Here is a 57,671-nt window from a genome sequence, read left to right on the forward strand (position 1 = left end):
GCTGAGGGAGCCCGCGAGCGTCACCTGCTTCGTCTTCGGGTCGTAGACGTGGATCTGCCCCTGGCCCTTGCCGATCTCCGGGTTGTTCCAGTCGGTCACGACCGGGGCCGCGTTGTCGCCGCCGCCGCGGCCGATGTACAGCACACGTCCGTCGGGCGCGGTGACCATGCCGTGCGGCTCGCCGATCTGGTCCTGCTGGCCGGCCTGGTTGGGCTGGGTGACGCGCTCCGCCGTGTAGTTGGAGTCGATCGTCGCCTTGCAGTCGGCGCGGGAGATCCGTGTCGTCCAGTTGAGCGCGCCGCGCAGATGGTCGCGGAAGTCCGTCTCGGCGTACGACTCGGCCGTACCGCCCATACCGGTGTAGAAGGACCGGCCGCCCGCGTAGTCGCGGCACCAGGAGATCGGGTGGTCGGCGCCGTTGGCCCCGGTGGCCGGCTTGAAGCCGGCCTCCCTGACCCGGGCGACCGTGTGCACCTTGCCGCTGGGGTTCGCCGACCAGTTGAACCACTTGTCGGGCCGCTTCCACTCCAGCGGCAGGTTCTTGGTGGCGGGATTCAGCCGGTCGCCGATCTCGACCGTCGCGCGCTGGACGGTGCTCGGGGCGCCCGTCGGCCGGGCGCCGATCAGCCCCGTGAACCAGTCGGAGTACGGTTCGGTACGGGCCGCCTCGTGGATCCCGAGGAAGCCGCCGCCCGCGTTCATGAACGCTTCGAGGCCCGCCTCCTGCGCGGGGTCGAGCACATCGCCGCCGCCCGTGAGGAAGACGACCGCGTTGTACTTGCCGAGCTTGGTGGCGTTGGTGAAGACGGAGGGGTCGTCCGTGGCCACGGTCTTGAACCGTTCGGCCGCGGGCCCCGTCAGGCCGATCGACTCGATGGCCTCGATACCGGCGTTGACCACCGGGGATTCCTCGGTGGCCGAGGCGTGGAAGACGAGCACCTTCACGTTCTCGCCACCGGGCGGCGACGGAAGGGACAACGTTGTCGCCGCCGGTTCGGGATACGGTCTGGCCGTCGCGGCGTTGGAGCCGAGCAGCGACGCCGCCAGGGCGCCGGCCACCAGGGCCGCGGCCACGCCGTTTCTCGATCTCCTCGGCCCCTTCGGACTGGTGGTCAGCGGGAATCTCGACCGGTGATGCGGTGCAGGCTGCATGTGTTCACCCACCCCTCTCTGGTCACAGTCTTCGGACACGGTCTTGCGGGCACAGCAACAGCGCCTGAAACTAGACCTCTTTCGTCGGCACGCCAATAGGTAAGACCGCAATCCCACCAACTTTGTCCTCGGTGTGGATAAACAAAGTTCCCTGGACTACCGTGTGGCCGTCTCCGGGGCCTCATGCGCCCCGCAAACGTCCGTACGGCACTGGGGAGTTCACGATGGCCATGGACCGAAGGAGCTTCAACCGACGCCTGCTCGCGGGAGGCGCGGTCGCCGCGACCGGGGCGACCTCCCTGTCGGTCGCCGCCGCGTCGGCCCCCGCCGCCACGGCGGCGGACACCCCGCCCAGGACCGCTCCGGCGGGCGGCCAGGTCCGCCGTATCAGCCTGTACGCCGAGAATCTGCCGAATGGTCAGATGGGGTACGGCTTCGAGAAGGGCAAGGCCACCATCCCGGGGCCGCTGATCGAGCTGAACGAGGGGGACACCCTCCACATCGACTTCGAGAACAACTGCGACGTCGACGTCAGCCTCCACCCCCACGGCGTGGACTACGACATCGCCAACGACGGCACCCGGATGAGCCGCAGCCATGTCGAGCCCGGTGGCACCCGTACGTACACCTGGCGCACCCACGCCCCCGGCAGGCGCAAGGACGGCACCTGGCAGCCGGGCAGCGCGGGCTACTGGCACTACCACGACCATGTCGTGGGCACGGACCACGGCACGGGCGGCATCCGCAAGGGTCTGTACGGTCCCGTCGTGGTCCGCAGGCAGGGCGACATCCTGCCGGACAAGCAGTTCACGATCGTCTTCAACGACATGACGATCAACAACAAGCCCGGCGCGGAGAGCCCCGACTTCAAGGCCACGGTGGGCGATCGCGTCGAGATCATCATGATCACGCACGGCGAGTTCTACCACACGTTCCATATGCACGGGCACCGCTGGGCGGACAACAGAACGGGCCTGCTCACCGGCCCCGAGGACCCCAGCCGGGTGATCGACAACAAGATCACGGGACCGGCGGACTCCTTCGGCTTCCAGATCATCGCGGGTGAACGCGGCGGCGCGGGCGCCTGGATGTACCACTGCCATGTCCAGAGCCACTCCGACATGGGCATGGCCGGCCTGCTGCTGGTCGCCAAGCCGGACGGCACGATCCCCGGCTACGAGCCGCACCACCCGGCCGCCTCCGGCGAGACGAAGGCGGACCGCGACGCGAAGGCGGACCACACGGGCCACTGACACCCGCCCGCGGGCATCGGCGCGCCCCTCCCCGCCCGGGAGGCGGGGAACGCTCCGGAGAGGGAGACTCGGAAGGAGAGCACGGGACCTCACAAAGGAGCGCGCGCCATGCTCACGTCCCCCTATGTCAACGGCTGCCCGATCTGGGCGGACCTCGGCACCCCGGACATCGACGGCGCCGCCGCGTTCTACCGAGGGCTCCTCGGCTGGGAATTCCGGCCCGCGGGGCCCGACACGGGCGGCTACGGCATGTTCCAGCTCGGTGACCGGACGGCGGCGGGCGGCATGCCCATGAGCGCCGAACAGGGACCGCCGTCCTGGTCGCTGTACTTCCGTACCGCCGACGCCGACGCCACCGCCAAGTCCGTGCGGGAGAACGGCGGTTCCATCGTGGTCGGGCCCATGGACGTCATGGACCTCGGCAGGATGGCCGTCCTCACCGACCCGGGCGGCGCCGCCTTCTCGGTCTGGCAGCCCGGCACCAACCAGGGCCTGGACGTCGTCAACGAGCCGGGCAGCCTCTGCTGGGCCGAGCTGTACACCCCCGACGAGCCCGCCGCGTACGCCTTCTACCAGGCCGTCTTCGGCTGGGGGTCCTCCGCCATGCCGCTGCCCGACGGAAGCGGCACGTACCGCATGGTCCATCCGGCCGGGCAGGGCCCCGACGGTATGTTCGGCGGGTTCGTGACGCTCGGCTCGGATCCGAGCGAATCCGGCGGCGCGCCGCACTGGCACCTGTACTTCGCGGTCACCGAATGCGACGCTACGGTGACGGCGGGCCGGGCGCTCGGTGCGACGGTGCGCGTGGCGCCGACCGACATCGAGGGCGTCGGACGGTTCGCCAAACTGGCCGACCCCTCCGGGGCGCGATTCGCGATCCTCCAGGGCGTGGACCGGGACGCCTGACGAACAGGGCCCGCCCGCCAGGCCGTTGACGGTTCGTCCATCATTCGTTTATCGCGGACGGGCAACCTGTGCCCATGCCGATCAACATCACCACCAGTACCACCACGAGCGACGAACTCTCCTGGCAGGAGAGCGCGTTGTGCGCCCAGACGGGGCCCGAGTTCTTCTTCCCCGCCCCCGGATCCTCCACCCGTGAGGCCAAGCGGCTCTGCGGCGCCTGCGAGGGGCGGGTGGCCTGCCTCCAGTACGCCCTCAACCACGACGAGCGGTTCGGGGTATGGGGCGGGCTCTCCGAGAAGGAGCGGCAGAACCTCCGGCGCCGCAGCCGCTGACCGGCGCCGTCGGGCGTCGCCGGCGGTAACTGGTTCACCTGCGCGCCCCGGTCACACCGTGTCGATGCGGAACGCCTCTCCGTACACCTGCCAGCGCAGCGGCAGCCGCAGCTCCATGTTGCCGTCGCGCAGGAAGACCCGCTGCGCGGTGTCGATCCGGGAGGAGTCACGCTGCGCCGCGATGGGCTTCGCCCTGATCACGGCCTTGCTCGCGTCGAGGAAGGTGCCGAGGTACGCCTTCTCGTCGCCGCCCTCGGCCGCCGTCCTCGCCTTCTTCATGGCCGCCTGCCGGATGCCGTAGAAGCCCTGCGCGTCGAGTCCCGGGCCGTGCAGGACCATCGCGTCGTAGTAGATGAACTGGCCGAGCGTGCCGAGGCCGTCCATCTTGGCCAGCCGGACGGCCGGGTCGAAGTACAGCGTGTCCCGGGTCCTGTCCTGCGCGGCACGGAAGTCCGGGGACTTCGAGGCCTCTGCCCAGGCGTCCCGGAAGCCGGGGTCCAGGCCCTCGTGCGAGTCGGTGCCGTCCACCGCGCGCAGCGCCGGCAGGTAGGACGCGAGCGGATTGTCCGGGTGGGACTTCGTGTACGACTCCACGAGTTGCAGCATGTCGTTGGTGCCGGAGCAGAAACCGATGATCCCGGCGGTGTAGCCGTTGCCGTCGCCGAGGTCCTCGATGGCGCCGTACTGGCCGCGCCAGTCGAGCGTGGAGTTCTCCGCGCTGGCCACGATCCGCGCGGCGATCTCCTTCTGTGCGGGGGCGGCGAGTCCGGGCGGCAGCTTCTCGACGTGCTCCGCCCGCTCCGCCCGCTCCTCCGCGTCGCCCGGGGCAAGGGGGTTGGGGGCGCCGCTCTGTCCGGGAAACTCCGGCGGATGGTCGGCGAGCACCCCCGAATCGCCGTCGCCGCCGCCGAAGAGAACGACGGCGGCGACCAGGACGGGAGCGCCTATGAGGAAGAGGCGCGTAACAGGCTTCATCCGGCACAGGGTACGGCGCACAGGCGCGCGGCCCGAACCGTACGCCCCCTTGTATGCCGCGCGCCCTTTCGTCCGCCTGTGCGCGCCCGCCCCCGTCCGCGCTGTCAGCCCGCGGCGCGCGCCGACATCCGGGCCTTGCGGGCGGCGAGCTTCTCGTCGAACTTGCTCGCCTCGCTGTCCAGACCGCCCATGTAGAGGCCCAGTTCCTCCTGGGCCTTCAGGCCCTCGGGGCCGAGACCGTCTATGTCCATGACCTTCAGGTAGCGCAGCACGGGCTGGAGCACGTCGTCGTGGTGGATGCGCATGTTGTAGATCTCGCCGATGGCCATCTGCGCGGCGGCGCGCTCGAAGCCGGGCATGCCGTGTCCGGGCATCCGGAACTGCACGACCACGTCGCGGACGGCCTGCATGGTCAGATCCGGGGCGATCTCGAAGGCGGCGCCCAGCAGATTCCGGTAGAAGACCATGTGCAGGTTCTCGTCGGTGGCGATGCGCGCCAGCATCCGGTCGCAGACCGGATCGCCCGACTGGTGGCCGGTGTTGCGGTGCGAGACACGGGTCGCCAGCTCCTGGAAGGCGACGTACGCGACGGAGTGCAGCATCGAGTGACGGTTGTCGGACTCGAAGCCCTCCGCCATGTGCGCCATCCGGAACTGCTCCAGCTTGTCCGGGTCGACCGCGCGCGAGGTGAGCAGGTAGTCGCGCATGACGATGCCGTGCCGGCCCTCCTCCGCGGTCCAGCGGTGCACCCAGGTGCCCCAGGCGCCGTCGCGGCCGAAGAGGCTGGCGATCTCGTGGTGGTAGCTGGGGAGGTTGTCCTCGGTCAGCAGATTGACCACGAGCGCGATCTTGCCGATGTCGGTGACCTTCGACTGCGCCGGCTCCCACGCCTCGCCGTTCTCGAAGATGCCGGGGAAGTTGCGGCCGTCGGACCAGGGCACGTACTCGTGCGGCATCCAGTCCTTGGCGACTTTGAGATGGCGGTTGAGTTCCTTCTCCACCACCTCTTCCAGCGCGTACAGCAGTCGGGCGTCGGTCCACGCTTCCGAACTGCCGAGGTGGGGAGAGGTGATCGACACGGGTGCTCCAGGGGGACGGGAGATTTACCTACGGGTTCGTAGGTTACGACACCGTAGGTTAAGGCCCGAATAAGCGGGAGGCCAAGCCCGGACCCCGGATCACCTCACGACCGCCCCGGATCCCTCATGTACCATGGGCATGTCACCTACGGTAAACCCCCAGGCCGGCGCCGGTTTACCAGCGGTACGCGGGGCAGCCGGCCAGGCTCGCATCCGTCAGACGTACAGCTCCCGCAGCCGTACCGAGAGACAGGTCACGCACCCTTCGAGCTTCTCGAACTCGCTGATGTCCACCGGCACCGGCTCATGGCCGAGATCCGAGAGCAGTGCGGCGGTCCGTGGCGCGCTCGCCGCGATCAGCACTTTCCCGCCGCCCAGCAGGACGACGTGCGCGCCCGGCTCCTCCGGTACGGAGAGCCGGCGCGGGAAGAGCGACCAGGCGTCCAGCAGTGGCTCGAATCCGATGACGGTGGCGTCGGGCAGCGCCGTCACCGCGGACTTGAGATGCAGCACCTTGGTGACGGGTACGGCCACCACGCGCGCCCCGAGCGGTTCGAAGGCGGCACGGAGCTGCTGGATCCCCGCCGCGTTCGTCCGGCCGCCCTGGCCCACGTAGATCGTGTCGCCGGTCTTCAGGACGTCACCGCCGTCGAGGGTGCCGGGCTCCCGGATCCGGTTGACCGAGCAGCCGAGCCGGATCAGCTCCCGCTCCACCGCCGCGGTCTCGGGGCGGCGCGAGGGGGCGCCGGGCCGGGAGATCAGCGCGACGTTGCGGAACATCACGACGGTGTCCTCCACGAACACCCCGTCCGGGCAGTCGTCGGCCGGGTCCACCTCGACGGTCTCCCAGCCGTGCGCGCGCAGCGTCGCGCCGTACCGCTCCCACTGCTCGACCGCGAGCGCGGTGTCGACCGGGGTCCGTTCGAGGTGGGTGACCAGCCCCTCGGCGAGGCGCGGGCCCGGGCGTCGGATCAGGGCTTTCCTGCTGGGCACGAATGTCTCTCCCTGTCGTCGGGGGCGGCCGGCCGGCCGGGGTGGTACGAGACCGGTCACCCGCCCATCATCACCCCTGCCCGGCCGCCCGTACCTCCTCCGCGTCGGTGTCCCGCAGCGCGCCGTCGAGCAGCAGCCAGCGGGTGATGCCGATCGACTCCAGGAACGGCACGTCGTGGCTCGCCACGATCAGCGCGCCCTGGTACGACTCCAGCGCCGCGGTGAGCCGGCGCACGGACGCCATGTCCAGGTTGTTCGTCGGCTCGTCGAGCAGCAGCAGCCGCGGCGCCGGTTCCGCGAGCAGCAGCGCGGCGAGCGAGGCCCGGAACCGTTCACCGCCCGAGAGGGTCCCGGCCGGCTGGTCGGCCCGCGCGCCCTTGAAGAGGAAACGCGCCAGCCGGGACCTGATCTGGTTGTTGGTCGCCTCGGGCGCGAAACGGGCCACGTTCTGTGCCACGGTGAGCCGGTCGTCCAGCACATCGAGCCGCTGCGGCAGGAAGCGCAGCGGCACATGGGCCAGCGCCTCGCCGGACTCCGGCGCCAACTCCCCGGCGACGGTGCGCAGAAGCGTCGTCTTGCCCGCTCCGTTCCGGCCGACCAGCGCGATCCGCTCGGGGCCGTGGATCGCGTACTCGCCGCTGACCTCGGCCCCGTACCGCAGCCGCAGGTCGCGCAGGGTGAGCACGCCACGCCCGGGGTGGACGACGGTGTGCGGCAGTTCGATACGGACCTCGTCGTCGTCCCGTACCGCCTCCACGGCCTCGTCCAGCCGCTCCTTCGCCTCGGCCAGCCTCTCGGTGTGCAGGATGCGGTGTTTGCCCGCGGACTCCTGGGCCGCCTGCTTGCGTCCGTTCATGACGATCTTCGGCTCGCGCTTCTGGTCCGACATCTTCTGCCCGAATCGCTTGCGCCGGGCCAACTTCACGTTCGCTTCGGCGAGTTCGCGTTTCTGGCGCTGTACGTCGGCCTCCGCGACCCGCACCGTACGGGCCGCCGCCTCCTGTTCCTGGGCGAGCGCCTCCTCGTAGGCGGAGTAGGCGCCGCCGTACCAGCGCACCTCGCCCTCCCGCAGATCGGCGATCTGGTCGACGCGCTCCAGCAGTTCACGGTCGTGGCTGACCACGACCAGCACTCCGGACCAGGAGTCGACGGCGTCGTACAGCCGCCGCCGGGCGTGCAGATCGAGGTTGTTGGTCGGCTCGTCCAGCAGCAGGACGGCGGGCCGGGCGAGCAGCAGCGCGGCCAGGCCGAGCAGCACGCACTCGCCGCCCGACATCTCGCCGACCGTCCGGTCGAGACCGAGCCGGCCGAGGCCGAGGTGATCGAGGGTGGCGTGGGCCCGTTCCTCCACGTCCCAGTCGTCACCGACGGCCGTGAAGTGCGCCTCGCTCACGTCGCCCGCCTCGATGGCGTGCAGCGCGGCTCGGGTCGCGGCGATACCGAGGGCCTCGTCCACCCGCAGAGCGGTGTCGAGCGTCACGGTCTGGGGGAGGAAACCGACCTCGCCGGTGATCCTGATCCGGCCCTCGGCCGGGGTGAGTTCACCCGCGATCAGCCTCAACAGGGTCGACTTCCCTGACCCGTTGAGGCCGATGAGTCCGGTCCTGCCGGGTCCGATCGCGAGCTGGAAGCCGTCGAACACCTCGGTCCCGTCGGGCCAGGCGAACGAGAGGGCGGTGCAGGTGACATGGGCGGCGGCGGACATACACGTCTCCGGTTGCTGCGAAGGTTCAGGGGTCAGGGCAACGGATGGAGACACCGCGAGCAGGAGGGAAGTCCAGGTCGAGGGGACGGCTGGGCAGCCGAGGTCACACACGAGGCGGACAGCCGGAAGGAAGCACGACTGTGCGGCACGGTGTCTCAGGACCTCAGATGCGCAACGGTCCACTCCGATCGACGACAACAGGACCACGGCCCACGGTACGGAGCGGTCCGGCGGCGGTCAAAGGAATTAAGAGGTCGCGCGGATAGGTGGGGTGGAGGAAGGAGCGGGGCGAGGGGCGACTCTGGCAAGGCGGAGGAGGGAGGCGATACGGAGGGGGTACCTCGGGGCGCGCCGTCAGTGCGCGTCGCGCAGCAGTTCGGTCAGGTCGTGGTCCAGGTCGAGGTAGAGATGCTCGCGTCCGGCCGGGACCAGGCTCTGTGAGCGCTCCAGGAAGCGGCGCAGCTCCGAGGTGCGCAGATGGACCATCGCGGTCCCCTCGGGCGCGTGGAACTCCAGGACCGTACGGCCGTAGCCGAAGGGCCGCACCCGTACGTCACCGACGCCGGCCGCCTCGGTCATCCCCGTCGCCAGCAGCTCACGGGAGAACTCCCAGGTGACTTCGGTGCCTTCGAGTGTCGCCGGGGGCGGGAACTCCATCCGTACGGCGAACGGATCGGCCCGGTCGTAACAGAGCGTCGCGGGGACGGTCTCCATCCGGGGAGTGGGCGAGACCAGCCGGGCCTGCACGGCCTGTTCGATGACGGGCGACATGGCCTGCTCCCCTTCGTCGGATCCGGGCGGTGCCGGGCTCATCCGTACGGGTCCGGCACGGACGTCGCACCGCTTCGTACGGGAGAGGGACCGGGCGCGGCCCTCCCCTACAGGGAAAGACGGCGGAGCCGCTCAATACGTGCTCCGAATCGGGAGTGAGCTGTGTCACCGTACCGTGATCTGTGTCACATCGCCCGGCGGGCGGCGGCCGGGCACCTCGCCCGGCGGGCCCGCGCGCCGCCCGCCCGGCCCCGGGGCGGCGCCCCGCGAACTCCGGTCGCTACGCCTGTTCCTGGCGGTAGGGGGCCAGCTCCGGCGCGGTCATCGTCGCCGTGAACTCGGTGATCCGGTACGTGCAGACATCGCCGGTCACGAACGGGTCGGTCGCCACCAGCCGCTCGACCGCGGCCCGGTCGTCCCCGACCGCCAGGATCACCCCGCCGTCGCGCGGGACCTTACGGCCGGAGGCGATGAAGACACCCGTCCCGTACGACGCGTCGAGCCAGGCGACATGCGCCCCGAGAAGCGCTTCGACACGGTCGAGGGGCGCGGTGTAGGTCAATTCCAGTACGAACATGATCGCCAGGTTAGCCAGAGCGACCGCCGCATAGGCTGTCGCCACCATGGAAATGATCAGGACACCCGCCGACGAGGCCGAGGCGCGCGCCGTCCAGGACGAACTGCGCGGGCGTGTCGTGCTCGGCGAGGCAGGCCCGCCGCCCGGTACGGGGTTGGTGACCGGCGTGGACGTGGCCTACGACGACGAGCGGGACATCGTCGCCGCCGCGGCCGTCGTCCTCGACGCGGCCACCCTCGCCGTGGTCGACGAGGCCACCGCTGTCGGCCGGGTCGCCTTCCCGTACATCCCCGGTCTGCTCGCCTTCCGGGAGATCCCGACCGTGCTGGCCGCCCTCGGCGCGCTCACGGCGGAGCCGGGGCTGATCGTCTGCGACGGGTACGGCCGGGCCCATCCGCGCCGTTTCGGGCTCGCCTCCCACCTCGGTGTGGTCACCGGGCATCCGGTGATCGGCGTGGCGAAGAACCCGTTCACGTTCGCGTACGAGCCGCCCGGCCCCCGGCGCGGCGACTCCTCGCCGCTCCTCGCCGACGAGGGCGAGGAGGTCGGCCGCGCCCTGCGCACCCGGGCGGGCGTGAAGCCGGTGTTCGTCTCGGTCGGCCACCGCGTCGATCTCGCCACCGCCTGTGCGCACACCCTGCGGCTGGCCCCCGACTACCGGCTCCCGGAGACCACCCGGCGGGCCGACGCGCTCTGCCGCGAGGCCCTGCGCGAGGCGGTCGCGCGGGAGGCCGCCGGTGGCACGGCGGACCGGGGAATCTGAGTACGCGTACGGATACCCCCGCCCGGTCCCGGCCGACAGGATCTGATCATGACAAACAGCCGAGCCGCGCTCAGTACGGCCCACCCCCACGCCCCCGCCCGCACCGCCGCCCCCTCCCCGGCCCGTGAGCGCGGCAGGTCGGCCGTGCTGCTGGTGGCCACGGTCGCCGGGGTGATCTGGCTCGGCTCGATGATCTACACCATCGCGGACTGGGCGACCGGCCTGTAGCGGTGCGCACCGTCCGGCCGGGACCGGTGCCGTCCGCCGCCCCGGCTTGGCCGAACACCCCCTCCACGGCATAGGCTCGGTACCGGGCTAAGCGCTTGCTCTGCCCCGTTCCACGCGGCCCCGCGCCGAGCGGAACGTGTTCTCGGCATCACCGGGTGTCTCCGCGGTGGTGCCCCACCGCTGGGGGCCGGATGACAGGGACGACGAACGGGCCGCTGACCGGGGTACGCGTGGTCGAACTGGCCGGGATCGGGCCCGGCCCCTTCGCCGCGATGACGCTCGCCGACCTCGGCGCCGATGTCGTACGGATCGACCGCCCGGGCGGCGCCGGGCTCGGCATCGACCCGGCGCACGACCTCACCAACCGCAACAAGCGCTCCGTGCTGATCGACCTCAAGGCCGCGGACGGCGCCGCCCGCGTCCTCGACCTGGTCGAGCGCGCCGACATCCTCGTCGAGGGATACCGCCCCGGCGTCGCCGAGCGGCTCGGAATCGGCCCGCAGGAGTGTCTCGACCGCAACCCCCGGCTGGTGTACGGCCGGATGACCGGCTGGGGCCAGGAAGGACCGCTCGCGGACCGGGCGGGGCACGACATCGGCTACATCGCCGTCACCGGCGCCCTCTCCATGATCGGCAAGGCCGAGGAGCCGCCCGCGCTCCCCGCGAACCTGCTCGGGGACTACGCGGGCGGTGCGCTCTACCTGGTCATCGGTGTGCTCGCGGCGCTCCAGCACGCCCGTACCCCGGACGGCGCCGGACAGGTCGTGGACGCGGCGATCGTGGATGGCACCGCCCATCTCACGACCATGATCCACGCCATGATGGGCGCGGGCGGCTGGCAGGACCGGCGCGGCGCCAACCTGCTGGACGGCGGCAGCCCCTTCTACGGCTCGTACGAGACCTCCGACGGCGCGTACATGGCGGTCGGCGCGCTGGAGAAGCGCTTCTACAACGAGTTCGTCGAACTGCTCGGGCTGACCGGCGAGATCCCCGACCGCAGGGACTTCGCGCGCTGGGACGAGCTGCGAGCCGCCGTGGCCGCCCGGTTCAGGACCCGGACCCGCCAGGAGTGGACCGCCGTCTTCGCGGACTCCGACGCCTGCGTCGCCCCCGTACTCACGCTGCGCGAGGCGCCCGACCACCCCCATCTCGCGGCCCGTGGCACCTTCACCGACCACGCGGGGGTACGCCAGCCCGCCCCGGCGCCCCGCTTCTCGGCCACACCGGCATCGGTGCGCCGCCCGCCCGCGCGGCCGGGCGCGGACGCCGCCGAGGTCGCCCGCGACTGGGACCTGCCCGACCCGCCCGAGCGGCCGGAAGGGCACGACGACCCGGCCTGATCCGGCACAACACGACACGAGACGACACAGCACGAGACGACACGACACGACCCGGGCCGGTCCGCCGGACGGGCCCCGCCCCTCGAACTCTCCGTAACGGAAGGCAGCCGCCGTGAGTACCGAAGCGTTCGTCTACGAAGCGATCCGCACCCCGCGCGGTCGCGGCAAGGCCAACGGGGCCCTGCACGGCACCAAGCCCATCGACCTCGTCGTCGGCCTCATCCACGAGCTGCGCCGCCGGCTGCCCGGACTCGACCCGGCCGCCGTGGACGACATCGTGCTCGGCGTGGTGAGCCCCCTCGGCGACCAGGGCTCGGACATCGCCCGGATCGCCGCCCTCGCCGCCGGACTGCCCGACACCGTCGCCGGGGTCCAGGAGAACCGCTTCTGTGCCTCCGGCCTCGAAGCCGTCAACCTGGCCGCCGCCAAGATCCGCTCCGGCTGGGAGGACCTGGTCCTCGCGGGCGGCGTCGAATCGATGTCCCGGGTGCCGATGGGCTCCGACGGCGGCGCCTGGGCGATGGACCCGATGACCAGCTTCGCCACCGGCTTCGTGCCCCAGGGCGTCGGCGCCGACCTGATCGCCACCCTCGGCGGCTACAGCAGGCGTGACGTGGACGAGTTCGCCGCGCTCTCCCAGGAGCGGGCCGCCGCGGCGTGGAAGGAGGGCCGCTTCGACCGCTCCGTCGTCCCCGTACGCGACCGTAACGGGCTCACCGTCCTCGACCGTGACGAGCACCCGCGCCCCGGCACCACAGCCGACTCGCTCGCCGCGCTGAAGCCGTCCTTCGCGGGCATCGGCGAGCAGGGCGGCTTCGACGCCGTCGCCCTCCAGAAGTACCACCGGGTCGAGCGGATCGACCACGTCCACCACGCGGGCAACTCCTCGGGCATCGTGGACGGCGCGGCCCTCGTGGCCATCGGCTCACAGGAGACGGGGGAGCGGTACGGGCTCACACCGCGCGCCCGGATCGTCTCCGCGGCCGTCTCCGGATCCGAACCGACCATCATGCTCACCGGACCGGCCCCCGCCACCCGCAAGGCGCTCGCCAAGGCAGGACTGACCATCGACGACATCGACCTGGTGGAGATCAACGAGGCCTTCGCCGCCGTCGTCCTGCGCTTCGTCGACGAGATGGGGCTCTCCCTGGACAAGGTCAACGTCAACGGCGGCGCCATCGCGCTCGGCCATCCCCTCGGCGCCACCGGCGCGATGATCCTCGGCACCCTCGTCGACGAACTGGAGCGCAGGGACCAGCGGTACGGCCTCGCCACGCTGTGCGTCGGCGGGGGCATGGGTGTCGCCACCGTCATCGAACGTCTCTGACCGGCCGTCGTCCCTTCTCTCCCGCTACGGAGCAGCAGCATGAGCGAGCCCACCGCCGCACCGCACACCACACCCGGACCCGCACCCGCCGGCCCGCCCACGCCGGGCGCCATCCGCTGGGAGCGGGACGCGACCGGCGTCGTCACCCTCGTCCTGGACGACCCCGACCAGTCCGCGAACACCATGAACCAGGCGTTCCGGGACTCCGTCACGGCCGTCGCCGACCGGGCCGAGGCGGAGCGGGACACCATCCGCGGCATCATCGTCACCTCCGCCAAGAAGACGTTCTTCGCGGGCGGCGAACTCAAGGACATGATCGGGCTGGGCCCCGCCGACGCCCGGCGCGTCTTCGACAGCGGCATGGCCGTCAAGGACGCCCTGCGCCGGATCGAGACGCTGGGCAAACCGGTCGTCGCCGCTCTCAACGGCGCGGCGCTGGGCGGCGGTTACGAGATCGCGCTGGCCTGCCACCACCGTGTCGCCCTCGACGCCCCGGGCTCCCGGATCGGGCTGCCCGAGGTCACCCTCGGTCTGCTGCCCGGGAGCGGCGGGGTCACCCGTACCGTACGGCTGATGGGCCTCGCCGACGCCCTGCTCAAGGTGCTCCTCCAGGGCACCCGGTACGCACCGCGGCGCGCCCTGGAGAACGGCCTGGTCCACGAAGTCGCCGCCACCACCGAGGAGATGCTGGCCCGGGCGCACGCCTTCATCGACGAACACCCCGAATCCCACCAGCCCTGGGACGTCAAGGGGTACCGGATCCCCGGTGGTACGCCGTCCACCCCCGGCCTCGCCGCCCAACTCCCCGCATTTCCGGCCAGCTTGAAGAAGCAACTCGCGGGCGCGCCCTATCCGGCCCCGCGCAACATCCTCGCGGCGGCCGTCGAGGGCGCGCAGGTCGACTTCGCGACCGCGCAGACGATCGAGGCGCGCTACTTCACCGAACTGGTCACCGGACAGACCGCCAAGAACATGATCCAGGCGTTCTTCTTCGATCTCCGGACCGTCAACTCCGGGGCGAGCAGGCCCCAGGGCATCGCGCCGCGCGAGGTCCGCAGGGTCGCCGTGGTCGGCGCCGGGATGATGGGCGCGGGCATCGCCCACTCCTGCGCGCGTGCGGGCCTCGACGTCGTCCTCAAGGACGTCTCGGAGGAGGCCGCCGCCCGGGGCAAGGCGTACACGGAGAAGCTGCTCGACAAGGCGCTCACCCGGGGCCGTACCACCGAGGCCGACCGTGACGCGCTGCTCGCCCGGATCACCCCCACCGCCGACCCGGCGCGGCTGGCCGGCTGCGACGCCGTGATCGAGGCGGTGTTCGAGGACACGGCGCTCAAGCACCGGGTGTTCGAGGAGATCCAGGGGATCGTCGAGCCGGACGCGCTGCTCTGTTCCAATACCTCCACACTGCCCATCACCGTGCTCGCCGAGGGTGTGTCGCGCCCGGCCGACTTCATCGGACTGCACTTCTTCTCCCCGGCCGACAAGATGCCGCTGGTCGAGATCGTCCGGGGGGAGCGGACCGGGGACGAGACACTGGCCCGCGCCTTCGACCTGGTGCGCCGGATCGGAAAGACCCCGATCGTCGTCAACGACGCGCGCGGCTTCTTCACCTCCCGGGTCATCGGGCGCTTCCTCGACGAAGGCGTCGCGATGATCGGCGAGGGGCTGGAGCCCGCCTCCGTCGAACAGGCCGCCGCGCAGGCGGGCTACCCGGCCAAGGTGCTCGCGCTCATGGACGAGCTGGCGCTCACCCTGGCCCGCCGGATCCGCGAGGAGACCCGGCGCGCGGTCGAGGGGGCCGGGGGCCGCTGGAGCGGACATCCGGCGGACGCGGTCGTCGACCGCATGGTGGACGAGTTCGGACGCCCGGGACGCGCGGGCGGCGCGGGCTTCTACGAGTACGGCGAGAACGGTGAACGCCTGCGCCTCTGGCCGGGGTTGCGGGAACACTTCGGCACGGGCGACACCGATGTCCCGCTGCGCGACATGGGGGAGCGGATGCTCTTCGCGGAGGCGCTGGAGTCGGTCCGCTGCCTGGACGAGAACGTCCTGACCTCGGTCGCCGACGCCAACATCGGCTCCCTGCTGGGCATCGGCTTCCCCGGCTGGACGGGGGGCGTGCTCCAGTACATCAACGGGTACGAGGGCGGTCTGCCCGGCTTCGTGGCACGCGCCCGCGAGCTGGCGGAGCTGTACGGGGAGCGGTTCGCGCCACCGGCGACGCTGGTCGCGAAGGCGGAGACGGGCGGGACGTACAGCGACACGTAGAAGTGCGGCGGCGCGCGGAGGTTCAGCCGCAGGTGGCCCCGCGTTTCAGCCGCACGTGGCCCCGGCGGCCGGGCCTGGCCCCGTGCTCGGTCCGGCGTCAGGCCTCGGCCGTGAGATAGGCGATGACCATGTCGCCCAGCATCGTGCGGTAGTGCTCGCGCCGGTCAGGGGCGGTCAGGTCACGGCCGAAGAGGGTGCCGAAGGTGTGCCGGTTGGCGACCCGGAAGAAGCAGAACGAGCTGATCATCGCGTGCAGGTCGAGGGCGTCGACCTCGGCGGTGAAGACGCCCTTGGCCCGGCCCTCCTCCAGGATGCGGCGGATGACGTCGATGGCGGGGGAGTTGAGCGAGCCGAGCGTGGCCGAGGCCTTGATGTGCTCGGCCTCGTGGATGTTCTCGATACTGACCAGCCGGATGAAGTCCGGATGCGCCTCGTGGTGGTCGAAGGTGACCTCGGCGAGCCGTCTGATCGCGGACTCCGGGTCGAGATGTTCCACGTCGATGTCCTGTTCGATGGCGCGGATCACCCCGTACGCCCGCTCCAGGACGGTCGTGAAGAGCCGCTCCTTGCTGCCGAAGTAGTAGTAGATCATCCGCTTGGTGGTGTGGATGTGCGCGGCGATCTCGTCCACCCGGGCGCCCGCGAAGCCGACCCGGGCGAACTCCCGTGTCGCCGCGTCGAGGATCTCCTCGCGGGTCCGTGCCGCGTCCCGGGTCCGTGTGACGGGCGGGGTCGGCGGGGGGACAGCGGTTGCCATACGGCTCCTCGTGGCGTCGGGCCCGCGTCGGGCACGGTGCGCCCCAGTCTATCGAGACACCCGCGCGCCCCCCCGGGCCCGCGCCGCGCCCGCTCCCTCCCGGACAGGGCCTGGACGAGTCATTCCGAAGTCCCGTCTGCGGGGAGGTGCCATGCACGCACATCCGCGGCGTTGTCGTCGGTCATCCCCAAGGTCTCGGCTTCGCTCGACCAGGGGAGACCCCATCCGCTCCCGCGTCGCTTCCCTCCTCCGCCTTGCGGCTGCGCTCGGCATCCGAAGGACCGTTCAATGCGCCGAGACGGAGCGAGCGCAGCGAGTGCGGTGCACCTGAAACCTCCCCGCCCGCCCCAAGGGGCGGACGACGCTACTTCGGAATGACTCGTCTACCCGGTGGGGGCCCCGACGAGGTCGGCGAGATCGTCGAGCATCCTCTCCGTGTGCGGCTCCCGTCCCGTGAAGAGCCGGAAGGCGTCGGCCGCCTGGAAGACGGCCATGGCGCCGCCGTCCAGGGTCGGGCAGCCGATCTCCCGGGCCAGCCGCAGCAGTTCGGTGTCGAGCGGCCGGTAGACGACCTCCGCCACCCACAGTCCGGGACGGAGCAGCCCGGCGGGGAGCGGCAGCCCCGGGTGTCCGGCCATGCCGGTGGGTGTGGCGTGGACGAGACCGTCGGCGTCGGCGAGGCGCGCGGCGAGCCACGGCATCGCGACGGCGCCCGCTCTCCCGGCGCCGAAGCGGCGGTTCAGCGCGTCGGCGAGCGCGGTGGCCCGTACCGGGTCGGTGTCCGCCAGCGCGAGCCGGTCCACGCCGAGGGTGAGCAGCGCGTGTGCGACGGCGGCGCCCGCCCCGCCCGCCCCGAGCTGGACGACCCGCCGGGTGGCGACGCCGGGCAGGCCCCGGGCGAAGGACCGGGCGAAACCGGTGACGTCCGTGTTGTGACCGGTCGCCCGGCCGTCCCGCAGGACGACGGTGTTGACCGCGCCGAGCGCCGCCGCCACGGGATCCACCTCGTCCAGGTGCTCGATCACCAACTGTTTGCAGGGATGGGTGATGTTGAGCCCGTCGAAGCCCAGCGCCCTTGCCGCCCCGACCAGTTCGCCGACCGCTTCGGGACGCACCCCCAACGCGTCGATGTCGAGGGTGCGGTAGAGCAGGCGAAGCCCGTGCCGGTCCGCCTCCCGTTCGTGCAGCGCGGGGCTGAGCGAGGGGCCGATGCCCGCGCCGATCAGACCGGTGAGATACGAGGTCCCGGTCACCGGGCGGCCTCCACCAGCCGGGCCAGATGGGCGAGGCCCAGCGCGTAACCGTGCGCCCCGGCCCCGCAGATCACCGTGTCGGCGACGGCCGAGACATACGAGTGGTGGCGAAATGCCTCGCGCCGGTGGATGTTGGACAGATGCACCTCCACGACCGGGAGGTCCACGGCGGCGAGCGCGTCGCGCAGCGCCACCGAGGTGTGGCTGTAGCCGGCCGGGTTGATCACGATGCCGCGGTGCGCGGTGCGCGCCTCCTGTACGGCGTCGATCAGCACGCCCTCGTGGTTGCTCTGCCGGAAGTCGACCCGCAGTCCGTGACCGGCCGCAGTGGTGCGGCACAGCGCCTCGATGTCGGCGAGGGTGTCCGTGCCGTACACCGCGGGCTCCCGCAGGCCGAGCAGATTGAGGTTGGGGCCGTTGAGGACGAGTACGGAGTTCTCCGGAGTCCGGTCGGACGGGTTCGGCATCGTGGTCTTTCTTTCGGTGGGGGGTGAGGGAGGGGGTCAGGCGGAGACCGACGTGGTGGCCCGGGACCGCTCCGGGGCCGTTTTCCGCCGGGTGCCGAGTTCCGTGGTGGGCACCTTGAACGTCTCCCGGCCGGTCAGGACGGCGAGCGAGCTGAGAACGCAGAAGGCGGCCGTGAAGATCGCGACACCGAGCCAGTTGTCCCCGTCGGGGCCCGCGATCCGCGCCGCGAAGCTGACGGCGAACCCGGCGACGGCGAAGCCGATCTGGGTGCCGATCGCCATGCCCGAGAGCCGGACCCGGGTGGAGAACATCTCACCGTAGAGGGAGGGCCAGATGCCGTTGGCGGCGCTGTAGACCACGCCGAAGAACGCGATGCCGGCGAGGAGCACCAGCGGGTAGGACCCGGTGGAGATCGCCCACAGATAGACGAAGACCATCACCCCGGAGCCGAGCGACCCGATGAGGAAGACGGGCTTGCGGCCGATCCGGTCCGAGAGCCTTGCCCAGAGCGGAATGGCGAGCAGGGCCACCGCGTTGGCAGCGACACCCACCCAGAGCATGGCCGTCTTGTCCATGCCGACGGCGTCACCGGTGGCGTACGACAGCGCCCAGACGGTGAAGATGGTGGAGACGGTCGCGATGGTGGCCGCGGCGACGACGCGCAGCACATCGGCCCAGTGGTGGCGCAGCAGATGGACCAGCGGCAGTTCGGCCGGTGTGCGGGCCGCGGACTCCTGCTGGAAGACGGGGGTCTCCTCCAGATTGCGCCGGATGAGATAGCCGGCCACCGCGACGAAGGCGCTCAGCAGGAACGGGACCCGCCATCCCCAGGTGTAGAGCTGCTCGTCGGGGAGGGCTGCGACCGGGATGAAGATCAGGGTCGCGAGGATCTGGCCGGCCTGTGTCCCGTTCAGGGTGTAGCTGGAGTAGTAGCCGCGCCGGTCCTCCGGCGCGTGTTCCAGCGTCATCGAGCTGGCGCCGGCCTGCTCGCCCGCGGCCGAGATCCCCTGGAGCATGCGCATCAGGACCAGCAGGACGGGCGCCGCCGCCCCGATCTGGTCGTAGGTGGGCAGACACCCGATGAGGAAGGTGGAGACGCCCATCAGGATCAGCGTCAGGACCATGACCCGGCGCCGGCCCAGCCGGTCCCCGATGTGCCCGAGGAACAGCGCGCCGAGGGGCCGGGTCGCGTACGCCACGCCGAAGGTGCCGAGCGAGATCAGCGTGGCGGTCGCGGGATGGTCGGGGTTGAAGAAGACCTTGGGGAAGATCAGGGCCGCGGCGCTGCCGTAGATGAAGAAGTCGTAGTACTCCAGCGCGCTGCCGATCCAGGCGGCCACGGCCGCCTTGCGGGGTTTGCCCCGTGGCGTGGGGGACGGTGTCGGGGCGTCGGGCGTGTGAGCGGACACGCGTGCTCCTCTGGGGGAGAGGGATCCGGGCGGGGAGGGGAGGGTGGCGGGAAGGGGGCGGCGCCCGGTCTGGGCCCGCTAATTAACGCACTGGGTAGTTAATTACACTGTGGAGGATCCTGGGACCGGTGCCCGTCACTGTCAAGACATCGCGCGGAAACTCCAGCCCCGCGCCCCGGAACGCGCTCACCCCCCGGACGGGTGCGTCCAGGGGGTGAGGGCGGCGGGACCGGGACGGGTCAGCCGATGCCGCCGCGTCCGATGACCTGTGCGTACCAGCGCGCGCTGTCCTTGATCGTACGGCGCTGTGTCGCGAAGTCGACATGGACGATGCCGAACCGCTTGCTGTACCCGTAGGCCCACTCGAAGTTGTCCAGCAGCGACCAGAGGAAGTAGCCCCCCACCGGCGCCCCGTCGGCGATCGCCCGGTGGACGGCGCTGAGGTGGGAGTGGAGGTAGGCGACGCGCTCGGGGTCGTGGACCGCGCCGGACGGGTCGGCGTAGTCGTCGTACGCCGCCCCGTTCTCGGTGACCATCAGCGGGGTGCCGGGCAGTTCGTCACGGAGCCGGATGAGCAGTTCGTACAGCCCGTCCGCGTCGACCGGCCAGTCCATGGCCGTACGCGGCCCGGGAGCCGGTACGAAGCGGACCCGGCCCTCGGCGGCCGGCCACGGCGAGGGGGTCTCCGAGGAGCCCGCGGCCACGACGGTCGGGGAGTAGTAGTTGATGCCGAGCGAGTCGATCGGCGCGGAGGCGGTCTCCAGATCGCCGTCCTGGACGAACGACCAGTCCGTCAGCCCGGCCGTGTCGGTGACCAGGTCCTCCGGCAGCCGCCCGTGGAAGACCGGGTCGAGGAAGATCCGGTTGCCCACGGCGTCGATCCTGCGCACCGCGTCGAGGTCCGCCGGTGTGTCGGTGAGCGGCCGCAGGGCGTGCAGGTTGAGCGTCAGCGAGATCTCGGCCTGGCGCGGCAGTGTGTCGCGCAATGCCCGGACGCCCAGGCCGTGGGCGAGATTCAGGTGGTGCGCGGCGCGCAGCGCGGCGACCGGATCCGTACGCCCGGGGGCGTGCACCCCGGAGGCGTAGCCGAGGAAGGCCGCGCACCACGGCTCGTTGAGGGTGGTCCAGGTGGAGACGCGGTCGCCGAGGGCCTCGCCGACGAGGCGTGCGTACTCCGCGAACCGTCCGGCCGTGTCGCGCTGCGGCCAGCCGCCCGCGTCCTCCAGCTCCTGCGGCAGATCCCAGTGGTAGAGCGTGGCGACGGGCCTGATGTCCGCCGCCAGCAGGGCGTCGGTCAGCCTTCGGTAGAAGTCGAGGCCGCGCTGGACGGCGGGGCCGCGCCCGGTGGGCTGGACCCGCGACCAGGACACCGAGAAGCGGTAGTCGGTGACGCCCAGCTCCTTGAGGAGCGCGACGTCCTCGTCCATCCGGTGGTAGTGGTCGGCGGCGATGTCACCGGTGTCGCCGTTACGGACCCGGCCGGGTGTCCGGCTGAAGGTGTCCCAGATGGACGGCGTACGGCCGTCCTCGGTGGCGGCGCCCTCGATCTGGTACGCGGCGGTGGCCGTGCCCCACCGGAAGCCGGCGGGGAAGCGGGCCTCCACGGCGGTCTGAGGGCGAGCGTCGACAGCGGTCATGAAGAAGGGCTCCCGTGAGTGAGCGACGGAACAGTGGGGGTACGGGTGGTGCGGTGGGGGGATACGGGTGGTGCGGGCGAGTTCAGCCCTTGACGGCGCCCTGCATAATGCCGCCGACGATCTGCCGGCCGAGCAGTCCGAAGACCAGCAGCACCGGCAGGGTGCCGAGCAGGGTGCCCGCCATGATCACGGACTGGTCGTGCACATAGCCGCCGCCGAGCTGGCGCAGCGCCACCTGGACGGTCGGATTCTGCGAGGAGAGCGCGATGATCGGCCAGAAGAAGTCGTTCCACGCCGCCATGAAGGTCAGCATCCCGAGCACGGCCATCCCGGGGCGCGCGATGGGCACCACCACCGACCAGAAGATCCGCGCGGTGGAGGCGCCGTCGACCCGGGCGGCCTCGATCAGCTCGTCGGGCAGCGACTGCACCAGGTACTGCCGCATGAAGAACACACCGAACGCGGAGACCAGTCCGGGCAGGATGACGGCCTGGAGCTGGTTGACCCACTGGAGTTCGGCGATCAGCATGAACAGCGGGATCACCCCGAGCTGCGGCGGGATCATCATCGTGCCGATGGTGACGGCGAGCAGCACACCGCGCCCGCGGAAGCGCAGCTTGGCGAAGGCGAACCCGGCCAGGGTGCAGCACAGCACGGTCCCCACCGTGATCGACCCGGAGACGATCAGCGAGTTGAGGAGTGCCTTGGCGATGTCGGCCTCCTCCAGCACCGCCTGGAAGTTGTCGATGAGGTGGGGGCCCGGCAGCAGGGTCGGCGGCACCTTCGCCAGATCGGCGTTGGAGCGGCTGGCCGCGACGATCGTCCAGTAGAACGGGAACGCGGAGAAGAGCAGCGCGACGGTCAGGATCGCGTACGAGAGCCATCCGCCGTGCATCGTGCGCCCGGCGCGGCTCCGACGCCGTACCGGTGTCGGCCCCGGCTCCTTCCCGGCGGGCGGGGACGGTGGGGTCGGCGGGGCGGTGAGTGTGGTCATCGGCCGGCCTCCTTACGCGAACGTCGGCGCGCGACCAGGGCGTTGATGCCGACCAGGATCAGGATGAGCAGGAACATCACCCAGGCGATCGCGGCGGCCCGGCCGAGGTGGAAGAAGCCCCAGCCCTGTTCGTACAGGTAGAGGCCGAGCGTCTGGTACTGGTGCGAGATGCCGCCCGAGATGGACCCCTCGAAGAGCAGTGGCTCACCGAAGAGCTGGGTGGCGCCGATGGTGGAGACGACGACCGTGAAGACGATCGTGGGGCGCAGTCCCGGCAGTGTGATGTGGAGGAACTGCCGCCAGCGCGAGGCCCCGTCGACCTCGGCGGCCTCGTACAGCTCGCTCGGGATGGACTGCATGCCCGCCAGATAGATCAGCGCGTTGTACCCGGTCCAGCGCCAGATCACGATGGTCGACACGGCGATCTGCGAGGCGACGGTGCCGGTCTGCCAGTCCACCGGGGAGACGCCGACCAGCCCCAGCACGTAGTTGACCAGACCGAAGTCGCGTCCGAAGAGCTGGGCGAAGACCAGGGTCGCCGCGGCCACCGAGGTCGCGTACGGCAGCAGCATCGCCGTACGGATGAATGTCCGCCCGCGCAGCTTGTAGTTGAGGAGATGGGCCAGCCCCAGCGCCATCACGAGCTGCGGCACGGTGGCGAGCACACCGATGGTGAAGGTGTTGCGCAGCGCGGTCCAGAAGTACGCGTCGGTGAAGATCGCCGTGTAGTTGCCGAGCCCACGCCACTCCATGTCGCCCGGTGTCTGCAACTCCACCCGGTAGAGCGAGACATAGGCCGTGTAGAGCAGCGGGAAGAGCCCGAAGGCGGCGAACAGGGTGAAGAACGGGGCGAGATAGGCGTACGGCGAGAACGCGCGCCAGGAGCGGCGCACGGCGGACGCCCGGGACGCCGGAGGGCCCGGCGCGGGCGGCGGCGCCGCCTTCGCGGTGGCGGTGAGGGTCATGGATCGGCCTTCGCAAGCGGGGGAGAGGAGAACCGGGGTGGGGGATGCGCGGGAGAGTCCGGGCCGGCCCTGGTCGGGACCGGCCCGGACCCGCGTCGGCGTCAGCCGATGACGTTCTCGACGCCCTTCTTCGCCGTCGACCACGCCGCTCCTGAGGCCTTGCCCTTGCGCTCCACCTCGCTCAGCGCGTTGGTGATCTGCTGGGCGACATTGGCGTCATGGACCCCGAGGACCTGGACGGGCGCGGCCTTGGCGGCGTCACCGAAGATCTGGCCGGTCGGCGCGCCGGAGAAGTACGGGTCCTTCGTGTCCGCGATCTGCTCGATGGCACCGGTGGAGGACGGGAAGATGCCCTGCTTCCGGAAGAGCTTGGCCTGCTGCTCGGGCGCGGTGAGCCACTTGATCAGCTCGTACGCCTCCTTCTTGTGCTCGGCGGCGCGCGGTACGGAGAGGTACGAGCCGCCCCAGTTGCCCGCCCCGCCGGGCAGCGCGGCGATGTCCCACTTGCCCGAACCGGTCTCGCCCGCCTGGCCCTTGATGTAGCTGAGCATCCACGCCGGGCACGGCATGGTGGCGAACGAGCCCGCCGCGAACGCCTGGTTCCACTGCGGCGACCACTGGTCGAGCTTGGCGCTCAGCCCGGCGTCCGCGGCCCTGACCGAGGTGTCCCAGGCGGTCTTCACAGCCGGGTTCTGCTCGTAGATCAGCTTGCCGGAGGCGTCGTAGTACCGCTCCTTCTCCTGGCCGATCATGATCGAGTAGAGGCTGCCGACGCTGTCGAGCCAGGCGCTCTTCGCGGGCGCCTTCGCCATGTACTCCTTGCCGAGGGCGAGATAGCCGTCCCATGTGGACCACTTCTTCGCCAGCTCGGTGCGGTCGGTCGGCAGCCCCGCCTTCTTGAACAGGTCGGAGCGGTAGCACATCGCCTCGGGCCCGACATCGGTGCCGAGCCCCAGGATCCGGCCGTCCTGGGTGGTCGCCGCCGACCACTTGGCCTCGGCGAACTGGTCCTTGAGCGTGTCCGCTCCGTACCGCTTCAAGTCTTCGAACTTGTCGGACTGCTGCTGGGTGACGGAGGCGATCCGTCCGACCTCCACGCCCTGCACATCGGCGAGCCCGCCCCCGCCGGCCAGCCGGGTCTGGAGCGACTTCCAGTAGTCGGCCTCGTCCTCGGTGTCGCTCTGCTTGATCGTGATGTCCGGGTGGAGTTTCTGGTACTCCGCGTAGAGCCCGGCCTCCTTGTAGCCGAACGATCCGAAGAGGTCCACGGTCAGCGTGACCTTGCCTCCCGCGCTGTCGGAGGTCCCTGAGGAACCTGACCCGCAGGCGACGAGCAGTGCCCCGGAGAGCACGACCGCACCGAGACGGACCGCGGCCCTGCTGGCGGCTCGGGCGATGGGCATGAGAAGCCTCCCTTGGCTTCGGAGTACACACGAGAGCCGATTGAGAGCGCTCTCAGAATCTGGGGTGGAGCGTGCCCCGGAGCGGACCGCCCCGTCAAGACTCGAACGCGTAACGGATGGGGACGAGCGCTAACTCGCCTCTGTGTCCGACGTATTGACACTTCTGTTTCAGAAGTTTTACGTTTCCTGGCGTCTGAGAGCGCTCTCGAACACTGGACGTCCCATCCCCCACCCCACCCCCGCCCTCCACGTCGCAACGCTCGCATCCCCGCATCCCCCCACAACCCCCGTGAGGTGCCGCCCATGTCCGTCTCCCGTGCCAGACCAGCCGCCGCGCTGGTCCTGGTCAGCACCCTGGCCGCCATCGGCCTCGGCCCCGCCGCCTCCCCGGCCGTGGCCGCCGACACCCCTGTAGGAGCGGGCAGTTACTCGGACACCCGGCCCGCCGGCACGTCCGGCCCCACCACCAACACCGGCACGCCCGTCACCCCCAAGGTGACCGAAGCGGCCCGGGACAAGCCGGTCCCCACCAACGACTGGTGGTCCTCCCTCGCCTTCCAGCGGTACGGCGACAACCCCTACTCCACCCCGATGTACGGCCACCCCCTCACCTACCAGGCGACCTCGGGCGGTCTGGAGGTCGGCTACCCGACCACCCCGGCGATCGTCGGCGAGGGCCGTCAGTACGAGTACGCCCACAAGGCCGATCTCACCCTGGGGCTGACCGGGCTCAACTCGCCCGACACCAAGGCCGATGACTGGTCGGACTGGACGGTCACGCCCTACTGGTCGGACGGCGCCCGCACCCTGCGGACCACCATCGGCCACGGGCTGCCCTACGTCTACGCCAAGGGCTCCGGCGGCGACGCACGGATCACCACCGCCGCCGCGCCCACCGTCTTCGCCGACGACGGCAACGTCCTCGGCATCACCGTCGCGGGCCACCACTACGCCCTGTTCGCGCCCGGCGGCAGCGACTGGTCGGTCGCCGGCTCCACCATCACGGCCGGGCTCGGCGCCAAGGACTACTTCTCCCTCGCCGTCCTGCCCTCCACCGACGCGCTCGCGACGTACCGGAAGTACGCGTACAGCTTCGTCACCGGATCCGAGGTGAGCTGGAGCACCGACGCCGGTACGGTCGGGGCGACCTACCGGCTCACCACTGAGCCGCAGGAGGGCACCGAGACCGGCACCCTCCAGGCCCTCTACCGGCACCAGTGGCTGCACACCACCGACGCGCTGACCCCGTACACGTACGTCTCACCACGCGGCACCATGAAGGTCCGCGAGGCCACCTCCTTCACCACGAGCCAGCGGTCCTCCGGGGTGCTGCCCGCACTGCCCGCCTCCAGCGGTGTGGACCGGGCGCGGCTCAAGGGGTATCTGGACGAGGCGGCGAACGCGGCCGACCCGTTCTCGGGTGCGACCGACACGTACTGGACCGGCAAGGCGCTCGGCCGCCTCGCCCAACTGGTGCCCATGGCCGACCAGATCGGCGAGAGCGCGACCCGTGACAAGCTCCTCGGACTGCTCAAGGGCAGGCTGGAGGAGTGGTTCACGGCGGGCGGAGCGAGCGAGTTCAGCTACGACAAGCAGTGGAAGACACTCATCGGCTACCCGGCCTCCTACGGCAGTGACACCGAGCTGAACGACCACCACTTCCACTACAGCTACTACGTCTACGCGGCGGCGATCGTCGCCCAGTACGACCAGGCGTGGGCCGCCGACGACGCCTGGGGCTCGATGGTGAAGACGCTGGTACGGGACACCGCCAACCCCAGCCGCACCGACGCCGACTTCCCGTTCCTGCGCGGCTTCGACGTGTACGCGGGCCACAGTTGGGCCTCCGGACACCAGGGTTTCGCCGCGGGCAACAACCAGGAGTCGTCCTCGGAGTCCACCAACCTCAGCGCCGCCCTGGTGCTCTGGGGCTCCGCCACCGGCAACGGCGAACTGCGCGACCTGGGAAGCTACTTGCTGGCCACCGAGTCCGAGGCGATCGCCCAGTACTGGTTCGACGCCGACCAGGAGGTCTTCCCGTCCTCCTTCGGCCATGACACGGTCGGCATGGTGTGGGGCAGCGGCGGCGCGTACTCCACCTGGTGGACCGCCAACCCGGAGGAGATCCACGGCATCAACGTCCTTCCCGTCACCGGTGGTTCGCTCCACCTGGCCCGCGAGAAGGAGGCCATCCGGCGCAATCTGGCCGAGATGGAACGGGAGAACGGCGGCCCCGCCGTCGAATGGCGCGACATCCTCTGGGAGTTCGAGGCGCTGGCCGACCCGGCCGCGGCCAAGGCGAAGTGGGACGCGGGCGGCGCGGACTACACACCGGAGGCGGGCGAGTCCAGGGCCCACACGTACCACTGGATCGCCACACTGGACGCGCTGGGCGCCCCCGACGCGACGGTGACGGGCTCCCTGCCCACCTCGGCCGTCTTCAGCAGGAACGGTGTACGCGTCTACGCGGCGCACAACTTCGGCGCCACCGCCACCACCGTCTCCTTCTCGGACGGAACGACGCTCGACGTCCCGGCCAGGTCCACCGCGACGAAGTAGCCACCGCGACGAAGCAGCCATCGCGACGAGTTGGTCGCCGCGAAGAGGCAGCCACCGCGACGAGACAGAAACGACGGACAAGGCGGCGGACACACCGCCGGCGGACCCACCCGTACGGCGGGACACGGCTCAGGCCGAGTCCCGCCGTACCAGTGTGGTCGGTGTGATGACCGAGGTGGGCGCGGTGGAGCCCTCCCGGTCCCGGTCGAGACCGCGCAGCAGCAGCCGCGCCATCAGCCGCCCCTGCCCGTCGACATCCTGCTGGACGGTGGTCAGCGCCGGGTCCGTGACACCCACCACCGCGTCCATGTCGTCGAAGCCCACCACCGCCACATCGCCGGGTACCGAGCGGCCCCGCTCCTTGAGCACCCGCAGCGCGCCAGCCGCCATCAGGTCGTTCGCGGCGAACACCGCGTCCAGCCCGGGGCACCGGTCCAGCAGCTCCGCCATCGCCCGCGCGCCGCTCTCCTCGGTGAACGCGCCCGCCGCGACCAGCGCCGGATCCTCGTCCATCAGCACGTCCCGGTAGCCGTCGAGCCGGTCCGTCGCCGAGGTCTGGTCCAGCGGCCCCGCGATGTGCGCGATCCGCCGCCGCCCCAGGTCCCGCAGATAGCGCACGGCCTGCCGGGCACCGCCGCGGTTGTCGGCGTCCACGTACGGCACGACCCGCTGGTCCGCGGCCGACGTCCAGCTCGGCCGCCCCCCGTACACCGTCGGGATCCCGGCCCGCTGGGTGATCGCCGGGATGGGGTCGTCGGTGTGCAGGGAGAAGGCGAGCGCGCCGTCGACATGGCCGCCCGCCAGATAGCGGGCGATCCGGTCGTAGTCGCCAGGACCCTCCAGCAGCAGAAGCACCAACTGGGTGTCGTGCGCGGTCAGCTCCTTGCTGATCCCGCGGATCTGCTGGGAGAAGAACGGATCGGAGAAGATCCGGATCTCCGGCTCCGCGATGATCACGGCGACCGCGCCGGTGCGCCGGGTGACCAGGGAGCGGGCCGCGTGGTTCGGTACGTACCCCAGCTCGTCGACGGCCCGCCGTACCTTCTCGACCAGCGGGCTGCGCACCCCGGCGCCGCCGTTGACGACCCGGGAGGCCGTGGCCCGGGAGACACCGGCGCGCGCCGCGACGGCTTCCAGAGTGGGGCGTGCCCCGGGGGTCGGCTCGGACACGACGTGCGCTCCTCGTCGGTGGATACGGCGGACCGTACGGCGGCGGCGCGCCCGCGGGGCGCGGCGCGGCAGCCGGACAGGCCCCCAGACTAGCCGCTGACCATGGCGCCTGAGAGCGCTCCCAGTCCTCCGTGGCCCCCTGACATTTCCCCGGTGTCCTCCTGATGTCTCCCTGATCCCGGGACTGCCCTCTTTTGAACGGGAGTTGACCGGGGTAGCTTCCGCCCCATGGAGATCCGGCCGCGGGCTGCCCGCAGATCATTCGGACGCTGGTCGCGCGGAGCGCTCGCCGCGGCGGCCTCCGCCGCGCTGTTCGGGGTGCTGCTCACCCCCGCCTCGGCGCAAGGAGCGGAGCCGGGCACCCCACCGGAGGTGAGCGGCCTGCGAGTGAAGGAGAGCACTCCGGTCTACTCGTACGAGGACGCGGTCAGGGAGTCGGTGTGGGTCGACACCGGCCTCGACGGCGACGAGGACGGCAGGACCGACCGCGTCGCCGTCGACATCATCCGCCCGCACGAACCCGCGCTCCAGGGCCGCAAGATCCCCGTGATCATGGACGCCAGCCCCTACTACTCCTGCTGCGGACGCGGCAACGAGAGCCAGCGGAAGACCTACGACGCCGACGGCGACCCGGCCGGCTTCCCCTTGCACTACGACAACTACTTCGTCCCGCGCGGCTACGCCTTCGTCGCCGTCGACCTGGCGGGCACCAACCGCTCGGACGGCTGCGTGGACACCGGCGGGCGCTCCGACGTCCAGTCCGCCAAAGCCGTCGTCGACTGGCTGAACGGCCGCGCTCGCGCGTACGGCAGCCGCACCGGCTCCGACCCCGTACAGGCGGGGTGGACCACCGGCGCCACCGGCATGATCGGCAAGAGCTACGACGGCACCATCGCCAACGGCGTCGCCGCCACCGGCGTCAAGGGGCTCAGGACCATCGTCCCCATCGCCGCCATCTCCTCCTGGTACGACTACTACTTCGCGCAGGGCGCACCCTTGTACGACTCGGGCCCCAACTGGCTCTCCGACTACGTGGAGAGCCCCGAGGCCCGCACCCGCTGCCAGGCGGTCCAGCAGCGGCTGGTCGAGGGCGCTCCCCGCAGCGGCGACATCACCCCGCTGTGGACGGAGCGCGACTATGTGCGGGACGCGTCCAAGGTGAAGGCCAGCGTCTTCGCCGTCCACGGCATGCAGGACCTGAACGTCCGTACGAAACACCTCGGCCAGTGGTGGGACGCGCTCGCCGACGCGGGCGTGGAGCGCAAGATCTGGCTCTCCCAGACCGGTCATGTCGACCCCTTCGACTTCCGCCGCGCCACCTGGGTCACCACCCTGCACCGCTGGTTCGACCACTACCTTCTCGGTTACGAGAACGGCATCGACCGCGAGCCCATGGCGGACATCGAGCGCGCCCCCGACCGGTGGACCACCGACCGGGTCTGGCCCCCGAGCACCACCGCCACCACCACCCTGCGCCCGGAGAGCGGCGCCCTGCCCGGCGTGGGCACGCTCGGCCCCACCCCCGCCGCGCCCGGCTCCACCGAGACCTTCACCGACGACCGGCGCCTCGGCGAGGACGACTGGGCCACCGACATCGACCGCTCCACCCCAGCCAAGACGGGCTTCGTCACCCGCCCCCTCAGCCAGGACCTGCGGCTGTCCGGCTCCTCGAAGGTGACCGTCACCGCCACACCGTCCACCTCGACCGCCCATCTCTCCGCCGTCCTGGTCGACCTCGGCCCCGACACCATCCGTGACTACGGCGCCTCCGGCGAAGGCATCACCACCCTCACCGAACGCACCTGCTGGGGCCCGAGCACCACGGCGGACAGCTCCTGCTACCGGGAGACCGCGGCCCGCACCACGGAGGTGGGCCACAACGTCGTCAGCCGGGGCTGGGCCGATCTGGGCACCTACGCCTCGGCGGAGCGGGGGCGCCCGCTCATCCCCGGCACGCCGTACACGATCACCCTCGAACTCGCCGCGACCGACCATGTCGTCCCGGCCGGCCACCGGCTCGCGCTGATCGTCGCCGGTACCGACCGGGGGCTCATCGACCCGCCCTCCAGCACGCCCACGCTCACCGTCGATCTGGCCCGCACGGCCGCGCACGTCCCGTTCGTCGGCGGCGCGAAGGCGTTCGCCCGCGCCACCACCGGCGCCGTACCCCCGCACGCCGTCCCGCGTGAGCCCCTGACCGGCGGCGTGACCGAGCCCCGACCGACCTCTCCCATCCCGGGAGACCACAACCGATGAGGACGACGATGGAGATGAAGACGGCCGCCCGGACGGCCACGCGGACGACGCCCCCTTCCGTCGCCCGGTCGCGGTCCACCGCCCTGCTCCACCGCGTCCCCGGGGCGCGCGCCCTGGTCCTGGCGGCCTCCTCGGTGGCCCTGGTCCTGGCCGTGTCCTCGACGGCCCTCGCCCCCGCGCATGCCGCCCCCGCCGCGGCCGGAACGGCGACCACCGCCCCCCGCACCGGCTTCGAGACCAGCGACGGCGCGCAGTGGACCGGCGAGGCCCAGGAGCGGGCGTTCCTCTCCGCCGTCGCCCGGGGCGGCGACCGTGTCTCGCTGCGCACCATCGGCACGACCGAGCAGGGGCGCCCGCTCCAGCTCGTCGAACTCGGCGCCCGGCGCGCCCCCGTCACCGTCTTCCTGGTGTGCAGCCAGCACGGCAACGAACCGTCGGGACGCGAGGCGTGCCTCACCACCGTCCGCGACCTCGCCTACGCCAAGGACCGGGAGACGCGGCGCTTCCTGGACCGTACGAGCGTTCTCGTCCTGCCCACCGCCAACCCGGACGGCCGGGCCGCCGACACCCGGGGCAACTCCGACGGCGTCGACATCAACCGCGACCATGTCGAACTGGCCACCGCCGAGGCCCGCGCCATGGCGGCCGTCCTGCGCGACCGCGCCCCGGACATCGTCTACGACCTGCACGAATACGGCGCCACCCCGCCCTACTACGACAAGGACCTCTTCGACCTCTGGCCGCGCAACCTCAACACCGCCCCCGGCGTCCACGAGGCGTCACAGAGCCTGTCCGAGCGGTACATACGCCCCGCCGCCGAAGCCGCGGGCCACTCCATCGGCACCTACGGCATCTGGACCGACCCGGTGACCGGTGACCCCATCCGGCAGACCGCGGGCGACGGCCAGGAGCGCATCCTGCGCAACGCGGCGGGAGTCAAGCACTCCGTCAGCCTGCTCATCGAGAGCCGGGTGAACCCGCTGACCGACGCCGAGAAGGCCGACCCGTCCCTCAACAACCGGCGCCGGGTGACCAGCCAGCTCGACTCCCTGGGCGGCCTGTTCTCCTTCACCGACGAGCGCAGGGCCCGGATCGCCGCGGCCACCGCCTCCGCCCGGCTGGCCGGACTGAAGGACCGGGGCCCGGTCTATCTCGGGGGCGCCGACAACGACCCCGCGACCCCCGACGGGATCATCCAGGACCCGCCCTGCGGCTACCGGCTCGACGCCGCGCAGTACGCGGAGGTCAAGGACGAACTCGCCCTGCACGGAGTGGTCTCGCTGCCCACCGGAAAGGGCGCGTTCGTACCGTTGCGCCAGTCCCAGCGGGCACTGGCGGTGCTGCTCCTCGACGGGCGGGCCGACTACCACCTGACCGCGGCCACTCCCGCCGCCTGCTGACGCCGTGAGCCAGGGGCCCGGGAAGCCGGAGCCCCGGAACGGGGACGGAGGGGGCCGGACCCGACGCGCGTTCACGGGTTCCGGCTCCGGCCCGGGTTCCGGCTCCCGTTCCGGCCCGGTCAGCCGACGGCCAGCAGTGCGGCCTCCTCGGCGCACCCCCAGGCCACGGTGACGCCCGCGCCGCCGTGCCCGTAGTTGTGCACCAGCCGCCCACCGCCGGGCAGCGGTACGGCCTCCAGCCGCACCCGGGGGCGGGCGGGGCGCAGCCCCACCCGGTGCTCCAGCACCCGCGCGCCCGCCAGCGCGGGCACGATCCGCGCGCAGTGCGCCACGATGGCATCGGCCTCCTCCTGGTCGGGGCCCAGATCCCAGGAGCCCTCGGTCGCGGTCCCGCCGAGGAGCACCCCGTACGGCTGCGGCAGCACGTACGTCATCTCGCTCGCGCCCGGCAGCGCGCCCACGAACCACTCCTCGATCCCCGGGTTCTCCACGATCACCACCTGCCCGCGCACCGGATGGACCGACACGTCCGGCACCAGCTCCCGGGCGCCCAGCCCCGTGCAGTCCACCACTGCGGGCGCCACGGCGGCCGGTTCGCCGAGATCCGTCACCGAGCGCCGTTCGACCGTGCCGCCCGCCGCCCGCAGCCGCGCCTTCAGATACCGCAGGTAGACCGGCATGTCGATCAGCGGGACCATGGCCCGCAGCGCCTGGCGGACGCCCTCGGGCAGTTCGTCGGGGCGGGCCTCGCGCAACCCCCGTACCCGGGACGTCCAGCTCCCCAGCCCGGCGAGCGAGGTGTGCGCCATCAGGCCGGACACGAGGCGTACCCCCGTCCGCTCCGCGTCGCCCGCGAGCGCTTCGTACCGCTCCAGCGACAGCTCCAGCCAGGGACCGACCTGCCGGGCCGGCTCGATGCGGTACGGCCAGACCAGCGCCCCGGCCACCGCCGATGTGGTCCTGGCCACCGGATCACGGGTCCACAGCCCCACCCGCCGGCCGCCCTCCGCCAGCACCACCGCCGTCGTCAGCCCGATGACCCCACCGCCGACCACGACCACATCGCACGTTCCGCCGCTCATGCACCGAGCCTATAAGGCCGCAGGAGCGCCCCGGGCCCCTTCAATATCCGCTGGACGGCACCGTGTTGCCCGGGAGACCCTGCTTCCCCGCCCCCACCTGTGGGACCACCACCCGACGACGGCCCCGGACGAGCCGCGCCGGCGGGCTGCCACGGCCGGCACTCCGCTACGATCGGACGCTCTGATGACTGCCACACTTGTAGCCAAGGACCTCGCCGCGGGACACGGCGACCGCTCGCTCTTCTCCGGGCTCGACCTCGTCGTCGCGCCCGGTGACGTGATCGGGCTCGTGGGCGCCAACGGCGCCGGGAAGTCCACCCTGCTCCGGCTGCTCGCCGGACTCGACACGCCCGAGGACGGGGAGCTGCGCCTCTCGCCGCCCACCGCCGCCGTCGGCCACCTCCCGCAGGAGCCGGAGCGGCGCGCGGGGGAGACCGTACGGGACTTCCTGGGCCGCAGGACCGGCGTCACCGCCGCACAGACCGCCCTGGACGAGGCCACGCAGGCGCTGGTCGACGGCGCGCCGGGCGCCGACGACGCCTACGCCGCCGGTCTGGAGCGCTGGCTGGCCCTCGGCGGCGCCGATCTCGACGAGCGCGCCGAGGAGACCGCCGCCTCGCTCGGCCTGACCGTCGGACTCGACCAGCCCATGACGACCCTCTCCGGCGGCCAGGCCGCCCGCGCGAGCCTCGCCTCGCTGCTGCTCTCCCGGTACGACGTCTTCCTGCTGGACGAGCCGACCAACGACCTGGACCTCGACGGCCTCGAACGCCTGGAGAAGTTCGTCACCGGGCTGCGGGCCGGCACGGTCGTCGTCAGCCACGACCGCGAATTCCTCGTCCGTACGGTGACCAAGGTCCTCGAACTCGACCTGGCCCAGCAGAAGATCACTCTCTTCGGCGGCGGCTACGAGGCATATCTGGAGGAGCGCGAGCGGGCGCGGCACCACGCCCGCGAGGAGTTCGAGGAGTACGCGGACCGGAAGGCGGCCCTGGAGACCCGGGCCCACACCCAGCGCTCCTGGATGGAGAAGGGTGTCAAGAACGCCCGGCGCAAGGCCACCGACAACGACAAGATCGGCCGCAACCTCCGGACGGAATCCACCGAGAAGCAGGCCGCCAAGGCCCGCCAGACACAGCGGATGATCGAACGACTCGACGTGGTCGAGGAGCCGCGCAAGGAGTGGGAACTGCGGATGGAGATCGCCTCGGCGGACCGCTCCGGCGCCGTCGTCGCGACGCTGAACAGCGCCGAAGCGACCCGGGGCGGCTTCCACTTCGGCCCCGTCACGCTCCAGATCGACCGCGCCGACCGCGTCGCGATCACCGGCGTCAACGGCAGTGGCAAGTCCACCCTGCTCGCCGCGCTCCTCGGCCGGCTGCCGCTGGACGCCGGCCACGCCACCCTCGGCTCCGGTGTGGTCGTCGGTGAGGTCGACCAGGCCCGCGCGCTTTTCCACGGCTCAGAGACCCTGCTGGACGCCTTCCGCCCGGCCGTCCCCGACACCGAACCCGCCGAGATCCGTACGCTGCTCGCCAAGTTCGGCCTCAAGTCGGACCATCTGCTGCGCCCCGCGACGACCCTCTCCCCGGGCGAACGCACCCGCGCCGCCCTCGCGCTGCTCCAAGGCCGGGGTGTGAACCTTCTCGTCCTGGACGAGCCGACCAACCATCTCGACCTGCCCGCCATCGAGCAGTTGGAGTCGGCGCTCGACTCCTACGACGGCACCCTCCTGCTGGTGACGCACGACCGCAGGATGCTCGACGCGGTCCGCACGACACGCCGCCTCGACGTGTCGGCGGGCAGCGTCACGGAGCGCTGACCCCGGACCCCGGACCCCGGTGGTGGGGCGCCCGGTCCGGGCACCCCACCGGCGTCAGCCGCGCCGGCCGCCCCCGCCGCCCTTCGGGTCGGTCAGCCCGGCCCGCCGCAGGGCATCCGCCATCGCGCTGTTCGCCGGAGGCGGCGCCGCGGCCTGGCGCCCGCCACCGCTCCTGCCCCCGCCGCCGCCGCGGCCACCACGCTCACCACGGCCGCCCTGCCGCTGCTGCGGCGGCCGGTCACCGCCGCCCGACCGGTCCCGCTCCGGCTTCGCGGCACCCGCCTCGTCGTCCAGGCGCAGCGTCAGGGAGATCCGCTTCCGCGGGATGTCGACCTCCATCACCTTCACCCGGACCACGTCGCCCGGCTTCACCACCTCACGCGGGTCCTTGACGAAGTTCTTCGACATCGCGGACACATGGACCAGCCCGTCCTGGTGCACCCCGATGTCCACGAACGCGCCGAACGCCGCGACATTCGTCACCACGCCCTCCAGCACCATCCCCGGCGCCAGGTCACCCAGCTTCTCGACGCCTTCCTTGAACGTGGCCGTCCGGAACGCGGGCCTGGGGTCCCGGCCCGGCTTCTCCAGCTCACGCAGGATGTCCGTCACCGTCGGCAGCCCGAAGGAGTCGTTCACGAACTCCGCGGGGCGCAGCGACCGCAGCACGGAGCCGTTCCCGATCAGCGAAGCGACGTCGCCGCCGGTCGCCTTCACCATGGACCGCACCACGGGGTACGCCTCGGGGTGCACGCTCGACGCGTCCAGCGGGTCGTCGCCGCCGAGGATACGGAGGAAGCCCGCGCACTGCTCGTACGCCTTCGGGCCGAGCCGGGCCACGTCCTTGAGCGCGCGCCGTGACCGGAAGGGGCCGTTCGCGTCACGATGGGCGACGATGTTCTCGGCGAGCCCCGCGCCGATGCCCGAGACCCGCGAGAGCAGCGGCGCGGACGCGGTGTTGACGTCCACCCCCACCCCGTTCACACAGTCCTCCACGACCGCGTCGAGCGAGCGGGACAGCTTCACCTCGGACAGGTCGTGCTGGTACTGGCCGACCCCGATCGACTTGGGGTCGATCTTCACCAGCTCGGCCAGGGGGTCCTGGAGACGGCGCGCGATCGAGACCGCGCCGCGGATCGACACGTCGAGATCCGGCAGTTCCTGCGAGGCGAACGCGGACGCCGAGTACACCGAGGCGCCCGCCTCGGAGACCATCACCTTCGTGAGCTTCAGCTCCGGGTGCCTGGCGCACAGATCGGCGGCGAGCTTGTCGGTCTCGCGGGACGCCGTGCCGTTGCCGATGGCGATCAGGTCGACCGCGTGCTGCTCGGCCAGCCGTGCCAGCTTCGCCAGGGACTCGTCCCACTTGTTCGCGGGGACATGCGGATAGATCGTGTCGATGGCGACAACCTTGCCCGTCGCGTCGACCACGGCGACCTTCACGCCCGTACGGAACCCGGGGTCGAGGCCGAGCGTGGCGCGCGTCCCGGCCGGCGCGGCCAGCAGCAGGTCGCGGAGGTTCGCCGCGAAGACCCGTACCGCCTCGTCCTCGGCCGCCGTCCGCAGCCGCAGCCGCACATCGATGCCGAGATGCACCAGAACCCGGGTGCGCCACGCCCACCGGACCGTGTCCCCGAGCCACTTGTCGCCGGGCCGGCCCCGGTCCGCGATCCCGAAGCGCCGCGCGATCATGTTCTCGTACGCGGTCGGACCCGGCAGCTCCGAGGGTTCCTCGGGCTCCAGGACCAGATCGAGAACGTCCTCCTTCTCCCCGCGGAGCATCGCCAGCACGCGGTGCGAGGGCAGCTCCGTGAAGGACTCGGCGAAGTCGAAGTAGTCCGCGAACTTGGCGCCCGCCTCCTCCTTGCCGTCCCGTACCTTCGCCGCGAGCCGGCCCCGCGTCCACATCCGCTCGCGCAGCTCACCGATGAGATCCGCGTCCTCGGAGAACCGCTCCGTGAGGATGGCGCGGGCGCCCTCCAGCGCGGCGGCCGGGTCCGCGACGCCCCGGTCCGCGTCCACGAACGCGGCGGCGGCGGCGAGCGGTTCCACCGAGGGGTCGCTCAGCAGCCCCTCGGCCAGGGGCGCCAGGCCGGACTCGCGGGCGATCTGCGCCTTCGTCCGCCGCTTGGGCTTGAACGGCAGATAGATGTCCTCCAGCCGCGCCTTGGTGTCCGCCGTCCTGATCCGCGCCTCCAGGGCGTCGTCCAGCTTGCCCTGCTCGCGTACGGACTCCAGGATCGCGGCCCGCCGCTCCTCCAGCTCCCGCAGATAGCGCAGCCGCTCCTCCAGGGTGCGCAGCTGCGCGTCGTCGAGCGATTCGGTGGCCTCCTTGCGGTAACGCGCGATGAACGGCACCGTCGATCCGCCGTCGAGCAGCTCGACGGCCGCCCTCACCTGCCGCTCGCGTACGCCGATTTCCTCGGCGATCCTGCCTTCGATGGACGTCGTCACGATCACGCTCCGCTGTTCTGTGGTCCGGCGCCTGCATTGTGGCAGGTGGCACCGACATCGGCGGGCAGGACCGGGCAGCGGGTACGGAGCCGGGCACGGTACCGGCCGCGGCCACCATGGCAGGAAAAGCGGGGTATTCGTCATTGCGGACACCGGCCCCCGGGCGAAGGATGAGAGCCATGACAGAACGATCCGTCCTGGTCGTCCTCTTCGACGGGGTGCAGAGTCTCGATGTGACGGGCCCCGTGGAGGTCTTCGCCGGGGCGGCGTCCGCGGCCGGCGCTCCCGGTGCGTACCGGATCCGTACGGCCACGCTCGACGGCGCGCCGGTGCGCACCTCCAGCGGGCTCACCCTTGTCCCGGACACCTCGCTCGCCGCCGCCGACGACCCGGACACCCTGCTCGTGCCCGGCGGCGCGGGCACCCGGAGCCCCGACCCGCACCTGGTCGACTGGGTGCGGGAGCGGGGGCCCCGCGCGCGGCGGCTGGTCTCGGTCTGCACCGGCGCCCTGGTACTCGCCGCCGCGGGGCTGCTCGACGGACGTCGCGCCACCACCCATTGGGGCGCCACCGGACTCCTCGCACGGAACCACCCGGCCGTGCGTGTCGACCCCGACCCGATCTATGTGCGCGACGGTGCGATCTCCACCTCCGCCGGGGTCACCTCCGGTATCGATCTGGCCCTCGCCCTCGTGGAGGAGGACCTCGGCCGTGAGGTGGCGCTCGCCGTCGCCCGCCAGCTCGTGGTCTTTCTGCGCCGGCCCGGCAACCAGGCGCAGTTCAGCGCGCAACTCGCCGCCCAGACCGCGCGGAGCGAGCCGCTGCTGGCGGTGCAGAGCTGGATCAGCGAGCACCCGGGGGACGATCTCTCGGTCGAGGCCCTGGCCGGCCGTGCCCGCCTCTCACCGCGCCACTTCGCGCGCGCCTTCCGCTCCGAGACCGGCACGACGCCGGGCCGTTACGTGGAGCGTGTACGGCTCGAACACGCCAGGCGGCTGCTGGAGGAGAGCGCCGACGGGGTCGAGGAGATCTCCCGCTCCTGCGGCTACGGCACCCCGGAGGCGATGCGCCGCGCCTTCGTGAAGGCCCTGGCCACGGCCCCCGCCGAATACCGCCGCCGCTTCCGCCCGGCCCCCTCTCCTGCCTCCCTGCCCTGACCCTCTCTGTCCTGCTCCCTCCGTCCTGACCTCCTCCTGACCGCATCCTGATCCCGTCCGGGACCAGCCGACCGGAAAGCCAGGCCCTCATGCAGATCGCCATCCTCCTCTTCGACCGCTTCACCCCACTGGACGCCGTCGGCCCGTACGAGATCCTGCACCGCGTCCCCGGCGCCGAGACCGTCTTCGTCGCCGAGCACGCCGGAGCCGTCCACGACGAGCGGGGATCGCTCTCCCTCGTCGCGGAGAGGACACTCGCCGAAGTCACCGCCCCGGATGTGCTCGTCGTGCCCGGCGGCCCCGGCCAGCGTGCGCAGATGACGAACGAGCCGCTGCTCGACTGGCTGCGCGCGGTGGACGCCACCACCACCTGGACCACCTCCGTCTGCACCGGCTCCCTGCTCCTCGCCGCCGCCGGGCTGCTCACCGGGCGCCGGGCCACCTCCCACTGGCTCGCTCTCGACGGACTGCGGACGTACGGCGCCGAGCCGACCGGTGAACGCGTCGTCACCGACGGCAAGTACGTCACGGCGGCCGGTGTCTCCTCGGGGATCGACATGGGGCTCACCCTGACCGCCTCACTGGTGGACGACCGGTTCGCGCAGGCCGTCCAGTTGATGACGGAGTACGACCCGCAGCCGCCCTTCGACGCGGGCTCGCCCGCGAAGGCCCCCGCGGACCTGGTCGAGGAGATGCGCGTCAGGGGCCGCGCGGCGGACGCCGGCTCATGACCCGGCCGCCCAGGTGAACTCCGGCGCGCGGCGCTCCAGGAAGGCGGCGACTCCCTCCGCGGCGTCGCCGCTGCCGCGCGCCTGTTCCGCCCAGTACGGGGCGCGGCCGGTGCGGCCCGAGGCGAACTCCTTGGCTGCCGCCTGCGTCAGCCGCGAACGCGAGAGCAGGACCCGGGTGAACTCCGCGACGCGCTTGGCCAACTGCCCGGCGGGCAGCACCTCGTCCACGAGCCCGGTGCGCAGCGCCCGTTCCGTGTCGATCAACTCGGCCGAGAACAGCAGGTACTTGGCTGTCGCCGGCCCCACCAGCGTGGCCAGCCGCCGGGTGGAGGACTCCGGGTAGACGATCCCGAGCCGCGCCGGAGTGACCCCGAACGAGGCGCCCTCCTCCGCGAACCGCAGATCGCAGGCGGCGGCGAGCTGACAGCCGCCGCCCACGCAGTGGCCCCGTACGGCGGCGAGCGTCGGCCCCGGGAAGGCCGCCAGCGCCTCCTCGGCCCGTACCGCCAGCGCCTGCGGGTCCTCCCCGGCCGGGCCGGGGCCGCCCGGCAGGCCCGCTCCGCGCAGGGAGGAGATGTCGGCGCCCGCGCAGAAGGTGTCCCCCGCCCCGGTCAGCACCAGTGCCCCGACCGCCGGGTCGTCCGCCAGCCGCCCGAGCAGCGGCGGCAGTTCCCGCCACATCGCCGCCGTCATCGCGTTGCGTTTGGCGGGGTGGTGGATGACCACGGTCGCGATGCCGTCCTCGACCGTGTGCGCAAGCTGGGGCTCCATGAGCCGGATGCTATCCCCGCGATCACCGGTAACGCCGCGAGCCGATCTTCGAACGACAGAGAGTGATCAGGATGGAGCGCGTACTCGGCTTCTCGGCTCTCAAGTGATCGCACTCCGCCAATTGGGGCTGACTTTTGTTCAGCGCTCCGGTACGGACCATGTCCTTGGTCAAGACTCGTCCCCCGATGAGGAGCAACGGAAGAGCACACCGGTCGATCCGAAGGTGGGAGCCACGGAATGGAGAGCCGCGGAAGTGTTCCGGTCCGGCCCCGGTCGTACGAAGGGGTCTGGCGCTTCACCCTCCCCGCGCGCGACGTCTCCGTGCCCCGGGCCAGGCGTACCGCGCGCGAACTGCTGGCGCGGCAGCGGGTGCCCGTCGGGGCCGGGGTCGTGGACGAGGTGCTGCTCGTCCTCTCCGAGCTGGTCACCAACGCCGTACGGCACGCCGCTCTGCTCTCGCCCGAGATCGCCGTGGAGGTCGCCGTCGGCGCCGGGTGGATCCGGGTGTCGGTCGAGGACAACCATCCCTACCGGCCCGCGGCGCTGGAGACCGACCACGCCAGGACGGGCGGGCGCGGACTGCTGCTGGTCCGGGAGATCACCCGGGAGGCGGGCGGGGGCTGCGCCGCCGAGCACACCGCGGGCGGCGGGAAGATCGTCTGGGCGGTGCTCCCCTTCGACCAGGGGCGGCAGGGCCCGGCGCACCGGGACGGCCCGGACCGGAGCCACCCGGCGGACCGGGACGACACGGCGGACCGGGACGACACGGACCTGGACGACCCGGACCTGGACGACCCGGCGGGCCGGACGGATCCGGCCGGCCCCGGCGGGGTCACCAGCCCCCGGCCGGCCCCGTGAGCTCCCGGAACGCCGGGCGCGCGGCGTCCAGCACGGTCATGAACCAGGCGGAGAACGGCGCCGAGGCGTGCCGCTCCGTCAGCTCCGCCGGGGTGACGAACATGGTCTCCCCGACCTCCTGCGGATCGGGCCGCGGCGCCGCCTGCGCCAGCCCGACGAAGAGGTGGTTGTACTCGTGCTCGACCAGCCCCGAGGCCGGGTCCGGGTGGTTGTAGAGCACGGTGCCCGCCTCCGCGAGAAGAGAGGGCGAGATGCCCAGCTCCTCGTGGGTACGGCGGGCCGCCGCGGCGAAGGGCGCCTCCCCCGGGTAGGGATGGCCGCAGCAGGTGTTCGACCAGACGCCGGGGGAGTGGTACTTGCCCAGGGCGCGGCGCTGGATCAGCAGCCGTCCCTGCTCGTCGAAGAGGAAGACCGAGAACGCCCGGTGCAGTCGGCCCGGCGCCTGGTGTGCCGAGAGCTTCTCGGCCGTGCCGATGGTGTTGCCGTCCTCGTCGACCAGCTCCAGCATGATCGTTTCTTGTGCAGCGGTCGACGAGCTGTTCGCCGCGGTGACTGGTGTGGTCGGCATAACCATCCTTCGCTTCGGGCCTCGGTGGCCAAGTCTGCCGTACGCAAAAGCCCCGTGTCCGCACTTCGGGGGGTGGGCATGTCCGTTCCATGCCCCGCCCCCCCCGGTATGAGTGTCCGGTGGTTCAGTGGCAGAGCCTGGCCTCGTGCTCGGCGTGGCCCCGGGGTTCGAGCTGGAAGGTGCAGTGCTCGACATCGAAGTGATGGCCGAGACATCCTTGCAGGTCATGGAGCATTTTCTCGTGCCCCACCGCATCCAGTGCGTCCTGGTCCACGACCACGTGCGCGGAGAGGACCGGCATCCCGGACGTGATCGTCCAGGCATGGAGGTCATGGACGTCCGCCACCCCGGGCAGGGCGAGCATATGTGCGCGTACCTCACTCATGTCCACATCCTTGGGCGCCGCCTCCAGCAGGACGTTCAACGTCTCCCGCAGCAGCTTCACCGTACGCGGAACGATCATGAGCCCGATGAGCAGCCCCGCGATCGGGTCCGCGAGCTGCCACCCGGTGGCCAGGATGATCCCGGCGGAGACCAGTACGGCGAAGGAGCCGAGCGTGTCCGCGAGTACCTCCAGATACGCGCCGCGCACATTCAGGCTCTCGCTCTGCCCCCGCGTCAGCAGGGAGAGGGAGACGAGGTTGGCGGCCATACCGATCAGCGCGAAGACGATCGTCAGACCGCCCCGGGTCTCGGGCGGGGTGATGAAACGGTCGACGGCCTCGTAGAGCAGATAGCCGCCGACGCCGAGCAGCAGCAGACAGTTGGCGAGGGCGGCGAGGATCTCCGCCCGCGCGTAGCCGAAGGTGCGGCTCTCGTCGGCGGGGCGGGCCGCGAAGCGGATCGCCAGCAGGGCCATGCCGAGCCCCACCGCGTCCGTCGCCATATGGGCCGCGTCGGCGATCAGCGCGAGGGAGTCGGAGACGACACCGCCGATGATCTCCACCACCATCACCGACAGCGTGATCCCCAGGGCGATCCGCAGCCGGCCGCGGTAGGCGGCGGTCGCGGTGCCCGACGGCGGTGCTCCGTGACGGTGCCCGTGGTTGTGCCCTGCCCCCATGAGGACGCCTCCCGGTCGTCTGGACGAGTGCTGTCGCACGTCAGTCAACTACGGGTGGGGGGTATCCGGCAACACGGCAGTGAACACCGTTGTCATATGCTCTGACCTGCGGAAATGATGCCAGGTCAGAGCCGCGTACAGCGTGCTGACGACAGGATCATCCGATCGGGGCCACCGGGTGGCGCAGCTGCCAGCCCTCCCACGCCGACTCGATCATCGCCCGTACGTCGCGGCTCGCCGTCCACCGCAGCTCCCGGGTGGCCAGCTCGACGGAGGCGACCGCCCGTGCGGCGTCCCCGGGGCGGCGCGCCTCGACCACCGGCTCCGTACGGTCCCCGGTGACCTCCGCCACCAGGTCGGCCAGCTCGCGCACCGAGACGCCCTCGCCACGGCCGATGTTCACCGTCAGGTCATGGCCGCCGGGGTGCCCGGCCAGGTGGCGGGCGGCGGCGAGATGGGCCTCGGCGAGATCGGCGACATGGATGTAGTCGCGTACGCAGGTGCCGTCCGGGGTCGGATAGTCCGCGCCGAAGATCCGGGGCGCCTCGCCCCGGCTGATCCGGTCGAAGAACATCGGGATGATGTTGAACACGCCGGTGTCCGCGAGCTCGGGCAGGGCCGTGCCCGCCACGTTGAAGTACCGCAGACACCCCGTGGAGATTCCGTGCGCCCTGCCGGTGGCCCGGACCAGCCACTCGCCCGCGAGCTTGGTCTCCCCGTAGGGGTTGATCGGGACGGCGGGCGTGTGCTCCGTGATCAACCGCACATCGGGCACCCCGTACACGGCCGCGGAGGAGGAGAAGAGGAAGCGCCGCACCTTCGCTGCCACGACCGCGTCCAGCAGCACCGTGAGCCCGTGCAGATTCTCCCGGTAGTACCTCAGCGGCTGCTCGACGGACTGGCCGACCTGCTTCTTCGCCGCGAGATGGACCACCCCGGTGACCTCGTGCCCGCTCAGGACCCGGTCGACGGCCTCCCGGTCCAGCAGCGACGCCCGGACCAGCGGGACCTCGGCCGGCAACCGCTCGGCGAAGCCGCTCGACAGATCGTCCAGCACGACGACCCGTTCCCCCGCCGCCGTCAGGGAGCGCACCACATGTGCCCCGATATATCCCGCTCCGCCTGTGATCAGCCATGTCATGCCGTCACCCTAGTGCTCCCGCCGCCGCTCCTGAGGGCCCTTCCCCCGGCGCTCCCCAGCGGCCACGGTTTGTGGGGCGGACCCCGGATCGACAATGATGATCTCCCCATGGGGCGCTCCCGGCCCCGACGAGGGTGTCCGGGACCGCCGTCCTGTACGGAACGGGGCGTAAACGGGCGATGAACTCGCCCTTCTGTTCATCCGATAGCCTCTGCCGACGTGCCGCCACCCGGATCCCGGGGCCTGCCGCCGCGCACCCAGCCCTGTCAGTGTCAAGGAGTGAGTTCGTCTGCCGACCGCCATCCTCACCGGTGCTCCGGTACCCGGATCGCCGCTCGAAGGTGATCTGCGGTCCCTGGGCTTCGACGTACGGACCGCACCGGGCGCCGAGGAGGCCCGGAGCCTGCTCGCCGCGGCCCCCGCGTCCGAGCGCGTCGCCCTTGTCGACGCCCGATTCGTCGGCCATGTCCACGCCCTGCGCCTGGCCCTGACCGACCCGCGCTTCCCCGCCGCCGCGGTGCCCGGGGCGCTCACCGCCCAGCCCGCGGCCCGGGGCGCGCTGCTGAGCGCGCTCACGGCCGCGGAAGGGCAGCAGCCCGACGCGTCCGACGTGCCCCTGGCCGACCGGGCCGCCACCGCGCTCGACGCCGCGGGCATCGCCGTCACCCGCCCCGAGCTGGGATCGCTCGTCGCCGCCGTACCCACCGACGCACCCGCCCGCGAGCGGGCCGGGGCGGCCGTCGCCGGCGTCGACGACGAGGCCGTACGGCTGCGCTCCGCGGTGAAGGCCCGTGACGGCTTCTTCACGACATTCTGCATCAGCCCCTACTCCCGCTACCTGGCGCGCTGGTGCGCCCGCCGGGGCCTCACTCCCAACCAGGTCACCACCGCGTCGCTGATCACCGCCCTGATCGCGGCGGCCTGCGCGGCCACCGGCACCCGCGGCGGCTATGTCGCCGCCGGGGCACTGCTGCTCTTCTCCTTCGTCCTGGACTGCACCGACGGACAGCTCGCCCGTTACTCGCTCCAGTACTCCACGATGGGCGCTTGGCTCGACGCGACCTTCGACCGGGCCAAGGAGTACGCGTACTACGCGGGCCTGGCCCTCGGCGCGGCCCGCGGCGGCGACGATGTATGGGCGCTCGCGCTCGGCGCGATGGTCCTCCAGTCCTGCCGCCATGTCGTGGACTTCTCCTTCAACGAGGCCAACGTTGACAGCACCGTCAGCACCGTCAGCACGGCGGCAGGCGGCAACGGCAAGGCCGTTGTCGGCACCCCCACCGCCGCGCTCTCCAGCAGGCTCGACAGCGTTGGCTGGACGGTCTGGGTACGCCGCATGATCGTGCTGCCGATCGGTGAGCGCTGGGCGATGATCGCCGTGCTGACCGCCCTGACCACGCCCCGGATCGTCTTCTACGCGCTCCTCGTCGGCTGTGGCTTCGCCGCCTGCTACACCACCGCGGGACGCGTCCTGCGCTCCGTGACCCGCAAGGCGGTGCGGACCGACCGGGCCGCCCGCGCCCTCGCGGACCTCGCCGACTCGGGACCGCTCGCCGAACTCGTCGCCCGGGTGCTGCGGCGCCCGGCCCGCGCGCTCCCCGGGGCCCTGCCGTTCCTGATCGCCCTGGCCGGCGGCGTCACGGTCGTCGCCGCGGCGGCCTTCGGCCCGCTGGGGACCACGGGGTCCGGCGAGCCGCGCTTCGACGCCGCCGTGCTCCTGGGCGGCGCCCTGGTGTACGTCCTGACCTCGGGGTTCGCCGTCGCCCGCCGGATGGGCGGCGCGCTCGACTGGCTCATACCGCCGGTCTTCCGTGCGGCCGAGTACGGCACCGTCCTGGTGCTCGCCGCCCGCGCCGATGTGCCCGGCGCGCTCCCGGCGGCGTTCGGGCTGGTCGGGGCGGTCGCCTACCATCACTACGACTCGGTGTACCGCATCCGCGGCGGCACCGGCGCCCCGCCCCGGGGGCTCGTCCGGGCGCTCGGCGGCCACGAGGGCCGCACGCTGCTGGTCGCCCTGTGCGCCGTCCTCTCCACCAGCGCCTTCGACTTTCCGCTGGAACTGACGGTGCTCGCCGTCGCCGTGGCGCTGATCGCGCTCGTGGAGTCCATCCGGTTCTGGGTGTCCTCCGGAGCCCCCGCCGTACACGACGAAGGAGAACCCGCATGATCGGCCTCGTACTCGCAGCCGGAGCAGGAAGGCGTCTGCGCCCCTACACCGACACGCTGCCCAAGGCCCTCGTGCCGGTCGACCCGGCGGGGGAGGGCACCACCACCGTCCTCGACCTGACCCTGGGCAACTTCGCCGAGGTCGGACTGACCGAGGCCGCGATCGTCGTCGGCTACCGCAAGGAGGCCGTGTACGAGCGCAAGGCCGCCCTGGAGCGCACATACGGTCTCAAGCTCACCCTCGTCGACAACGACAAGGCCGAGGAGTGGAACAACGCCTACTCCCTCTGGTGCGCCCGGGACATCCTGGCGCGTGGAGTGATCCTCGCCAACGGGGACACCGTCCACCCCGTCTCCGTCGAGAAGACGCTGCTCGCGGCGCGCGGCGAGGGCCGCAGGATCATCCTCGCCCTCGACACGGTCAAGTCCCTCGCGGACGAGGAGATGAAGGTCATCACCGACGGTGACCGGGGGGTACGCCGGATCACCAAGCTGATGGACCCGGCCACCGCCACCGGCGAGTACATCGGGGTCACCCTGATCGAGCCCGAGGCCGCCGCCGATCTCGCGGACGCCCTCAGGACCACCTTCGAGAAGGACCCCGACCTCTACTACGAGGACGGCTACCAGGAGCTGGTGAACCGCGGCTTCACCCTCGACGTCGCGCCCATCGGGGACATCCCCTGGGTCGAGATCGACAACCACGACGACCTCGCGAAGGGCCGTGAGATCGCGTGCCAGTACTGACCCGGCTCATCCCGTCGCCGGTCGTCGTGGACATCAGGCCCGGCGCCATGGACGATCTCGCCGGGCTCCTCGCCGACCAGCGGATCTCCAGCTCGGGCAAGCTCTCGATCGCCGTCAGCGGCGGCTCGGGCCAGGCGCTGCGCGAACGGCTCGCGCCGGTGCTGCCCGACGCCGACTGGTACGCCGTGGCCGACGGCACGATCGACTCGGCGGTCCGGCTCGCCGACGACATCAAGGGCAAGCGGTACGACGCCGTGGTGGGCCTCGGCGGCGGCAAGATCATCGACGTGGCGAAGTACGCGGCGGCCCGGGTCGGGCTGCCCATGGTGGCCGTCGCCACCAACCTCTCGCACGACGGCATCTGCTCGCCCGTCTCCATCCTCGACAACGACAACGGCCGCGGCTCGTACGGCGTCCCGACGCCCATCGCCATGGTCGTCGACCTCGACGTCATCCGGGACGCGCCGGTCCGCTTCGTCCGCTCCGGCATCGGGGACGCGGTCTCCAACATCTCGGCCATCGCGGACTGGGAGCTGTCCCACCGGGTCAACGGCGAGCCGGTCGACGGACTGGCCGCCGCCATGGCCCGTACCGCGGGCGAGGCCGTGCTGCGCCACCCCGGCGGGGTCGGCGACGACGAGTTCCTCACCGTGCTCGCCGAGGCGCTGGTCCTCTCCGGCATCGCCATGTCGATCAGCGGGGACACCCGCCCCTCGTCCGGCGCCTGCCACGAGATCAGCCACGCCTTCGACCTCCTCTACCCCAAGCGCTCCGCGCTCCACGGCGAACAGGTCGGCTTCGGTGCCGCCTTCGCCATGCGACTGCGCGGCGCCGAGGAGGAGTCACTGCTGTTCACCGAGGTGCTGCGGCGCCACGGCCTGCCCGTGCTGCCCGAGGAGATCGGTTTCACCGTCGACGAGTTCGTACGGGCCGTCGCCTACGCGCCGCAGACCCGGCCGGGCCGTTTCACCATCCTTGAGCACCTCGACCTGTCCACCGACCAGATCAGGGACGCGTACGCCGACTATGCCTCGACCCTCAGTAGCTGAACTCCGCCCGGTCGTCCACCCGGAGGGGGTGAAAGACCGCCGCAGCGGCGAACACTGGGCAGGGCGCCTGTACATGCGGGAAGTCTCGCTGCGCATCGACCGGTACCTGGTGAACACGCGGGTCACCCCCAATCAGCTGACGTACGTGATGACCGTCGCAGGTGCCCTCGCCGCCCCCGCCCTCCTGGTGCCGGGGATCACCGGCGCGGTGCTCGGCGTGCTGGCGGTCCAGCTCTATCTGCTGCTGGACTGTGTCGACGGGGAGATCGCCCGCTGGAAGAAGCAGTACTCGATGACCGGGGTCTACCTGGACCGGGTCGCCGCCTACCTGTGCGACGCCGCCGTCCTGGTCGGCTTCGGGCTGCGCGGCGCAGACCTGTGGGGCACCGGACGGATCGACTGGCTGTGGGCCTTCCTCGGCACACTCGCCGCCCTCGGCGCCATCCTGGTCAAGGCCGAGACCGACCTGGTCGGCGTCGCCCGGCACCAGCAGGGGATGGCCCCGGTCAAGGAGGCGGCCTCCGAAGCGCGCTCGTCCGGTATGGCGCTGGCCCGGAGGGCCGCCGGGGCGCTCAAGTTCCACCGGCTCATCCTCGGCATCGAGGCGTCCCTGCTCATCCTTCTCCTGGCGATCCTGGATGCGGTCCGGGGCGATCTGTTCTTCAGCCGGCTCGGGATCGCGGTCCTCGCCGGGATCGCCCTGCTCCAGACCCTGCTCCACCTGGTCTCCATCCTGGCGTCCAGCAGGCTGAGGTGAGTGACATGCGGCTCGGCGCGGTGATCATCACGATGGGTGACCGCCCCGGCGATCTGCGTGCGCTGCTCGACTCCGTCGTCCGTCAGGACGGCGACCCCGTCGAGGTCGTCGTGGTCGGGAACGGTGCCCCGGTGGGCGCCGTTCCGCCCGGCGTACGGACGCTGGAGGTGCCGGAGAACCTGGGCATCCCCGGCGGCCGCAACGTCGGCATCGAGGCGTTCGGTCCGGCCGGCTCCGACGTGGACGTCCTGCTCTTCCTGGACGACGACGGGCTGCTGCCCCGGACCGACACGGCCGCGCTGATCCGCGACGCCTTCGCCGCCGACCCCGTCCTCGGCATCGTCAGCTTCCGGATCACCGACCCGGAGACCGGGCTCACCCAGCGCAGACACGTGCCCCGGCTGCGCGCATCGGACCCGATGCGCTCCTCCCGCGTGACGACCTTCCTGGGCGGCGCCAGCGCCGTACGGACGAAGGTCCTCGCGGAGGTCGGCCCGCTGCCGGAGGACTTCTTCTACGCCCACGAGGAGACCGACCTCGCCTGGCGGGCCCTGGACGCGGGGTGGATGATCGACTACCGCGCCGACATGGTGCTGAACCACCCGACGATGCCGCCGTCCCGGCACGCCGTCTACCACCGTATGGTGGCCCGGAACCGGGTCTGGCTGGCCCGCCGTAACCTCCCTGCCCCCGTTGTCCCTCTCTATCTCGGCGTATGGCTGCTGCTCACCCTGGTACGACGCCCGTCCCGGCCCGCTCTCGCGGCCTGGTTCGGGGGTTTCCGGGAAGGCTGGGCGACCCCGTGCGGTCCGCGGCGTCCCATGAAGTGGCGTACGGTATGGCGGCTGACCCGGCTGGGCCGACCGCCTGTCATCTGACAAGCTCAGTTCTGAGAGCATCGGGTCAATCCCCGGGGCCTGGCCGTCCGCGCCTGTGCCCGACCGGCTGCGCATCTTGAACACGAAAGTTTCAACTTGTGAGTGACACAACCCATGAGGGTGCGATCGCTGTGAGCGCCCCCCCGTCGCCCGACGACGGTCTGTCAGCGGCGGAGCTCGCCGCCAAGTACGGCCTGTCGGTGAGCGGTGCCCGGCCAGGGCTGCGCGACTACGTCCGGCAGCTCTGGGGCCGTCGGCACTTCATCCTGGCCTTCTCCCAGGCGAAGCTCACGGCCCAGTACAGCCAGGCGAAGCTCGGGCAGCTCTGGCAGGTGGCGACCCCGCTGCTGAACGCGGCTGTCTATTACCTGATCTTCGGGCTGATCCTCCAGACCAAGCGGGGCATCCCGCAGGAGGTCTTCGTCCCGTTCCTGGTCACCGGCGTCTTCGTCTTCACCTTCACCCAGAGCTCGGTGATGGCCGGGGTCCGCGCCATCTCCGGGAATCTGGGGCTCGTCCGGGCCCTGCACTTCCCCCGGGCGTCGCTGCCGGTCTCCTTCTCCCTCCAGCAGCTTCAGCAACTCCTTTTCTCCATGGTCGTGCTGGTCACCGTGGCGGTCGTCTTCGGGAGCTACCCGAGCCTGAGCTGGCTGCTGGTGCTGCCCGCCCTGGCGCTCCAGTTCCTCTTCAACACCGGTCTGGCGCTGATCATGGCGCGGCTGGGCAGCAAGACGCCCGACCTCGCCCAGCTCATGCCGTTCGTGATGCGTACGTGGATGTACGCGTCGGGCGTGATGTTCTCCATCCCGATCATGCTCAAGGGCAAGCCGGGGTGGATCGCCGACGTGCTCCAGTACAACCCGGCCGCGATCTACATGGATCTGGTCCGGTTCGCGCTGATCGACGGCTACGGCTCGGAGAATCTGCCCGCGCACGTCTGGCTCGTCGCACTGGCCTGGTCCGTGCTGCTGGGCGTCGTCGGTTTCGTGTATTTCTGGAAGGCTGAGGAGCGGTACGGCCGTGGCTGAGGACAACAAGCGGGGACGCGTCCCCACGGTCATCGCCGACGACGTGCACATCGTGTACCGCGTCAACGGCGGCAGCGGCGGCAAGGGCAGCGCGACCGCGGCGCTGAGCCGCATACTCCGGCGCGACAAGGGGGAGTCGCGGGGCGTCCGCAAGGTCCACGCCGTCCGGGGCGTCACCTTCACCGCGTACCGCGGCGAGGCGATCGGCCTGATCGGCACCAACGGTTCCGGCAAGTCGACGCTGCTGCGCGCCATCGCGGGGCTGCTGCCCGCCGAGAGCGGCAAGGTCTACACCGACGGCCAGCCGTCCCTGCTGGGCGTCAACGCCGCGCTGATGAACGACCTGACCGGTGAACGCAACGTCATCCTGGGCGGTCTGGCCATGGGGATGTCGCGCGAGCAGATCAAGGAGCGCTACCAGTCGATCGTCGACTTCTCCGGCATCAACGAGAAGGGCGACTTCATCACGCTCCCGATGCGCACGTACTCCTCGGGCATGGCCGCCCGGCTGCGGTTCTCCATCGCCGCCGCCAAGGACCATGACGTACTGATGATCGACGAGGCACTGGCCACCGGGGACCGCAAGTTCCAGATCCGCTCCGAGCAGCGGATCCGCGAGCTGCGCAAGGAGGCCGGCACGGTCTTCCTCGTCAGTCACAGCAACAAGTCGATCAGGGACACCTGCGACCGTGTGCTGTGGCTGGAGAAGGGCGAGCTGCTGATGGACGGCCCGACCGACGAGGTCATCAAGGCGTACGAGAAGGAGACCGGCAAGTAGGCCGGGCCGCCCGAGAAGTATGGCAACGCCCCCGCCACAGCGATCGGACGGGGGCGTTGTCATGGCACAAATCGATCACAGTGGGTCAAAGATCGGTCAAGTCCGGTGGGTCGGGGGAAGGTTGGCAGGTATTGCCGCGTTCTTGTCATACGACCAACACCCCGACGTGTTCCTCTTGGTTGTACAACGTAAGCTGGGCCGGGCCGATTCGCGGCAAGTGGGCGATACCCGTGGGCGCCCCGGCTGCCGGCGGGCCTCCGGTACTCGGAGGCGCGGGCGGCGTGTCCGAAATGGGATGTATTGGGTCGGCAGTGTAGAACGGGAGATGTGACGGCAATGACGGAAAATCTCCAGCTCCGCGAGGATTCCGCCGTCCGCGTAACAGGTAGCGCGCAGTGACGGGCGCCCCCGACGCGCGCCCCGACCACGCCTCGCGCGCCACGCTCGGCAAGGCCGCGGACGAGAACTTCCCCGTGGCCCCCTTCTTCCTGCCGCGTGCCTGGCGCGACGACCTGATGGCGGTGTACGGATACGCCCGCCTCGTCGACGACATCGGTGACGGCGACCTCGCCCCCGGCGGCGCCGACGCCCGCCACCTGGGCGTCGCCCCCGGCCTCGCCGGCGACAGGACCGCCGTGCTCGACGCCTTCGAGACCGACCTGCGGCGGGTCTTCGACCTCCACGGCTCCGCGCCCGGCCATCCGCTGCTGCGCGCCCTCGTGCCGACCGTACGGCGTCGCTCGCTGCCCCCCGAGCCGTTCCTCGGACTGATCGGGGCCAACCGCCAGGACCAGGTGGTACGGCGGTACGAGACCTACGACGACCTGCTCGCCTACTGCGAACTCTCCGCCAACCCGGTCGGCCGCCTCGTCCTCGGGATCACCGGCACCGCCAGCCCCGAGCGGCTGCGCCGCTCCGACGCCGTCTGCACGGCGCTCCAGATCGTCGAACACCTTCAGGACGTGACCGAGGACCTCGGCCGCGACCGGATCTACCTCCCCGCCGAGGACATGAAGCGCTTCCATGTCACCGAGGCGGACCTGGCCGCTCCCACCGCGAACGCCTCCGTGCGGTCCCTGGTCGCCCACGAGGCCGAACGCGCCCGCCTGCTGCTGGACGAAGGCGCCGCCCTGGTGGGCAGCGTCCACGGCAGGCTCCGTCTCCTCCTCGCCGGATTTGTGGCGGGAGGGCGCGCCGCTCTCGCTTCGATCGCGGCGGCCGGGCACGATGTGCTCCCCGGGCCGCCCAAACCCACCAAGCCGCGTCTGCTGCGTGAAGTGGGAGCTGTCTTGCGAAGTGCGCACAGAGAGGGGTGAGCCGGAACGTGGAGGGACAGACGCCCATGTCCGCGCCGGTACTGGCGGCCTACAGCTACTGCGAGGCCGTCACCGGGCAGCAGGCCCGTAATTTCGCCTACGGCATCAGGCTGCTGCCGACCGACAAGCGGCAGGCCATGTCCGCGCTGTACGCCTTCTCCCGGAGGGTGGACGACATCGGGGACGGCACGCTCGCACCGGAGGCCAAGCAGACCCGGCTCGAAGAGACCCGGGCGCTGCTGGACCGGGTCAGGGCGGGTGAGGTGGACGACGACGACACCGACCCCGTGGCGGTCGCCGTCGCGGACACGGCACGCCGCTTCCCGGTGCCCCTCGACGGGCTCGACGAGCTGATCGACGGTGTCCTGATGGATGTCAGGGGCGACACCTACGAGACCTGGGACGACCTCAAGGTCTACTGCCGGTGCGTCGCGGGCGCCATCGGCCGGGTCTCCCTCGGTGTGTTCGGCACCGCGCCCGGCGCCCCCGGGGCCGAGCGCGCCGCCGAGTACGCCGACACGCTGGGGCTCGCCCTCCAGCTCACCAACATCCTCCGGGACGTCCGCGAGGACGCGGGCAACGGCCGGACGTATCTGCCGGCCGACGACCTCGCCAAGTTCGGCTGCTCCGCCGGGTTCCGCGGCGCCACCCCGGCGCCGGGCGCCGACTTCGCCGGGCTGGTCCACTTCGAGGTCCGGCGCGCCCGCGCGCTCTTCGCCGAGGGCTACCGGCTGCTGCCCATGCTCGACCGGCGCAGCGGCGCCTGTGTCGCCGCCATGGCCGGCATCTACCGCCGGCTGCTCGACCGTATCGAGCGCGACCCCGAGGCCGTGCTCCGCGGCCGGGTCTCGCTCCCGGGCCACGAGAAGGCGTACGTCGCCGTGCGCGGCCTCTCCGGCCTCGACGCCAGGACCATCACCCGGCAGGCCGTCAGGAGGCGCGGCTGATGCGGGAGCCGCGACCGGTCGCCCCCGCTCCTTCGCACGCATGTCCGTGCGAAGGATGCTCAACCTCACGTGGACATGACGCGTCCCTGACTACGGAGGGCTCGGCGGGACCGAACCGCCCGACGGGTCCGGCGACAAGGGGGAACGCATGACAACGGCCGACGCGGGCCGGGCCCGCCGCGCCGTGGTGGTCGGCGGCGGACTCGCCGGGATCACCGCGGCCCTCCACCTCGCCGACGCGGGGGTGAGCGTGACCCTCCTCGAAGGCAGGCCGCGCCTCGGCGGACTCGCCTTCTCCTTCCGCCGCGGGGACCTCACCGTCGACAACGGCCAGCACGTCTACCTGCGCTGCTGCACCGCGTACCGCTGGTTCCTCGACCGGGTGGACGGCGCCGCCCTCGCCCCCCTCCAGGACCGCCTCGACGTACCCGTCCTCGACGTCGGCCGCGACCGGCCCCGGCTCGGCCGGATCCGCCGCACCGCCCTGCCGGTACCGCTGCACCTCGCGCCCGGCCTCGCGGCGTACCCGCACCTCTCGCTCGCCGAGCGCGCCTCCGTCGCCCGCGCCGCACTCGCCCTCCAGCGGCTCGACCTCACGGACCCCGCGCTGGACGGCACCGACTTCGCCACCTGGCTCCACCGCCACGGGCAGTCGGCCCGTACCGTCGAAGCGCTCTGGGATCTCGTCGGGGTGGCCACCCTCAACGCCACCGCGCCGAACGCCTCCCTGGCGCTCGCCGCGATGGTCTTCAAGACCGGGCTGCTCTCCGAGCCAGGCGCCGCCGACATCGGCTGGTCCCACGTCCCGCTCGGCGACCTGCACGACACCCTCGCCCGCAAGGCCCTGGACGCCGCCGGCGTACGGATCGAGCTGCGCGCCCGGGTCGGCGGGGTCTCCCGCGCCGCGGACGGCGGCTGGCACGTCGACCTGGCCGCCGAACGGCTCGACGCGGACGCCGTCGTCCTCGCCGTACCCCAGCGCGAGGCCCACTCCCTGCTGCCCGAAGGCGCGCTCGACGCCCCCGACCGGCTGCTGGACATCGCCACCGCGCCCATCCTCAACCTCCATGTCGTCTACGGCCGCCGCGTACTGCGCCGCCCGTTCTTCGCCGCGCTGGGCTCGCCCGTCCAGTGGGTCTTCGACCGCACACACGCCTCGGGACTGACGGACGGCCAGTACCTGGCGGTCTCCCAGTCCGCCGCCCAGGACGAGATCGACACCCCGGTCTCCGAGCTGCGGGCGCGCTACCTCCCCGAGCTGGAACGGCTCCTGCCCGCCACCCGCGGCGCGGAGGTACGGGACTTCTTCGTCACCCGGGAGCGGACGGCGACATTCGCCCCCACCCCCGGCGTGGAACGGCTCCGCCCGGCGGCCCGTACCCGCGCCGCCGGCCTCTTCCTGGCCGGCGCATGGACCGCGACCGGCTGGCCCGCGACGATGGAAGGCGCGGTGCGGAGCGGGCTCGACGCCGCGGGCGCCGCTCTCCCCGCACTCGGTCACCGCCATCACCACCCCTTGCAGGAGGCGGCATGAACCCGAGTACTGCACCGATGAGTACTGGAACAAGAGGAGAGACCGTGCCGACCGTGCCCCCGGCCCACCCGGTTGTCGACACCGCGGACGTCCACGCGTTGCTGGAGCGGGGACGGACCCTGTCCACGCCCGTCCTGCGCGCCGCCGTCGACCGGCTGGCCGCCCCCATGGACACCGTCGCCGCGTACCACTTCGGCTGGATCGACGCCGAGGGCCGCCCCGCCGACGGCGACGGCGGCAAGGCCGTCCGCCCCGCGCTCGCCCTGCTCTCCGCGGAAGCGGCCGGCGCCGCCCCCGAGAAGGGCATCCCCGGCGCCGTCGCCGTGGAACTCGTCCACAACTTCTCGCTGCTGCACGACGACCTGATGGACGGCGACGAGCAGCGCCGCCACCGCGACACGGTGTGGAAGGTGCACGGCCCCGCCCAGGCCATCCTCGTCGGTGACGCCCTGTTCGCGCTGGCCAACGAGGTGCTGCTGGAGCTGGGCACGGTCGAGGCGGGCCGCGCCACCCGCCGGCTGACCACCGCCACCCGCAAGCTGATCGACGGTCAGGCCCAGGACATCTCCTACGAGCACCGCGAGCGGGTCACCGTCGAGGAGTGCCTGGAGATGGAGGGCAACAAGACCGGCGCGCTGCTCGCCTGCGCCGTCTCCGTCGGCGCGGTCCTCGGCGGCGCCGACGACCGCACGGCCGACACCCTGGAGTCGTACGGACACCACCTCGGTCTCGCCTTCCAGGCCGTCGACGACCTGCTCGGCATCTGGGGCGACCCGGAGGCCACCGGGAAGCAGACCTGGAGCGACCTGCGCCAGCGCAAGAAGTCCCTGCCGGTCGTCGCCGCGCTCGCCGCGGGCGGACCGGCCTCGCGCCGGCTCGGTGAACTGCTCGCCGCCGACGCCAAGAGCACCGACTTCGAGAGCTTCTCGGAGGAGGAATTCGCGACCAGGGCGGCGCTCATCGAGGAGGCGGGCGGCCGCGAGTGGACCTCCGAGGAGGCCCGCAGGCAGCAGGCCATCGCCATCGAGTCCCTGAACTACGTGGACATGCCGGAAAAGATCCGCGCGCAGCTCGTCGCGCTCGCGGACTTCGTCGTCGTACGAAAGAGATGATCACCATTCCCATATGACCGCAGTCGCCGTCCTGCGCCACCGGCACCGGACGACGGAGACCCCAGGCACAGCAGAAGAACACCACTGCACGAAGGGGAAGCCATGACAGCGACGACCGACGGAAGCACCGGGGCCCTGGGGCCCCGCGCAGCCTCGGCCAGCGGACCGACCGACACCACCACTCTCCCCGCCGCGGGCGGTGACCTCCGGGTCGCCGCCGAGCGGGCCACCGCACGATCCGTCGAGCACCTGCTCGGCCGGCAGGACGCCCAGGGGTGGTGGAAAGGGGACCTGGCCACCAATGTGACGATGGACGCCGAGGACCTGCTGCTCCGTCAGTTCCTGGGCGTGCAGGACCCCCGTACCACCGAGGCCGCGGCCCTCTTCATCCGCGGCGAACAGCGCGCCGACGGCACCTGGGCCACCTTCTACGAAGGCCCTCCCGAACTCTCCGCCACCATCGAGGCCTATGTCGCGCTGCGACTGGCCGGGGACCGGCCCGACGACCCGCACATGGCGCGCGCCTCCCAGTGGGTACGGGAGAACGGCGGGATCGCCGCCGGCAGGGTCTTCACCCGGATCTGGCTGGCCCTCTTCGGCTGGTGGAAGTGGGACGACCTCCCCGAGCTGCCACCCGAACTGATCTTCCTGCCCAAGTGGTTCCCGCTCAACATCTACGACTTCGGCTGCTGGGCGCGGCAGACCATCGTGCCCCTCACCATCGTCTCCGCGAAGCGGCCCGTACGGCCCGCCCCCTTCGCCCTCGACGAACTGCACGCCGACGCGGCCCGCCCCCGCCCCCACCGGCCGCTCGCCCCCGTGACGAGCTGGGACGGCGCCTTCCAGCGGCTCGACAAGGCCCTGCACACCTACCATCGCTTCGCACCGCGCCTGCTGCGCCGTACCGCGATGAACGCCGCCGCACGCTGGATCATCGAACGGCAGGAGAACGACGGCTGCTGGGGCGGGATCCAGCCGCCCGCCGTCTACTCGGTCATCGCCCTGCACCTGCTCGGTTACGACCTCGACCACCCCGTCATGCGCGCCGGACTCGAATCACTCGACCGGTTCGCCGTCCGGCGCGAGGACGGCGCCCGGATGATCGAGGCGTGCCAGTCCCCGGTCTGGGACACCTGCCTCGCCACCATCGCCCTCGCCGACGCCGGACTCAGCCCGGACCACCCGGCCCTGGTCAAGGCCGCCGACTGGATGCTCGGCGAGCAGATCGTCCGCCCCGGCGACTGGTCCGTACGCAGACCCGGACTCGTCCCCGGCGGCTGGGCGTTCGAGTTCCACAACGACAACTACCCGGACATCGACGACACCGCCGAGGTCATCCTCGCGCTGCGCCGCGTCGGCCACCCCGACCCCGACCGGCTCGACGCGGCCGTCGACCGCGGCACCCGGTGGAACCTCGGTATGCAGTCGCGCAACGGGGCCTGGGGCGCCTTCGACGCCGACAACACCAGCCCGTTCCCCAACCGGCTGCCCTTCTGCGACTTCGGGGAGGTCATCGACCCGCCGTCCGCCGACGTGACCGCCCACGTCGTCGAGATGCTCGCCTACGAGGGCAGGTCCCACCACCCCGCCACCCGGCGCGGCGTCGAGTGGCTGCTCGCCGAACAGGAGACCACCGGCGCCTGGTTCGGCCGCTGGGGCGTCAACTACGTCTACGGCACCGGAGCGGTGGTGCCCGCCCTCACCGCCGCCGGACTGCCGCCCTCCCACCCCGCGATCCGGCGCGCGGTCGCCTGGCTCGAATCCGTCCAGAA

47 protein-coding genes and 2 pseudogenes (2 of these 49 only partly in view) are annotated in these 57,671 nt (G+C 71.6%); 27 read left to right on the plus strand and 22 right to left on the minus strand.

The genetic code is table 11. The features are described 5' to 3' along the window. Positions 1–1,152 carry the beginning of a ThuA domain-containing protein gene (locus tag ACIQ7D_RS02225; RefSeq protein WP_403932553.1) on the minus strand. Its footprint begins 1,365 nt before the window's first position, so the window shows 1,152 of its 2,517 coding nt (coding positions 1–1,152); its start codon is at positions 1,150–1,152; its stop codon lies beyond the left edge, outside the window. Positions 1,153–1,382: 230 nt separating this feature from the next. Between ACIQ7D_RS02225 and ACIQ7D_RS02230 the strand changes: the two genes are divergently transcribed. The 3 genes from ACIQ7D_RS02230 to ACIQ7D_RS02240 all read left to right on the plus strand — a co-directional run bounded on the left by ACIQ7D_RS02230 (position 1,383) and on the right by ACIQ7D_RS02240 (position 3,643). Continuing rightward, positions 1,383–2,405, plus strand: a complete 1,023-nt coding sequence (locus tag ACIQ7D_RS02230; protein WP_403933781.1) for a multicopper oxidase domain-containing protein — start codon at positions 1,383–1,385, stop codon at positions 2,403–2,405. A 108-nt stretch (positions 2,406–2,513) separates the two neighbouring features. Continuing rightward, positions 2,514–3,311 (plus strand): VOC family protein, encoded by a 798-nt coding sequence (locus ACIQ7D_RS02235; RefSeq protein ID WP_403932556.1) that lies wholly within the window; start codon positions 2,514–2,516, stop codon positions 3,309–3,311. Between the two features lie 74 nt (positions 3,312–3,385). Beyond that, the gene (locus tag ACIQ7D_RS02240) at positions 3,386–3,643 is read left to right on the plus strand and encodes a WhiB family transcriptional regulator (protein WP_403932559.1); all 258 of its coding nucleotides are present in this window, start codon (positions 3,386–3,388) and stop codon (positions 3,641–3,643) included. A gap of 51 nt (positions 3,644–3,694) precedes the next feature. Here the strand turns inward: ACIQ7D_RS02240 and ACIQ7D_RS02245 are convergent, their stop codons facing one another. The 6 genes from ACIQ7D_RS02245 to ACIQ7D_RS02270 form a co-directional block, all read right to left on the minus strand. Further along, positions 3,695–4,618, minus strand: a complete 924-nt coding sequence (locus tag ACIQ7D_RS02245; protein ID WP_403932562.1) for a chitosanase — start codon at positions 4,616–4,618, stop codon at positions 3,695–3,697. Between the two features lie 104 nt (positions 4,619–4,722). Further along, positions 4,723–5,697, minus strand: coding sequence for an acyl-ACP desaturase (locus ACIQ7D_RS02250; RefSeq protein ID WP_403932565.1), 975 nt, complete (start codon positions 5,695–5,697; stop codon positions 4,723–4,725). A gap of 216 nt (positions 5,698–5,913) precedes the next feature. Beyond that, complete coding sequence (ddaH, locus tag ACIQ7D_RS02255; RefSeq protein ID WP_403932568.1) at positions 5,914–6,690, minus strand: dimethylargininase; 777 nt, start codon at positions 6,688–6,690, stop codon at positions 5,914–5,916. Between the two features lie 70 nt (positions 6,691–6,760). After that, complete coding sequence (locus tag ACIQ7D_RS02260; protein ID WP_403932571.1) at positions 6,761–8,395, minus strand: ABC-F family ATP-binding cassette domain-containing protein; 1,635 nt, start codon at positions 8,393–8,395, stop codon at positions 6,761–6,763. 354 nt (positions 8,396–8,749) lie between these two features. After that, positions 8,750–9,166 (minus strand): SsgA family sporulation/cell division regulator, encoded by a 417-nt coding sequence (locus tag ACIQ7D_RS02265; protein WP_403932574.1) that lies wholly within the window; start codon positions 9,164–9,166, stop codon positions 8,750–8,752. A 280-nt stretch (positions 9,167–9,446) separates the two neighbouring features. Next, the gene (locus ACIQ7D_RS02270; RefSeq protein ID WP_403932577.1) at positions 9,447–9,743 is read right to left on the minus strand and encodes a YciI family protein; all 297 of its coding nucleotides are present in this window, start codon (positions 9,741–9,743) and stop codon (positions 9,447–9,449) included. Positions 9,744–9,789: 46 nt separating this feature from the next. On the opposite strand from ACIQ7D_RS02270, the gene ACIQ7D_RS02275 reads away from it, so the two are divergent. The 5 genes from ACIQ7D_RS02275 to ACIQ7D_RS02295 all read left to right on the plus strand — a co-directional run bounded on the left by ACIQ7D_RS02275 (position 9,790) and on the right by ACIQ7D_RS02295 (position 15,669). Then, positions 9,790–10,506 carry an endonuclease V gene (locus tag ACIQ7D_RS02275; RefSeq protein WP_403932580.1) on the plus strand — a complete coding sequence of 239 codons (717 nt, stop codon included), beginning with the start codon at positions 9,790–9,792 and terminating at the stop codon, positions 10,504–10,506. Between the two features lie 48 nt (positions 10,507–10,554). Further along, positions 10,555–10,734, plus strand: a complete 180-nt coding sequence (gene mmpA, locus ACIQ7D_RS02280; RefSeq protein WP_403932583.1) for a morphogenic membrane protein MmpA — start codon at positions 10,555–10,557, stop codon at positions 10,732–10,734. A 191-nt stretch (positions 10,735–10,925) separates the two neighbouring features. Further along, positions 10,926–12,074 carry a CaiB/BaiF CoA transferase family protein gene (locus ACIQ7D_RS02285; RefSeq protein WP_403932586.1) on the plus strand — a complete coding sequence of 383 codons (1,149 nt, stop codon included), beginning with the start codon at positions 10,926–10,928 and terminating at the stop codon, positions 12,072–12,074. Between the two features lie 112 nt (positions 12,075–12,186). Next, on the plus strand, positions 12,187–13,401 hold the full coding sequence (locus ACIQ7D_RS02290; protein ID WP_403932589.1) for an acetyl-CoA C-acetyltransferase: 1,215 nt from the start codon (positions 12,187–12,189) through the stop codon (positions 13,399–13,401). A 39-nt stretch (positions 13,402–13,440) separates the two neighbouring features. Beyond that, on the plus strand, positions 13,441–15,669 hold the full coding sequence (locus ACIQ7D_RS02295) for a 3-hydroxyacyl-CoA dehydrogenase NAD-binding domain-containing protein (protein WP_403932592.1): 2,229 nt from the start codon (positions 13,441–13,443) through the stop codon (positions 15,667–15,669). Positions 15,670–15,766: 97 nt separating this feature from the next. Here the strand turns inward: ACIQ7D_RS02295 and ACIQ7D_RS02300 are convergent, their stop codons facing one another. The 8 genes from ACIQ7D_RS02300 to ACIQ7D_RS02335 all read right to left on the minus strand — a co-directional run bounded on the left by ACIQ7D_RS02300 (position 15,767) and on the right by ACIQ7D_RS02335 (position 24,555). Beyond that, positions 15,767–16,426: a TetR/AcrR family transcriptional regulator gene (locus ACIQ7D_RS02300; RefSeq protein WP_403932595.1), complete on the minus strand. Its 660-nt coding sequence runs from the start codon at positions 16,424–16,426 to the stop codon at positions 15,767–15,769. A 383-nt stretch (positions 16,427–16,809) separates the two neighbouring features. Then, positions 16,810–17,679, minus strand: coding sequence for a shikimate dehydrogenase (locus ACIQ7D_RS02305; RefSeq protein WP_403932598.1), 870 nt, complete (start codon positions 17,677–17,679; stop codon positions 16,810–16,812). Then, positions 17,676–18,146, minus strand: coding sequence for a type II 3-dehydroquinate dehydratase (gene aroQ, locus ACIQ7D_RS02310; protein ID WP_403932601.1), 471 nt, complete (start codon positions 18,144–18,146; stop codon positions 17,676–17,678). Before aroQ ends, ACIQ7D_RS02305 begins: the two co-directional genes overlap by 4 nt. 36 nt (positions 18,147–18,182) lie before the next feature. Beyond that, a complete protein-coding gene (locus tag ACIQ7D_RS02315) occupies positions 18,183–19,556 on the minus strand; it encodes an MFS transporter (RefSeq protein WP_403932604.1) in 1,374 nt (457 codons plus the stop codon). A 239-nt stretch (positions 19,557–19,795) separates the two neighbouring features. Further along, entirely contained in the window at positions 19,796–21,193 is a 1,398-nt protein-coding gene (locus ACIQ7D_RS02320; RefSeq protein WP_403932607.1) for a GH1 family beta-glucosidase, read from the minus strand. 82 nt (positions 21,194–21,275) lie between these two features. After that, a complete protein-coding gene (locus ACIQ7D_RS02325) occupies positions 21,276–22,187 on the minus strand; it encodes a carbohydrate ABC transporter permease (RefSeq protein ID WP_403932610.1) in 912 nt (303 codons plus the stop codon). Beyond that, positions 22,184–23,152 carry a carbohydrate ABC transporter permease gene (locus tag ACIQ7D_RS02330; RefSeq protein WP_403932614.1) on the minus strand — a complete coding sequence of 323 codons (969 nt, stop codon included), beginning with the start codon at positions 23,150–23,152 and terminating at the stop codon, positions 22,184–22,186. Before ACIQ7D_RS02330 ends, ACIQ7D_RS02325 begins: the two co-directional genes overlap by 4 nt. Before the next feature lie 101 nt (positions 23,153–23,253). Then, on the minus strand, positions 23,254–24,555 hold the full coding sequence (locus tag ACIQ7D_RS02335; protein ID WP_403932617.1) for an ABC transporter substrate-binding protein: 1,302 nt from the start codon (positions 24,553–24,555) through the stop codon (positions 23,254–23,256). A gap of 303 nt (positions 24,556–24,858) precedes the next feature. Between ACIQ7D_RS02335 and ACIQ7D_RS02340 the strand changes: the two are divergent. After that, positions 24,859–27,108 (plus strand): annotated as a pseudogene (locus ACIQ7D_RS02340) (glycosyl hydrolase); the annotation flags it as partial. A 135-nt stretch (positions 27,109–27,243) separates the two neighbouring features. On the opposite strand, the gene ACIQ7D_RS02345 reads toward ACIQ7D_RS02340, so the two are convergent. Then, a complete protein-coding gene (locus ACIQ7D_RS02345; protein ID WP_403932620.1) occupies positions 27,244–28,284 on the minus strand; it encodes a LacI family DNA-binding transcriptional regulator in 1,041 nt (346 codons plus the stop codon). 228 nt (positions 28,285–28,512) lie between these two features. On the opposite strand from ACIQ7D_RS02345, the gene ACIQ7D_RS02350 reads away from it, so the two are divergent. Together ACIQ7D_RS02350 and ACIQ7D_RS02355 are read left to right on the plus strand one after the other, a co-directional pair. Further along, positions 28,513–30,540, plus strand: a complete 2,028-nt coding sequence (locus ACIQ7D_RS02350; RefSeq protein WP_403932622.1) for a Xaa-Pro dipeptidyl-peptidase — start codon at positions 28,513–28,515, stop codon at positions 30,538–30,540. An 8-nt stretch (positions 30,541–30,548) separates the two neighbouring features. Further along, positions 30,549–31,940, plus strand: a complete 1,392-nt coding sequence (locus tag ACIQ7D_RS02355; RefSeq protein ID WP_403932625.1) for a M14 family metallocarboxypeptidase — start codon at positions 30,549–30,551, stop codon at positions 31,938–31,940. Positions 31,941–32,059: 119 nt separating this feature from the next. Here the strand turns inward: ACIQ7D_RS02355 and ACIQ7D_RS02360 are convergent, their stop codons facing one another. Then, a complete protein-coding gene (locus ACIQ7D_RS02360; RefSeq protein ID WP_403932628.1) occupies positions 32,060–33,022 on the minus strand; it encodes an FAD-dependent oxidoreductase in 963 nt (320 codons plus the stop codon). Between the two features lie 184 nt (positions 33,023–33,206). Between ACIQ7D_RS02360 and ACIQ7D_RS02365 the strand changes: the two genes are divergently transcribed. Then, positions 33,207–34,844 carry an ABC-F family ATP-binding cassette domain-containing protein gene (locus tag ACIQ7D_RS02365; protein WP_403932631.1) on the plus strand — a complete coding sequence of 546 codons (1,638 nt, stop codon included), beginning with the start codon at positions 33,207–33,209 and terminating at the stop codon, positions 34,842–34,844. Positions 34,845–34,898: 54 nt separating this feature from the next. Here ACIQ7D_RS02365 and ACIQ7D_RS02370 read toward each other — a convergent pair whose 3' ends face one another. Further along, positions 34,899–37,298, minus strand: a complete 2,400-nt coding sequence (locus ACIQ7D_RS02370) for a Tex family protein (protein WP_403932634.1) — start codon at positions 37,296–37,298, stop codon at positions 34,899–34,901. Positions 37,299–37,477: 179 nt separating this feature from the next. On the opposite strand from ACIQ7D_RS02370, the gene ACIQ7D_RS02375 reads away from it, so the two are divergent. Both ACIQ7D_RS02375 and ACIQ7D_RS02380 read left to right on the plus strand, forming a co-directional pair. Beyond that, on the plus strand, positions 37,478–38,455 hold the full coding sequence (locus tag ACIQ7D_RS02375) for a GlxA family transcriptional regulator (protein ID WP_403932637.1): 978 nt from the start codon (positions 37,478–37,480) through the stop codon (positions 38,453–38,455). A gap of 89 nt (positions 38,456–38,544) precedes the next feature. Further along, positions 38,545–39,186, plus strand: coding sequence for a DJ-1/PfpI family protein (locus tag ACIQ7D_RS02380; RefSeq protein WP_403932640.1), 642 nt, complete (start codon positions 38,545–38,547; stop codon positions 39,184–39,186). On the opposite strand, the gene ACIQ7D_RS02385 is transcribed toward ACIQ7D_RS02380, so the two are convergent. Next, positions 39,181–39,957: an enoyl-CoA hydratase/isomerase family protein gene (locus ACIQ7D_RS02385; protein ID WP_403932643.1), complete on the minus strand. Its 777-nt coding sequence runs from the start codon at positions 39,955–39,957 to the stop codon at positions 39,181–39,183. The two genes, ACIQ7D_RS02380 and ACIQ7D_RS02385, sit on opposite strands and share 6 nt — an antisense overlap. A 237-nt stretch (positions 39,958–40,194) precedes the next feature. Between ACIQ7D_RS02385 and ACIQ7D_RS02390 the strand changes: the two are divergent. After that, positions 40,195–40,632: pseudogene (locus ACIQ7D_RS02390) on the plus strand (ATP-binding protein); the annotation flags it as partial. 157 nt (positions 40,633–40,789) lie between these two features. On the opposite strand, the gene idi reads toward ACIQ7D_RS02390, so the two are convergent. The 3 genes from idi to galE form a co-directional block, all read right to left on the minus strand. After that, complete coding sequence (gene idi / locus ACIQ7D_RS02395; protein WP_403932646.1) at positions 40,790–41,383, minus strand: isopentenyl-diphosphate Delta-isomerase; 594 nt, start codon at positions 41,381–41,383, stop codon at positions 40,790–40,792. A gap of 124 nt (positions 41,384–41,507) precedes the next feature. Then, positions 41,508–42,446: a cation diffusion facilitator family transporter gene (locus ACIQ7D_RS02400; RefSeq protein ID WP_403932649.1), complete on the minus strand. Its 939-nt coding sequence runs from the start codon at positions 42,444–42,446 to the stop codon at positions 41,508–41,510. Positions 42,447–42,603: 157 nt separating this feature from the next. Further along, a complete protein-coding gene (galE, locus tag ACIQ7D_RS02405; protein WP_403932652.1) occupies positions 42,604–43,587 on the minus strand; it encodes a UDP-glucose 4-epimerase GalE in 984 nt (327 codons plus the stop codon). A gap of 289 nt (positions 43,588–43,876) precedes the next feature. Between galE and ACIQ7D_RS02410 the strand changes: the two genes are divergently transcribed. The 12 genes from ACIQ7D_RS02410 to shc all read left to right on the plus strand — a co-directional run. Next, entirely contained in the window at positions 43,877–45,754 is a 1,878-nt protein-coding gene (locus ACIQ7D_RS02410) for a DUF5941 domain-containing protein (RefSeq protein ID WP_403933783.1), read from the plus strand. Then, the gene (locus ACIQ7D_RS02415; RefSeq protein WP_403932655.1) at positions 45,751–46,500 is read left to right on the plus strand and encodes a sugar phosphate nucleotidyltransferase; all 750 of its coding nucleotides are present in this window, start codon (positions 45,751–45,753) and stop codon (positions 46,498–46,500) included. The genes ACIQ7D_RS02410 and ACIQ7D_RS02415 overlap by 4 nt, the downstream gene beginning before the upstream one ends. Then, entirely contained in the window at positions 46,488–47,549 is a 1,062-nt protein-coding gene (locus ACIQ7D_RS02420) for an iron-containing alcohol dehydrogenase family protein (protein ID WP_403932658.1), read from the plus strand. The genes ACIQ7D_RS02415 and ACIQ7D_RS02420 overlap by 13 nt, the downstream gene beginning before the upstream one ends. Beyond that, positions 47,527–48,306 carry a CDP-alcohol phosphatidyltransferase family protein gene (locus ACIQ7D_RS02425; protein ID WP_403932661.1) on the plus strand — a complete coding sequence of 260 codons (780 nt, stop codon included), beginning with the start codon at positions 47,527–47,529 and terminating at the stop codon, positions 48,304–48,306. The genes ACIQ7D_RS02420 and ACIQ7D_RS02425 overlap by 23 nt, the downstream gene beginning before the upstream one ends. 5 nt (positions 48,307–48,311) lie before the next feature. Continuing rightward, positions 48,312–49,184, plus strand: a complete 873-nt coding sequence (locus ACIQ7D_RS02430) for a glycosyltransferase family 2 protein (RefSeq protein ID WP_403933785.1) — start codon at positions 48,312–48,314, stop codon at positions 49,182–49,184. A 98-nt stretch (positions 49,185–49,282) separates the two neighbouring features. Next, a complete protein-coding gene (locus ACIQ7D_RS02435) occupies positions 49,283–50,212 on the plus strand; it encodes an ABC transporter permease (protein WP_403932664.1) in 930 nt (309 codons plus the stop codon). Further along, positions 50,205–50,990 (plus strand): ABC transporter ATP-binding protein, encoded by a 786-nt coding sequence (locus ACIQ7D_RS02440; protein ID WP_403932667.1) that lies wholly within the window; start codon positions 50,205–50,207, stop codon positions 50,988–50,990. Before ACIQ7D_RS02435 ends, ACIQ7D_RS02440 begins: the two co-directional genes overlap by 8 nt. A 395-nt stretch (positions 50,991–51,385) precedes the next feature. Continuing rightward, positions 51,386–52,306: a squalene synthase HpnC gene (hpnC, locus tag ACIQ7D_RS02445; protein WP_403932670.1), complete on the plus strand. Its 921-nt coding sequence runs from the start codon at positions 51,386–51,388 to the stop codon at positions 52,304–52,306. Continuing rightward, positions 52,303–53,253: a presqualene diphosphate synthase HpnD gene (gene hpnD / locus ACIQ7D_RS02450; protein ID WP_403932673.1), complete on the plus strand. Its 951-nt coding sequence runs from the start codon at positions 52,303–52,305 to the stop codon at positions 53,251–53,253. The genes hpnC and hpnD overlap by 4 nt, the downstream gene beginning before the upstream one ends. 148 nt (positions 53,254–53,401) lie before the next feature. After that, positions 53,402–54,787, plus strand: a complete 1,386-nt coding sequence (hpnE, locus tag ACIQ7D_RS02455) for a hydroxysqualene dehydroxylase HpnE (protein WP_403932676.1) — start codon at positions 53,402–53,404, stop codon at positions 54,785–54,787. A gap of 17 nt (positions 54,788–54,804) precedes the next feature. Continuing rightward, positions 54,805–55,899, plus strand: a complete 1,095-nt coding sequence (locus tag ACIQ7D_RS02460) for a polyprenyl synthetase family protein (RefSeq protein ID WP_403932679.1) — start codon at positions 54,805–54,807, stop codon at positions 55,897–55,899. Between the two features lie 102 nt (positions 55,900–56,001). Beyond that, a protein-coding gene (shc, locus tag ACIQ7D_RS02465) for a squalene--hopene cyclase (RefSeq protein ID WP_403932682.1) crosses the window boundary here: on the plus strand, positions 56,002–57,671 show its 5' portion. It continues 346 nt past the right edge of the window; only the first 1,670 of its 2,016 coding nucleotides appear in the window; it begins with the start codon at positions 56,002–56,004; its stop codon lies off the right edge, out of view.

It is taken from the genome of Streptomyces sp. NPDC096310 (genome assembly GCF_044763125.1).
Classification (GTDB): Bacteria; Actinomycetota; Actinomycetes; order Streptomycetales; family Streptomycetaceae; genus Streptomyces.

Excerpts from the sequence above, each read along its gene's own strand:
- ACIQ7D_RS02265 (WP_403932574.1), bottom strand. The coding sequence starts at position 9,166 with ATGTCGCCCGTCATCGAACAGGCCGTGCAGGCCCGGCTGGTCTCGCCC.
- ACIQ7D_RS02275 (WP_403932580.1), top strand. The coding sequence starts at position 9,790 with ATGGAAATGATCAGGACACCCGCCGACGAGGCCGAGGCGCGCGCCGTC.
- hpnE (WP_403932676.1), top strand. The coding sequence starts at position 53,402 with ATGACAACGGCCGACGCGGGCCGGGCCCGCCGCGCCGTGGTGGTCGGC.
- ACIQ7D_RS02460 (WP_403932679.1), top strand. The coding sequence starts at position 54,805 with ATGAGTACTGGAACAAGAGGAGAGACCGTGCCGACCGTGCCCCCGGCC.
- ACIQ7D_RS02385 (WP_403932643.1), bottom strand. The coding sequence starts at position 39,957 with ATGGAGCCCCAGCTTGCGCACACGGTCGAGGACGGCATCGCGACCGTG.
- ACIQ7D_RS02350 (WP_403932622.1), top strand. The coding sequence starts at position 28,513 with ATGGAGATCCGGCCGCGGGCTGCCCGCAGATCATTCGGACGCTGGTCG.
- ACIQ7D_RS02295 (WP_403932592.1), top strand. The coding sequence starts at position 13,441 with ATGAGCGAGCCCACCGCCGCACCGCACACCACACCCGGACCCGCACCC.
- ACIQ7D_RS02380 (WP_403932640.1), top strand. The coding sequence starts at position 38,545 with ATGCAGATCGCCATCCTCCTCTTCGACCGCTTCACCCCACTGGACGCC.
- ACIQ7D_RS02355 (WP_403932625.1), top strand. The coding sequence starts at position 30,549 with ATGGAGATGAAGACGGCCGCCCGGACGGCCACGCGGACGACGCCCCCT.
- ACIQ7D_RS02270 (WP_403932577.1), bottom strand. The coding sequence starts at position 9,743 with ATGTTCGTACTGGAATTGACCTACACCGCGCCCCTCGACCGTGTCGAA.
- ACIQ7D_RS02360 (WP_403932628.1), bottom strand. The coding sequence starts at position 33,022 with ATGAGCGGCGGAACGTGCGATGTGGTCGTGGTCGGCGGTGGGGTCATC.
- mmpA (WP_403932583.1), top strand. The coding sequence starts at position 10,555 with ATGACAAACAGCCGAGCCGCGCTCAGTACGGCCCACCCCCACGCCCCC.
- ACIQ7D_RS02245 (WP_403932562.1), bottom strand. The coding sequence starts at position 4,618 with ATGAAGCCTGTTACGCGCCTCTTCCTCATAGGCGCTCCCGTCCTGGTC.
- ACIQ7D_RS02415 (WP_403932655.1), top strand. The coding sequence starts at position 45,751 with ATGATCGGCCTCGTACTCGCAGCCGGAGCAGGAAGGCGTCTGCGCCCC.
- galE (WP_403932652.1), bottom strand. The coding sequence starts at position 43,587 with ATGACATGGCTGATCACAGGCGGAGCGGGATATATCGGGGCACATGTG.
- idi (WP_403932646.1), bottom strand. The coding sequence starts at position 41,383 with ATGCCGACCACACCAGTCACCGCGGCGAACAGCTCGTCGACCGCTGCA.
- ACIQ7D_RS02235 (WP_403932556.1), top strand. The coding sequence starts at position 2,514 with ATGCTCACGTCCCCCTATGTCAACGGCTGCCCGATCTGGGCGGACCTC.
- ACIQ7D_RS02320 (WP_403932607.1), bottom strand. The coding sequence starts at position 21,193 with ATGACCGCTGTCGACGCTCGCCCTCAGACCGCCGTGGAGGCCCGCTTC.
- ACIQ7D_RS02325 (WP_403932610.1), bottom strand. The coding sequence starts at position 22,187 with ATGACCACACTCACCGCCCCGCCGACCCCACCGTCCCCGCCCGCCGGG.
- ACIQ7D_RS02425 (WP_403932661.1), top strand. The coding sequence starts at position 47,527 with ATGCCTCGACCCTCAGTAGCTGAACTCCGCCCGGTCGTCCACCCGGAG.
- ACIQ7D_RS02240 (WP_403932559.1), top strand. The coding sequence starts at position 3,386 with ATGCCGATCAACATCACCACCAGTACCACCACGAGCGACGAACTCTCC.
- ACIQ7D_RS02430 (WP_403933785.1), top strand. The coding sequence starts at position 48,312 with ATGCGGCTCGGCGCGGTGATCATCACGATGGGTGACCGCCCCGGCGAT.
- ACIQ7D_RS02375 (WP_403932637.1), top strand. The coding sequence starts at position 37,478 with ATGACAGAACGATCCGTCCTGGTCGTCCTCTTCGACGGGGTGCAGAGT.
- ACIQ7D_RS02260 (WP_403932571.1), bottom strand. The coding sequence starts at position 8,395 with ATGTCCGCCGCCGCCCATGTCACCTGCACCGCCCTCTCGTTCGCCTGG.
- ACIQ7D_RS02285 (WP_403932586.1), top strand. The coding sequence starts at position 10,926 with ATGACAGGGACGACGAACGGGCCGCTGACCGGGGTACGCGTGGTCGAA.
- ACIQ7D_RS02400 (WP_403932649.1), bottom strand. The coding sequence starts at position 42,446 with ATGGGGGCAGGGCACAACCACGGGCACCGTCACGGAGCACCGCCGTCG.
- ACIQ7D_RS02365 (WP_403932631.1), top strand. The coding sequence starts at position 33,207 with ATGACTGCCACACTTGTAGCCAAGGACCTCGCCGCGGGACACGGCGAC.
- ACIQ7D_RS02230 (WP_403933781.1), top strand. The coding sequence starts at position 1,383 with ATGGACCGAAGGAGCTTCAACCGACGCCTGCTCGCGGGAGGCGCGGTC.
- ACIQ7D_RS02330 (WP_403932614.1), bottom strand. The coding sequence starts at position 23,152 with ATGACCCTCACCGCCACCGCGAAGGCGGCGCCGCCGCCCGCGCCGGGC.
- aroQ (WP_403932601.1), bottom strand. The coding sequence starts at position 18,146 with ATGCCGAACCCGTCCGACCGGACTCCGGAGAACTCCGTACTCGTCCTC.
- ACIQ7D_RS02335 (WP_403932617.1), bottom strand. The coding sequence starts at position 24,555 with ATGCCCATCGCCCGAGCCGCCAGCAGGGCCGCGGTCCGTCTCGGTGCG.
- ACIQ7D_RS02300 (WP_403932595.1), bottom strand. The coding sequence starts at position 16,426 with ATGGCAACCGCTGTCCCCCCGCCGACCCCGCCCGTCACACGGACCCGG.